Here is a 57495-nt window from a genome sequence, read left to right on the forward strand (position 1 = left end):
AAGACCTGATCGCGAAGATTGATTGCTTCGTGCAGCAATACAACAAACACTGCAAGCCATTCATATGGACCGCCACCGCCGACTCGATCATCCAGAAACTGGAACGGCTTTGCAGGCGAATTAACGGGACGGCACACTAGAAAAGCGCTTTGCAACCGCCAAGGACGCAAAGGAAAGCCTCATAACGTCATCGCGAGCGCCGAAGGCGCGTGGCGATCTCGTGGCGCACGATGCGGACGTTCCGCGATTGCTTCGTCGCTGCCGCTCCTCGCAATGACAAAAAAGCTTTCCTTTGCGTCCTTTGCGTCCTTTGCGGTCAATTGTTTTTTGAAGACACGACGTACAGCAACGCCGTGCAATGCTGCGGCGATTCGCCGCCGATCCGGCACACGTGCGCGGGCGTCCAGCCGGGGATGCCGTAGCGGTTGGTGACGATGCGGGTGCCGGGTGCGAGCTTCGCGAACCCGGGCTCGAGCTTCTCCAGCACGTCCGGCAGCAGGAAGAGCGCCAGCACGGTCGCTTCGGAGAAATCCACGTCGAAGAAGTCGCTTCGCACGAACGACGCGCGGTCGGCGACGCCCTCCTTCAGCGCGTTACGCCGCGACAGATCGAGCAACGGCAGGTCGTATTCGACGCCGAGCGCACGCGCGCCGCGCTTCGCTGCGGCGATGACGCAGCGTCCGTCACCCGAACCCAGATCGATGACGTAGTCGCCCGCCTTCACTTCGGCCATGTCGAGCATCCTGTCGACCAGCGCGGGCGGCGTGGGCACCCAGACGAGGTCCTTGCCCATCTGGCCTTCGACAGGGTCGCCGGGCTTGCCGCCGATCTTCGCGCGCATCGCGCCCGCCGCGGCGGACACGAAGCACAGCGCGAGCAGCGTTTCGATCATCTCGGGAGACATTGCTCGATAGTAGCGCGGCTACACTGTCGCCATGAAATGGCTTGCGTACCTGCTGTTCGCCGCCGGCATCGCCGCCATCGTCGCGCTCGTCGGCTATTACGGGTACGCGGACGTCGCCGCGGCGCTGGCGACAGCCGCGTGGGGTGTAGTGCTCGTCGTCGCGTTCCACCTCGTGCCGCTCGCCGCCGACACGATCGCGTGGCGCTACCTGCTGCCGCCCGACCGGCGCGCGCGTCTCGCCGATCTCCTGTGGATGCGCTGGGTGAGCGAATCGGTGAACAACCTCCTGCCCGCGACGCAGATCGGCGGCGACCTCGTGCGCGGGCGGCTCGCGGCGCAGCGCGGCGTACCCGCCGCGGACGCGGCGGCGAGCATCGTCGCCGACATCACGACCAGCGTCTTTACGCTGATCGCGTTCGGCGCGATCGGTGCGCTGCTCCTGCCGCAGGCGCGGCAGGGCGCGCTGCTGCTCGCCGGGCTTGCGATCTCGGCGGCGCTCGTCGCTCTCTTCGGGTACCTCCAGCATCGCGGCCTCTTCGCTCCGCTCGCACGGCGCGTCGGCTCCACGATCGGCGGCACGTGGGATGGGATCAAAGGCAGCGCAGCGGCGCTCGACGCGGCGGTCGCGCGGATCTACGCGAGGCGCGGCGACGTCGCGAAGAGCTGCGCATGGGCGTTCGCGGCATGGGTGCTCGGCGCGGGCGAGGTGTTCATCGCCCTGCACTTCCTGGGCAGCCCGATCGGCATCCTCGATGCGATCGCGATCGAGTCGCTGATACAGGCGCTGCGCAGCGCCGCGTTTCCGGTGCCCGGCGCGCTCGGCGTGCAGGAAGGCGGGTTCGTCCTGCTGGGGGCTGCTTTCGGTCTTGCGCCGGAGACCGCGCTCGCGCTCTCGCTGGTCAAGCGCGTGCGCGAGGTCGTGCTCGGGCTCCCGGGCCTGATCGTGTGGCAGATAGCCGAAGGACGGCACCTCGTGCGCAAGCGTGCTTTGAAGCGCTCGGTATAATCGCTTCAGCTTTTCTCCGAGAGTCCCTATGCCGCTCGACATCCGCGGCCTCATCGCGAAGCACGAAGGCCGCAACTACGAGCTGCACGAGCAGCACGTCAATCCGCAGTACGTGAAGGTGCTGCGAACGATCGGCTTCGATCGCTGCTACGTGCGCGCGGAGGGACCGTACCTCTGGGACGTCGAAGGCACGAAGTACCTCGACATGAACTCGGGCTTCGGCATGTTCGCGGTCGGCCGCAACCATCCGGACGTGCGGCGCGCGCTCGTCGAGTTCATGGAGTCGGATTACCCGAGCCTGGTGCAGCTCGACGCGCCGCTCCTGCCCGGCATCCTCGCCGAAGAGCTCAAGAAGCGCGTCGCGCCGCATCTGGAGCGCGTGCACTTCACGAGCTCCGGCGCCGAGAGCGTCGAGGCCGCGATCAAGTTCGCGCGTTGTGCTGCGCGCAGGCCGGGAATCGTCTACTGCGAGAAAGCGTTCCACGGCCTCACCACCGGTGCGCTGTCGATCACCGGCGACGACACCTTCCGCGCGGGCTTCGCGCCGTTCCTGCCCGACTGCCGCGCGATACCGTTCAACGATCTCGCGGCGCTGGAGCGCGAGCTCTCCGAAGGCGACGTCGCGGCTTTTATCGTCGAGCCGATACAAGGCAAGGGCGTGATCCTGCCCGCCTCCGGCTATCTCGCCGAAGCGGCACGGCTCTGCCGCAAACACGGCGCGCTGTTCGTCGCGGACGAAGTGCAGACCGGCCTCGGCCGCACCGGCCGCTTCCTCGCGATCGACCGCGAAGGCGACGTGGAGCCCGACATGGTGCTCATCTCCAAGGCGCTGTCGGGCGGCTACGTGCCGATCGGCGCGGTGCTGATGCGCCGCGCGGTATACGACAACGTCTTCTCGAGCCTCGAGCGCGCGGTCGTGCACGGCTCGACGTTCGCCAAAGGCGGCCTGTCGATGGTCGCGGGTCTCGCGACGCTCGGCGTGATGGACGACGAGAAGCTCATCGAGAACGCCGAGCGCGTGGGCGCGCTGCTGTACGAAGGGCTCGAAGCGATGCGCCCGCGCTTCGACTTCATCAAGGAGGTCCGAAGCCGGGGTCTCATGATCGGCATCGAGTTCGGCGAGCCGAAGAGCCTCGGCGGCAAGGCGGCGTGGGCGGTGATGCACAAGATGGACAAGAGCCTCTTTCCGCAGGCCGTCACCATTCCGCTGCTCGACGAGCACCACATCCTCGCGCAGGCCGCCGGCCATCACATCGACGTCATCAAGCTGCTGCCGCCTTTGAACATCGGCGCAGACGACGTGCGCTGGTTCCTCGGCGCGTTCGAGAAGGTGATGACGGGACTGCAGAAGTTTCCCGGACCGGCGTGGGACGTGCTCATGCGCATCGGCAAGATCGCGCTCACGTCGCGGCCGCGCCAGGCCGAGCAGGCTTGAGAGGGCGCCATCGGCCAGGTCACGTGGGTGCACAGGGCGGCGCGGGTGTGCGTGCGGCCGCTCGTGAATACCTCGGTCACGCCCAACCATCTCACCACGCTGAGGCTTCTCACCGGATTCGCGGCCGCCGCGGCTTTCGCGGTCGGCACCCGGCGCTGGGACATCGTCGCCGGCATCCTCTTCGTGCTGTCCGCGTTCCTCGATCGCGCCGACGGCGAGCTCGCGCGCATGAGCGCCAAAACGTCGAAGCGCGGCCATGTCTACGATCTTGCGTCGGACGTCGCGTCGAACGTGACGGCTTTCGCCGGGATCGGCATCGGCTTGTCGCACGGTCCGCTCGGCGCCGCGGCGCTCGCGATGGGTTTGGTCGCCGCGGGCGCGGTCGGCGCGATCTTCTGGATCGTGACCGCGATGGACGGCGGCAGCGGCGAAGCCTTTCCCGGCGCCGGCGGCTTCGATCCCGACGACGCGCTCTTCATCGTCGGCCCGATGGCATGGCTCGATCTCCTCGAGCCTCTGCTCTACGCCGCCGCCATCGGCGCGCCGGTGTTTCTCGTCTTCGCCTTCTGGCGCTGGCGCAGTGCTAAAGCCTGATTGAACCGCCAAGGACGCAAAGGACGCCAAGGAAAAGCAATTTCGTCATTGCGAGGAGAGGCAGCGACGAAGCAATCGCGTTACGAACGGAAAACGTGCGCCACGAGATCGCCACGCGCCTTCGGCGCTCGCGATGACGTTATCGGGTTTCCTTTGCGTCCTTTGCGTCCTTTGCGTCCTTTGCGGTTAATCAGCCTTTCGATTTTCACCCTTCCCGATAGAAGAGCAGCACGTAGCCGACCGCCATCAGGCAGACCGTCCAGAGCTGACCCGCGACGCGCGCTTCGCGGGCGGGCAGTCTGAGCTCCAGCCAGCGCCCCACGCCCGTGAGCACCGCCAGCAAGCCGAGGATCGCGTGCGAGAGCTCGATCAGGAACACCTGCTTCGTCGCGAACACGGTATGCGAGTGCGTGAGCAGCATCGCCCCACCCGCGATGCACAGCAGCGGGAAACCGTAACGCCAGCGCGTCGCTTTGAGGCCGCCCACCTGCACGCGCCATTCGAACAGCGCGAGGCCGACGACGAGCAGCGCGGCGAGGCGGTGCTGGAGCACCGCGGGCACCGCGAGCGTCGCCCAGAAAGGCTCGGGGCCGAGCGGCCACACCGTCGGCTCGGCATACATCAGCACGAAAGCGGCGAGCGTGAGGAAGAGCAGCGGCCAGTGACGCGCGGCCCGCACCTTGCCGCTGCGATCGAGCGCGGCCGCCGCCGCGACCAGCAGCACCAGCAGGCCCGCCATGTTGTGATTGAAGGTGTTCTGCTCGTGCTCGAGCGCGCTGGGCGTCGCGAACGCATCGGCGGTCGAAGCCGCGGTGGCGAGGAGCGCGTCGTGCGGCGGCGGCACGAGGATCGGTTTCTTGGGCGCGAGGAACGCGATCACTTCAGCCGCTGCCGCGCGCTCGCCCGGCACGTCGATGGACGGCGGCTGGGAGGTGAGCGAAGCGGCGGTGAGCAGCGCGCACGCCACGATCGCAAGCTCGGCTTCGACGTACGCGGGCACCTTGCGCCCGACCGCGTCGCCGTCGCCGGCGCGCCAGCGCCGCGTCGCGTAGTAGTTGCGGCTGCCGAGCACCAGCGCGGCCGCAAGCAGGGCGACCTTCGCGAGCACCATGGCGCCGTAGCCGGTGCCGATCGCTCCGCTCCAGTGCCCGATGTACTGCCACGCGAGCGCGAGCCCCGCCGCGACGAGCAGCACGACCGCCGCAAGCGCCAGCGGCGAGAAGCGCGCGAGCAGGCGCGGCCACAGCGCCGGATCTGCGGCGTGCGACTTCGCGAGCGAACGCAGCCACGCGAGCTGCGCGATGCCGCCGACCCAGATCGCCGCGCCGAGCTGGTGCGCGAGGGTCGCGATCGTGAGCGGCACCGCGCTCTCGACGCGGCTGGAGGCGTGCGTGAGCCATGCCCCGCACGCGAGCGCGAGCGCGGCCGCGAGCGCCATCTGCAGTCCGCGCCGCTTCGTTGCGGTGGACCCGCGCAGCGATGCGGCGGTGAACGCGAGCACCAGCGCCGCACCGGCCTGTGCGATCGCCGCGCGCGCGTAATCGGTGTCGAAGAGCGCGCGCACCGGCGCACCGCCGGGCTCGTCCAGATAGGAGAGCGGCATGAGCGCGAGCGCGGCGAGGCGCGAGGCCGCGAGCGCGACGCCGCCCGCGACGACGAGGCGCAGCGAGCGCTTACGAACATCCGCGTGAGCGGCGTCGTCCCCGAGCACGAGAGCGAAGAAAGCCGCGCCCCCGACGCCGAGCGCCATGCCGACGAGCGCGAATCCGGACAGGACGACCGCGACGAACTCGACGAACGCGCTCAAGGCAAAACAGTGAAGCGCAGCACGCCTTGCGTGGTGTGTCCGTCGGTCGCGAGGACGTGGTAGCGCAGCTCGTAATCGCCCGCGGCGAGCTTCGGCAGCGGGATCACGAGGCGGTCGGTCTGCGCGGGACCGGTATCGAGCGGAGTCAGCGCGACGGGCTCGGCCTTGCCGCGCTTGAGCGTCGCGCGCGACAGCGCCTGCTCGATGCGCACGTTGAATCGCAACACGACGCGCTCGGGTGCGGCGCGCAGCGCAGCCTTGGGCGCCGGATCGGATTCGACCACGACCGCGTGCGGCCACGCCGGCGTCGCCGCGAACAGCATGAGGATCGCGACGAGCGCGCGCAGTCGGGCGCGTAACGGTGCAGCGGACGACAGGCTCACGCGCGCTCTAGCAAGGCGTCGGCAGGCTGGGCGGCGCCTTCGATCGCATAGCGGTTGGATGACGCGGTGGCATACAGCGCGGGGGCGGCGATGCGCAACGTCAGCAGCGCCGCGCGAAAGCCGAGCCCGACGCGGATCGCCGCCGGCCAGCGCCACGGCGCGAGCATGAGTCGCGCGGCGGTCACTGCCACGTCGATCTCGCCGTCGGCGGCCACCGCACGCTCGAGCTCGGGCGGCACCGCGACGTCGGCGCCGTCGGCGATCGCGCGCAGCGCGACGAAGGGCACGCCGAGGTCGCGCGCCGCGCGCGCGACAGCCGCGCTTTCCATGTCGGCACCGAGCGCGCGGGAGCGGGCCCACAGTGCGCGCTTGTCGTCTCCCGTCGCGAGCGTGCGCAGGGCTTCGGCGAGCGGTCCGGTATAGACCTTCAGCTTCGCATCGAGCACGCCGCCAAGCGCCTCCTGCCACCCGGCAGTCACGAGATGGGTTTCACCCGACGCGTCGACGATCGCGCGCGGGACGATCAATGCTCCGGGCGCAAGCCGGCTGTCGAGCGCCGCGGCGCAGCCCCAGCTCACCAGCGCCGAGGCGCCGCAGTGCACGAGGCGCTGCGCGGCGCGGTACGCGCGTTCCGGCCCCATGCCCGACACCGCGACCACGAACTGCTCGGGCAGGCGGCGCAGCGACCGGACCTCGGGCTCGAGAGCGGCGACGATCCCGATCGAATTCATTCGGCGCCTCGCACGGCGTTGCGGTAGTTCGCGAGCGCCCATAGCGGGAAATACTGCGAATAGCCGTGATACTTGAGGAAGAAGACGCGCGGGAAACCGGGCGCGGTATACGCGTCGTCGTCCCACAGCCCGTCCGCCTGCTGGTTACGGAGCAGGTACTGCGCGCCGCGCTCGACTTCCGCGGAGTGGCCTTCACCCGCGGCGATCAGCGCGAGCATCGCCCACGCGGTCTGGAACGCGGTGCTCGTGCGCGCCGCACCCGCGATGGAAGGATCCCAGTAGCTGCCGTTGTCCTCGCCCCAGCCGCCGTCGCGGCCTTGCACCTGTTTGAGCCATGCCGCCGCGCGGCGCATCGCGGGATCGTCCGGCGCGACGCCGGCCTCGCGCAGGCCGGCGAGCACCGACCACGTGCCGTAGATGTAATTCGTTCCCCAGCGCCCGAACCATGCGCCGCCCGGTTCCTGCTGCGCACGAAGATACGCGATGCAATCGTCGATGGCGCGGCGATACTTCGGATCGTCGGGCAGGCGCGCGAGCGTCAGCGCGCAGCGCGCGCTCACGTCGGCGGTCGGCGGGTCGAGCAGCGCGCCGTGGTCGGCGAACGGAATCTCGTTGAGATAGGCGTGCGTGTTGTCGGCGTCGAACGCGCCGAAGCCTCCGCCTTTGGACTGCATGCCGCAGATCCACTGCGCCGCGCGCCGCACCGCGAAGACGTGCCGCTTGTCCGAGCGGCGCTCCAGCGTCCAGACCACCGCGCCGGTGTCGTCGAGATCGGGGTAATAGTCGTTGTCGAACTGGAACGCCCAGCCGCCGCCGGGCAGCCGCGGACGCGCGATGCGCCAGTCTCCCGGCTGATCGAGGAGCTGCTTGGAGGCGAGCCAGTCGTGCGCGCGATCGACCGCGGCGTCATGACCGCCGGTCTCCTGCAGCGCGAGGCACGCGAGCGCGGTGTCCCACACCGGCGAGACGCACGGCTGGCAATACGCGGAAGCCTCGCCGATCACCAGCAGGCGGTCGATCGCCTCGCGCGCGGTCCTGACGCGCTCGTCGTCGCGCGGATATCCCAGCACGTCCAGCGCTTCGTACGCGTTCACCATCGCCGGGAAGATCGCGCCCAGGCCCCCGGTGCCGTTCAGGCGGTCGACGAACCACCCTTCCGCGCGGCGCAGCGCGCGCCGCCGGATGAAGCGCGGGATCAGCGGCTCGAGCGCGCGGCCGAGATGGTTGCCCGCGAGGAACAGCGCGTTCAGCGCCGAGCGCTTCTCGAAGTAACGTTTCTCCTGCTCGGGCGCGGTGGTGAAAAGCTCGCGCACCGAAAGCCCGAGCGGATTGCGCGCGCGCGCTTTGAGGCTGCACAGGATGAGCAGCGGCACCATCACCGTGCGCGACCAGTACGAAATCCTGTACACGTTGAACGGGAACCAGCGCGGCAGCAGCACCGCTTCCACCGGCATGAACGGCACCGCGCGCCACGGCACCTCGCCGAAGAGCGCGAGCGTGATGCGCGTGAAAACGTTGGCGCGTGCCGCGCCGCCGTGCGCGAGGATCGCCGCGCGCGCGGCCTTCATGTGCGGCGCATCCACGTCGTCGCCCGCGAGCTTCAGCGCCCAGTACGCTTTCACCGAGCACGAAAGGTCGAACGCGCCGCCGGCGTAGAGCGGCCAGCCGTCTTCCGCCACACGCCCGGCGCGCAGATAGACGGCGATGCGCGACTGCAGCGCCGTGTCCACCTCGCCCATGAAGTGCATCATGAGGATGTACTCGGCGGGTATGGTGCAGTCGGCCTCGAGCTCGTAGCACCAGTACCCGTCGGGGTGCTGCGCGGCCGCGATCGCCGCGGCCGCCCGCGCGATGCTCGAATCGAGCGCGCTCGCCGCGGTGGCGCGGCCGGCCCCCGACCTCGCGACGTCGACGGCGCGCTGCAGACCGGACGATTCGAGGGGAGGCAGCGGGGTCATCCGGCGCGGCGCGGGTCGTCGGCGGGAGAATAAGGCTTGCGCCGCGGCGCCTGCGGCAAGCCGGCGGCAGCGAGCCTGAAGAGCGCTTTGAGCAGCGCGTCGCGTTTCACCGCGACCCGGCTCGCGGCGATGACGAGCTTGACGCTCCTGCGCGAGATCTTCACCTGCGCGCCGCTGCGAAAGTCGCGGCGGGCGTTTATCTTGCGCAACGTGAGCAGCGCCATGCCGATCGCCCACAGGCAGAAGTGACGGATCGCGGTCTCTTCACGCGGGATGAGCAGGGTGTAGCGCAGCGCGTCTTCCAGATGCGCGTGCGCGATGCCGATCAGACGTCCGAGCGCGGCGCCGAACGCTGCGTCGTTACCCGCCGAGCCGAGTGACGTCAGATCGAAGCCGCTCGCACGGAAAACATCGTTCGGCAGCCAGCACGCGCCGCGGCTGCGATCCTCCCAGATGTCCTTGAGGATGTTGGTCATCTGCAAGCCCTGACCGAACGAGATCGCGAGCGGCATCAGCGTCTCGCGATGCTTCGCGATGTCGGGCGAGTAATCGCAGAACAGACGCGTCAGCATCTCGCCGACGACCCCCGCGACGCAGTAGCAGTAGCGGTCGAGCTCCGCGACATCTGCCAGCCCTGACCCGGGGCGCGCCTCCTGGAAATACGCCATGCCGTCGGCCATGACTTCGACGCAGTCGCGCAAGGCCTGCTGCTGTTCGGCGTTGAAGGTGTGCGTGAGCGCGACGACGCGCGGCGTCCTGACCACGAGATCGCGGTCGGCGGACGCACTCGACGCGAGGCGCGGCGTGAGCTCTTCGACGAAAGCGCCGGCCGCGTGCGTGCCGGCGAGGACTTCCACGAACTGCGTGCAGAAGCGCCGCTTCTCGCCGCTGGAGAGCGATTCTTCGTCCTCGATGGTGTCGACGATGCGGCACAGGAGGTAGGCGTTCGAGACGACGCGGCGCAGCCCCGGCGGCAGCTGCGGGATGGTCAGCGCGAACGTGCGCGACACGTCCTGCAGCAGCGCGCTCTGCAGGGCGTCGTCGGCCGGCACGGCGGTCGCGTACGCGCTGCCAGGCTCGTGCGCAGCCCGGCTCGACAAGGCTTGTCTTGCCGATGTCATCACGCGCAGACTGCGGCGCGCGCGGTCCGCGCGCCGTCGCGGGCGCCGAAGTGCCTCATCGATACTCCTTCCTTCGGTGACGCCGTCACCCGATGCTTTCGCTTTTTACGCCGGGGCGGGTTTGCAAACCGTAAGCCCGACGTAAGCTATGCCGCGCTTGACCGCGCGGGTGTACTGCGGCACAAATGTAACGTGCGTATTGTAGCCGCGTCACCCCCCAGTCGATGAAGTGCGCCATCCCATGAGTGTCCCGCTGATCCAGGTCTATCGCGTCGCCCGCTACATCCTCGGCCGTAAGCTTGCGGGCGTTAAGCGCTATCCGCTGGTGCTCATGCTGGAGCCGCTGCTCCGCTGCAACCTCGCGTGCGCGGGCTGCGGCAAGATCGACCACCCTGAAGCGATCCTCGACCGCAGGCTGTCGGTCGAAGAGGCCTTGGGCGCCGTCGACGAGTCGGGCGTGCCGGTCGTGTCGATCGCCGGCGGCGAGCCGCTCATTCACAAGGACATCGCACAGATCGTCCGCGGCATCGTCGATCGTAAAAAATTTGTGTACTTGTGCACCAACGCGCTCCTGCTCGGGAAGCGGCTGCACGAGTTCAAGCCTTCGCCGTATCTCACTTTTTCGGTCCACCTCGACGGGCTGCGCGAGCGCCACGACGCCTCGGTATGCCGCGCGGGCGTCTTCGACAAGGCGGTCGAGGCGATCAAAGCCGCGCTCGGGAAGGGCTTCCGCGTGACGGTGAACTGCACGCTGTTCCAGGGTGAGTCCGCGCCCGAGGTCGCGGAGTTCCTCGATTACTGCAAGGACCTCGGTGTCGAAGGGGTGACGATCTCTCCGGGATACAGCTACAGCCACGCGCCGCAGCAGGAGATTTTCCTGCGGCGCACCGCGTCCAAGCAGCTCTTCCGCGAAGTGTTCAGGCTGGGCCGCGGCCGCAAGTGGCGTTTCAACCAGTCGAGCCTGTACCTCGATTTCCTCGCGGGCAACCAGGCCTATCAGTGCACGCCGTGGGGCAATCCCACGCGCAACGTCTTCGGCTGGCAGAAACCGTGTTACCTGCTCGTCGACGAAGGCTATGCGAAGAGCTTTCGCGAGCTGATGGAGACGACCGACTGGGACGCCTACGGCACCGGCCGCAACCCGAAGTGCGCCGACTGCATGGTCCACTGCGGGTACGAGCCGACCGCGGTCGACGATGCGGTCACCCACCCCGTGAAAGCGATGCTGGTCTCGCTGCGCGGGCCGCGCACCGCGGGCGCGCTCGCGGGCGAGCCAGGCCGGCCGTAACGCGGGCCTGCCGATTCCCGTAGACCCGATGCTCGCCCTCGCCGCCGCGGCCGCCGCGCTGTGGTGGGCGCTCCTCCTCGTGCCGTGGCGGCCGTGGCGCGCCGGTCCGGTGCTCGATGCGCAGGCGCCCGCGAGGGTGGTGTCGGGAAGCGTCACCGCGGTGATCCCCGCGCGCGATGAAGCGGCGCTCGTCGCGCGCTGCGTCGCGAGCGTGCGCGCGCAAGGCGTGGACGCGGTCGTGGTCGACGACCAGAGCGAAGACGACACCGCCGCCATCGCCCGCGCTGCCGGCGCGAGCGTGGTGCGCGGCGAGGCCATGCCGAGCGGCTGGAGCGGCAAGGTGTGGGCGCTCGAGCAGGGCCGGGCGCACGCGACGACGGACTACGTGCTGCTCGTCGATGCCGATATCGAGCTCGGGGCCGGCATCGTCGACGCGCTGCTCGCGAAGATGAAGCACGAGGGGATCGCATTCGCTTCGCTGGTGCCGCAGCCGCGCTTCGAAGCGTTCTGGGAAAAGCTCCTCATGCCGGCGTTCGTGTACTTCTTCGCGCTGCTCTATCCGTTTCGATTGTCGAGCTCGCCGCGCTCGCGAGTGGCCGCGGCGAGCGGCGGCTGCGTGCTCGTCGAACGGCGCGCGCTGGAGGCGATCGGCGGATTCGCGGCGCTCAAAGGCGCGCTCATCGACGACTGCACGCTCGCGCGCTGCGTGAAGCGCGCGGGCTTCATGACGTGGATCGGGCTCACCCGCTCGGCGCACAGCCTGAGGCCGTATCCGGCGCGCGCCGACGTGTGGGCGATGGTCGAGCGCAATGCCTACACCCAGTTGCGCTATGCGGTCGGCTGGCTGTGCGCGTGCACCGCGCTGATGGTGCTCGCGTTCTGGGTACCGGTGATCGCGCTGTTCGATGCGCGCGCCGCGGTGCAGGTCCTGGGCGCGGCCGCGATCGCCGCGACGATCGCGAGCTACCTGCCGACGCTGCGCTTCTATCGGCGCTCGCCCGCGTGGGCGCTCGCCTTGCTTGTCATCGCCACGCTCTTCCTCGCGATGACCTGGACCTCGGCGCTGCGCTACTATCGCCGCGAACGCGCGCGGTGGAAGGGCCGCGTGTACGCAACCTGACGGATAGCCGTGAAGCGCACTCTCTTTCGTTTCCTCGCAGCGGTCCTGCTCCTTGTCACAACCTGCACCTACGCGCAGTCCGGCGACCCCGCTGCACGCGTGAAGAGCTTTTACGCGACGCTGCTCGAGACCATGAAGGACGCCAGGCGGCTCGGGGTGGAAGGCCGCTACAAAAAGCTTGCGCCGGCGGTGAATGCGGCGTTCGACCTGCCTGCGATGACGCGCATCGCGGTGGGCCCGTCGTGGACGACCTTGACGTCCGAGCAGCAAGGCGCGCTCACTGTGGCGTTCACACGCATGACGGTCGCGACGTACGCGAACCGCTTCGACGGTTACGACGGAGAGCGCTTCGAAGTGGAGCCGAAGATCGTCGAGCGCGGCGCCGACCGCATCGTCAACACCAGGCTCGTGACGACCGGCGAGGCGGTGACGCTCAATTACCTCCTGCGCTCGTCAGGGGGTGACTGGAAGATCGTCGACGTGTACCTGAGCGGTACGATCAGCGAGCTCGCCGCGCGCCGGTCCGAGTTCTCGGCGATCCTGAAGTCCGGCGGACCGGACGCGCTGACGAAGACGTTGCAGGCGCGCGGGGACAAGCTGCTGAGCCCGTGAAGAAGATCGAACCGCCAGGGACGCAAAGGACGTCAGGGAAAAGCAACTTCGTCATTGCGAGGAGCGGCAGCGACGAAGCAATCGCGTTACGAACGGAAAACGTGCGCCACGAGATCGCCACGCGCCTTCGGCGCTCGCGATGACGTTGTCGGGTTTGCTTTGCGTCCTTTGCGGTTAAGACGCTTTTAAAGGCGCTACGGTTTCGGCGGGGCCGCCGGGTCGTCGAGCTCGTCGCCGGGCCGCGGCTTCACCGGCCGCACCTTCGCGAGCTCGGCGTCTCGCCTCTGGCGCACGATGCTCTTGAGCTGCGCGTAGAAGTCGAGCGAGCCGTTCTCGATGATTTCGAGCCCTTCGATGTTGCGTGCGCGCGTGTCCACACCGTCGGCGATGCGCATGGCGACGACCGCGTCCGACGACGAATTCGGCAGGTAGGTTCCGGGCGCCGTCGTGTACATGTCGACGCCGAGGCCGACTGCGTCCCGGACGTTCGAAGGCCCGAACACCGGCAGCACGAGGTACACGCCCTCCCCTGCGCCCCAGCCGTGCAGCGTCTGGCCGAAATCGCCCGACTGGCGCGGGAGCCCTTCCTTCGTCGCGATGTCGAACATCCCGCCGATGCCCGCGATCGAGTTCAGCACGAATCGCGAGAACGTCGTTCCCGCCGCGTCGAGCCGGCCCTGGAGAATGTTGTTCGCGAGTATCCGCGGCTCGGCGAGGTTGCGCATGAAGTAGTGCAGCCGGTCCTGGACGAACGTGGGTACGACGCCGCGATAGGCGATGGCGACGGGCTTGATCAGCACGCCGTCGATCACGCGGTTCGCCTCGAAGACCTTGCGGTTGAGCGGCTCGAGCGGATCGTCGCTCGCCTGCCCGTGCGGGACGCTCGCGCATCCGGAGAACGCGAGGCAGACGGCGAAGGCGAAGAGGAAGTGCAGCAGACGGGGCATCGAGGTCTTTCGCGAAGCCGGCAAGGATAAGCGAAGCGGCATCGGGTGTGAAGCTCACCTTCGCCGCATCGAGTACAAGAGCGCGGGCAGAAACACCAGCGCGCACGCCAGGGTGCATGCCAGCGACATCGCGAGCAGCTCTCCCATGCTCGCGGTTCCGGGATGCGACGAAAGCCACAGGCTGCCGAACGCGCTCGCGGTCGTGAGCGCGCTGAAGATCACCGCGCGCGCGAGGCTCGACGCGAGGAGCCCGCGCGCGCCCGACCGCCACGCCGCCACGAAGTAGATGTTGAACGCGACCCCGATGCCGAACAGCAGCGGCAGCGCGATGATGTTCGCGTAGTTCAGCGGCCGCGCGAGCGCCGCGCACAGCGCGAGCGTGACGAGGCCCGAGAGCACCAGCGGCGCGAGCGTGAGCGCGACGTCGACCGCCCGCCGCAGCACCACGACCAGCACCAGCGTGATCGCCGCCAGCGCGAGCGCGCCGGCCTGTACGAACGCGGTGACGATCGCGCGCCCCGATTCCTTGATCCACACCGGTCCGCCGGCGGCCGCGGGCTCGACACTGCGCACCGCGTCGACGAAGCGATCGAGCACCGCGTTGTCGGTGCTGTCGCCGGCGGGATAGACCTCGACCCGCGCACGGCCGTCGGCGGCGATCCAGTCGCGCCTGATCTGCGGCGGCAGCGATTCGCGCGTCACGCGCGCGGGCTGCAGCGCCGCACGCATCTGAGCGAGCATGGCGGTGAGGCCGGGGATCAACGCCGCGTGCGCGCGCTCGCGTTGCGCGCCATTGCCCGCGCTCACCGCGGACAGCGCGCCCGCGAGCCGCTTCGCCTCGCTCGCGGCCGCGCCGTTCGCGCGGTCGGCGAACGCCTGCAACGCGTGCGCGGCCTCGCCCATCGCTTGCGCGTTCTGCGCATCGCTCGGCGCGGGCACGGAGGGTGCGACGAGCGCCGGCCCGAGCAGCATCGCGGCGTCCTCGATCAGCGCGAGCTTCCTGTCCTGCTCTTCGGGAACGAAGCTCGAGAAGGTCAGCGTCTGTGACACTTCCGGCAGCGCCGCGAGCTTCTTCGCCACCGCGTCCGCCGCGGCCAGATCCGGCGCCAGCACGTCGATCGTGTTCGGCGTGCTGTGCGGGTCTTGCGCGAGGTCGCGCAGCGTCGCGACCGACTCGGTGCGTTCGCTGCGCAGGTTGAGCGGATTGAAATCGAAGCGCAGGAACGGCAGCAGCGCGAGCGATACGGCGGCGAGCGCGGCGCATACGGCGAGCACCGCTCGATGCTTCGCCTCGATGAACGCATCGAGACGCGCGAGCGCGGGCACGCCCACCGGCGCGGCCTCGCCGCGCGGCCTCGTCAACGCGAGCAGCGCCGGCAGCAGCGTGATGCTCGCGGCGAACGCGATCACCATGCCGTTGCCGGCGATGAGCCCGAGCTCGGCGACGCCGCGATACGCCGTCGGCAGGAACGCGAAGAACCCCAGCGCGGTCGCCGCCGCCGCGAGCGCCAGCGGGCCGCCCACCCGCGCGCCGGCATTGCGCAACGCCACGTGGAGGTCGCCGTGCTCGAAGCGCTCCGCGCGGTACGCCACCGCGAGCTGTATGCCGAAGTCGACGCCGAGGCCGACGAACAGCACCGCGAACGCGATCGAGATCAGGTTGACCGCGCCGACCAGCGCGATGCCGACCGCAGCGGTGACGGCCAGCCCGCAGAAGAGGCTCGCGAGCACTGCCGCGATGAGCTTCGACGAGCGCAGCGCGATCCACAACAGCACGATCACGAGCGATATCGTCACCGCCGCGCTGAGGCCCGCGCTCTCGCGCAGCGTCGCGAGCTCTTCGTGCGCGAGCGGGACCTGTCCCGTGAGCCGCACGCGCACCCCGCGCTCCGGCGTGAGACCGAGCTCGACCGCGGCGTTGCGTACCGCTGCGATCGCCGCTGCGCCGGGCTGCAGCTGCGTGTGATCGAGCCGGGGGTGCATGAGCACGAAGCGCCGCAGCTCGCGCGGATCGCCCGCTTTGCCGGTGAAGAGCGCCCGCCACGCGAGCGGTTCGACGCGGTTGTCGTGCGCGGCCTGCAGCGCGTCGGCGAGCGCCTTGAACGGCGCCGCGAGGTCGTCGACCGGTGCGCCGCCTTCGCCCGCGCCGCGCGCGAACAGCGCGAGCGCGCCGGCGAGCCCGCGCAGGCTGGGATCGGCCGCGAGCGGCCCCAGCAGCGGCTGCGCGGCGATGAGCTGCTCCAGGGTCTGCGAAAGCTCGGTGGTGGAGAGATAGAGCAGGCCGTTCGTCTCGAAGAAGTCGCCGCCGTCGGGCCGCCACGCCGCCTTGAAGAGCGACGTCTCGCGCGCGAGACGCGAGGCCAGCGCCGCCGCCGCATGACCCGCGAGCTCGGGGGTGCGGCCGTCGACGACGGCGACGATGAGATCGCTGCGCTGTGGGAAAGCCTTGTCGAAAGCGATCTGGCGCTGCCGCCAGTCGAGCTCGCGCGACAGCAGCTCGCCGGTGTCGGTGTCCATGGTGAAGCGCGACGCGACGAACCACGCCGCCGCGGCCGACAGCAGCATCCACAGGGCGAGGACCAGGACGGCGTGCCGGCTGCAGAACGTTACGATGCGGGCGACTGCGCGTCCTGCGGCGTCGCCCTGCTTTGGGTTGACCGGCACTTGTTCGGGATCGGTGGCGAGACGCGGATCGTACCGTACCGCCCCGACACCGCCGTCGGGTTGCGCCCGACGCGGACCGCCTGCCGAGATCAAAATGCGACGAACGGGCGATAGAAAGGACATGTTCTCCCGCGACGATACGTCCACGGGCTCACACACGGCCCGCCACGCCTACTCAAAGGAGAACCGAATGAGCTCGATCGTCAGGATCGCCGCCGCCGCGCTGCTGCTCGGCATGTTCGCCGGGTGCGCCGCCTGGACCCCCAATGTGCAGACCGACAGCATGCAGGATCCGGAGATCTACACCGGAGTCAGCGACTGAGTCGTGCAGGACTGCCGCGGCCCGTCTCCCGCGGGCCGGGGCAGGTTATCCGCGTGACGCAAGCGGGACCCCGACACGGCGCACGTAGTAAACTCGGACGGCTGCAATGCGAGAAAGCTTTGAGATGCGCAACGTGCTCGTGATCGAAGACCAGCAGGACATCGCGCACCTGGTCAGGCTGCACCTGCAGGACCTACCCTGCAAGGTCGAGCTCGCCTTCGACGGCCCGAGCGGCCTGGCGCTGGCGCAGAAGCAGCACTTCGACCTCGTCCTCCTCGATCTCATGCTGCCCGGCATCGACGGCCTGGAGATCTGCCGGCGATTGCGCGAGCGCACCGTCTACACCCCGATCATGATGCTCACCGCGAAAGCGGCGGAGCTCGACCGCGTGCTCGGCCTCGAGCTCGGCGCGGACGATTACCTCACCAAGCCGTTCAGCATCCGCGAGCTCGTCGCGCGCGTGAAAGCGATGTTCAGGCGCATGGAGCGCCTCGAGAATCCGGCGAGTCCCGCGGCGGAAGAAACGCTGCGCTGCGGCGACCTCGTCATCGACGTCGCCAAGCGCGACGTGCGCATCGACGGCTCGCCCATCGCGCTCACGTCGAAGGAATTCGACCTGCTGCTGCATTTCGTGCGCAACCCCGGACGCGTCTACACGCGCCTGCAGCTTCTCGACACGGTATGGGGTTACGGCTACGACGGCTACGAGCACAACGTCAACTGCCACATCAACCGGCTGCGCGCGAAGATCGAGAGCGATCCGGCGCGGCCACAGATCATCCTCACGGTGCGCGGCGTCGGCTACAAGCTCGGCGAAGCGCACGCCGCGCTCGCCGAAACCTGAGCCACATCATGCCGAAGAGCCTCTACGCGCGGCTGCTCGTCGTGCTCGTCGGGCTCACCGTCGTGATGGCGGGGCTCTTCCTGGTCGTCATCCGCCAGTCCGACATCAAGCGCAACCAGGAGATCAATCAGAAGGTCTACCGCAACCTCGCGGCGCGCATGATCGACGAGCAGATCCTCGAGCGCCCCGCCGACCCGGCCGCGGTGCGCAAGGTGTTCGACCGCATACGCGTCGTCAATCCGCGCGTGGACGTCTACCTGCTGGATGCGAGCGGCCAGGTGGTCGCGGCGTCGGGGCAGAACTCGATCAAGCGCACGCGCGTCGATCTCGAGCCGCTGAAGCGCGTCCTGAGGAACGAGGAGGAGCTTCCGATCCTCGGCGACGACCCGTCGGAATCGGAGCGCAAGCGCGTGTTCTCGGTCGCGCCGGTGCCGCTCACCGACAAGGAGATCGGGTATCTCTATCTCGTCATTCGCGGCACCAGCAGCAACACGCTCGCCCAGCAGATCAAGCAGAGCTACGTGCTGCGCGAGTCGCTGTGGCTCATCGGCTGCGGACTGGCGGTCGCGCTGATCGCGAGCATGCTCATCATCACGCTGATGACGCGCCCGCTGCGGCAGCTCTCTGCGGTGGTGGACAAATTCAGGAAGAGCGGCTTCGCCGAGCAACCCAAGGCGCTCAAGCTTCCCCACGACGAGATCGGCACGCTCACCGACACGTTCAACAGCATGTCCGACCGCATCCTCGCGCAGATGACCGCGCTGCAGAACACCGACGCGGTTCGCCGCGAGCTCGTCGCGAACATCTCGCACGATCTGCGCACGCCGCTCGCCTCGCTCCAGGGCTATCTCGAGACGCTGCACCTCAAGGGCGCGGCGCTGCCGGACGAAGAGCGCCGCAACTACCTCGAGATCGCGCTCAAGCAGACCGAGCAGCTCTCGGTGCTCGTCGCGCGGCTCTTCGATCTCGCCAAGCTCGATTCGGGACAGATGACCGCCGTGCTCGAGTCGTGCTCGCTGGGCGATCTCATGCAGGACGTGGTGCAGGAGTTCGAGCTCGGCGCATCGAACAAGGGCATCGACCTCAAGACGTCGGTGAGGCCCGACCTGCCGCTGGTGCACGCCGACGTCGGTTTGATGGAGCGCGTGCTGCGCAACCTCATCGAGAACGCGCTCCGCTACACGCCGCACGGCGGCAGCGTCACGGTCTCCGCGACGCCTTCTGCGCAGGGCGCGCTGGTCGAGGTGTCGGATACCGGCGCGGGGATACCCGCGGCCGAGCTTTCGCGCATCTTCGAGCGCTTCTACCGCATCGAGAAAAGCCGCGACGTCGCGGGCGGCAGCGCAGGCCTCGGCCTCGCGATCAGCAAGCGCATCCTCGAGCTCCACGGCAGCACGATCGGCGCGAGCAGCGAGCCCGGACGCACCGTGTTCCGCTTCACGCTCGCCTACGAAGGCCAGCGCGCGCCGCAGCCCGAGCCGCTCGACTCGCGCGCACCGGTCGATGTGCCGAAGCGGCCGGTGCCGTCCCTCGCCTACCCTATGGCCGAGCGATAAGCCTTTGAAGCAAAGCAGGAAAGAACAAGGACGCGAAGGAAAGACAAAGGGGTTTGTTTTCGCCGCGACGCTCGTTGAAAGAACCCGCTCGAGTCCTTGGTTTTTCCTTCGCGGCCTGCTTTTGACCTTTGCGTCCTTGTTTTTATTCTGCTTTGGTCTTCGCTTAAATCGCTGACAGCGGCGTAGCGACGGTCTCCAGCGACTTGCGCTCCGCATCCACCCCGATCGCCCACTCCACCGCCGCCGCGATCAGCATCAACCCCGCGCCGAACGCGTAACCCCAGAACACCGCGACGCGCTCGCCCGTGCCGATCAGCAGGCTGAAAACCCAGGGCGCGGCGACGCCGCCGGCGGCCGTCCCCAACGCGTAGAACACCGCGATCGCCAGCGCGCGCAGCTCCAGCGGAAACACCTCGCTCGCGGTGAGATACGCCGCGCTCGCCGCGGCCGAGGCGAAAAAGAAGATCACGCTCCACATCGCGGTCTGCGCGGACGACGACAGCGAGCCGTTCATGAAGAGCGCGCCGGTGACGAGGAGCAGCAGCGCCGACGCGGTGTACGTCGCCGTGATCATGAGTCGCCTGCCGAGCGTGTCGAACAGGTGCCCGAGGAACAGCGGCCCGAGGAAGTTGCCGACGGCGAGCGGCAGCAGGTAGAGCCCGGTGCTCTCCGCGGGTATCGCATAGAAGCGCGTCAGCACCAGCGCGTAGGTGAAGAAGATCGCGTTGTAGAGAAAAGCCTGCGACGTGATCAGCACGAAGCACAGCAGCGAGCGCCTGCGGTACTGCGAGAACATCGAGTCGAACACGATCGCGAGCCCGGTGCGCGAGCGCGGCTGCACCGTGATGCGCTCGTGCCTATCGCTGCCCGCGGCGCCGGCGCGCGCCTCGATCTCGCGCACGACGCGCTCGGCGCGCTGCGCGTAGCCGTGGATCGCGAGCCAGCGCGGGCTCTCCGGGATGAAGCGCCGCGCAAAGAGCACCGCGAGACCGAGCCCCGCGCCGATCGCGAAACCCAGGCGCCAGCCGAGGTCGACGGGAAACACCTTCGGATCGAGCAGCACCACCGTCGCGGCCGATCCCGCGACCGCGCCGAGCCAGAAGCTGCCGTTGATGACGAGGTTCACGCGGCCGCGCACGCGCGCGGGGATGAGCTCGTCGATCGCCGAGTTGATCGCCGCGTACTCCCCGCCGATGCCGAAGCCGGTGATCGCTCGAAACGCGCACAGGCTCGCGAGGTCCCACGAGAAAGCCGTGGCCATCGTGCCGGAGAGATAGATGCCCATCGTCACGAAAAACAGCTTCGCGCGGCCGTAGCGATCGGTGAGATGGCCGCACACCAGCGCCCCGACGACCGCGCCGAGGAGGTAGGACGAAGCGGCGAGCCCGATCCCGGTGGGCGTGAGCCCCAGAGTCGCGGGGTCCTGCAACACCCCGCTGACCGCGCCCTTGAGCGTCACCTCCAGCCCGTCGATCGCCCAGCTCGCGCCCAGCGCGATCACCACCAGCCAGTGAAAGCGGCTCCAGCGCAGCGCGTCCAGCCGCGCCGGGATGTCGGTGGTGTAGGGCTCGAAGGTTCGCTGGCTCATCTGTGTTTAAAAGCAATTAACCACAAAGGACGCAAAGGACACGAAGGAAAACAACTTCGTCATCGCGAGGAGCGCGACAGCGCGACGTGGCGATCTCGTGGCGCACGATCCGGACGTTTCGGGATTGCTTCGTCGCTGGCGCTCCTCGCAATGACAAGAAGGGTCGTCCTTTGTGTCCTTTGTGTCCTTTGTGGTCAAACACGCCCTCTGCTCCCCGCTACAATCAGCCTTCCCCCGGAAGCCAGCACCATGCCGACAGACACCCTCACTCAACTGCGCGATCGCCTGCGGGCGTTCGCCGCCGAGCGCGACTGGGACCAGTTCCACAACCCGAAGAATCTCGCGATGGCGCTGTCGGGTGAAGCGGCCGAGCTCATGGAGCACTTCCAGTGGCTCACCTTCGAGCAGGCCGCGGACCTCGGACCCGGGACCCGGGACGAGGTGGCGCTCGAAGCCGCCGACGTGCTGCTCTACCTCCTGCGTCTCTGCGACAAATGCGGCATCGACCTCGCGGCCGCTGCGAACCGCAAGCTCGAGATCAACGCCGAGCGCTACCCCGTCGACAAGGCGCGCGGGCAGAACACCAAGTACGACAAGCTCTGATGCTCTCGTACCGCCACATGTTCCACGCCGGCAACTTCGCCGACGTCTTCAAGCATGCCCTCCTCGCGCGCCTGCTGATCGCGCTGTCGGCGAAGGACAAACCCTACCTTTACCTCGATACGCACGCGGGCATCGCGCGCTACGACCTCATGCACGAGTGGGCGCAGAAGGCGCGCGAGTACGACAACGGCATCGCGCGGCTGTGGAACGCCGACGACGTCCCCGCCGAGCTCGGCCCCTATATGGAGGCGGTGCGCGCGGTGAACCCGCACCCGACGCTGCGCTACTACCCGGGCTCGCCGCTCGTCGCGAAGCGCTTCATGCGGGCCGACGACCGCAGCGTGCTGGTCGAGCTCAACAAGGTCGATTGCGACGAGCTGAAGACCGTGATGGCGGGCGAGCGTCACGTCACGGTGCAGTGCATGGATGCCTATCAATCGCTCAAGGCCTACCTGCCGCCGGCCGAGCGGCGCGGCCTCGTGCTCATCGATTCGTCGTTCGACCGCGCGCGCGAGTTCGAGCGGCTCGTCAAAGCGGTGAAGGAAGCGCATGCGCGCTGGGCGACCGGCGTGTACGCGATCTGGTATCCGATCATGGAGCCGGGCCCCATGCGCGACTTCGCGAACGACGTGAAGCATTCGGGCATCCGCAAGGTGCTGCGCGCGGAGATCGTCGTGCGCGAGAGAGACGAGAGCGGCATCATCCCCGGCTGCGGCATGCTGGTGGTCAATCCGCCGTGGCATTTCGACCTTCAGGCGCGGACCATCGTCCACTATCTCGCGAAGAAGCTCGCCGTCAGCGGCAAGGGCAGCGGCAAGGTCGAGTGGCTCGTGCCCGAGTGATTTAGAATCACGTCGACAAGATTCACGCCTTCCGGAGGATTCCCGTGGTTCGCCGCATCGCCCTGCCGGCGCTCGCGCTCGCAACGCTCGCCGCCGCGCCCGTTCACGCCCAGCACTATCCCGCCAAGCCGATCCGCGTCATCGTCGGCTTCGGCCCCGGCGCGCCCGACACCGTCGCGCGCCTGGTCGCGCAGCCGATCGCAACACAGGTCGGACACCAGATGGTCGTCGACAACCGCCCCGGCGCGAACGGCATCATCGGCGCCGACCTCGTCGCCCAGTCGACGCCCGACGGCTACACGCTGCTCGTCACGTCGGCTTCGTTCGCGGTCAACCCGAACATTCACAAGAAGCTGCCGTTCGACGTGCGCCGCGATTTCCTGCCGATCACCAACCTCGCGAGCGGCGGCGGCTACATCGTCTCGGTGCATCCGTCGGTGGCGGCCCATTCGGTCAAGGAGCTCGTGGCTCTGGCGAAGCAGCCGGGCTCGAAGCTTTCGTACGGCACACCCGGCATCGGCAACACCCAGCACCTGGGCGCCGCGCTGTTCGCGGCGCGCACCGGCGCGCAGCTGACCCACGTGCCTTACAAGGGCGCGGGCCAGGCGATCACCGCGCTGGTGTCGGGCGAGGTGACGATGATGATGCTGACGCCGCCGCTGGGGCTGCCCCATATCCAGTCGGGGAAGGTGAAGGCGCTCGCGTACACCGGATCGAAACGCGCGCCTTTCCTGCCCAACGTGCCGACGATCGCCGAAGCCGGCTATCCGGCGGTCACGCTCGATGCGATGAGCTGGTACGGGATGTTCGCCCCCGCGAAGACGCCCGCGGCGATCGTCCGGCGCCTGCACGACGAGGCGGTCGCGGCGCTCAGGACACCCGCGGTGCGCGAGCGGCTGGCGTCGCTGCAGCTCGAGCCCGTCGGCAACTCGCCGGCGGAGTTCCGCGCCTTCATCGACGACCAGGTGAAGCGCTTCGGAGAGATGGTGAAACTGGCAGGCGTCACGCCTGAGTGAGGAGAGAGAGATGAACGGCAGGATCAGGCGAGTGGTGACGGGTCACGACGCGAACGGCAAAGCGATCGTGCTCGAGGACCGCCTTGCACCGAACGTGAAGACGAACCCGCTGCGGCCGGGACACATCTCGGTCGAGCTGTGGAAGACGAAGGCGATGCCGGTGCCGGTCGGGCGCGAAGAGCCCGATCCCACCGAAGGCCCGAAGGTGCAGATCCCGGGGCCGAACGGCACGGTCTTCAGGATCTCCGAGATCGCGCCGGAGACCGAGGCGATCCGCAACATCGACCCCGCGCAGGCGAAGGAAGTCTTCAAGTCGATGGGCAACGAAGGCGGGTCGACTTTCGGCGACAACCAGCGCCACCCGTTCATGCACCGCACGAAGACGATCGACTACGCGGTCGTGCTCGAAGGCGAGGTGACGATGCTGCTCGACGACAGCGAAGTGCACCTGAAGCAGGGCGACGTCGTCATCCAGCGCGGCACCAACCACGCGTGGAGCAACCGCTCGAGCAAGCCGGTGAAGATGCTGTACGTGCTGATCGACGGGGAGCTCGATTCGGAGCTTGCGTCGCAGCTCGGGGCGGGGCACTGAAGCAAAGCTAATTAACCGCCAAGGACGCCAAGGAAAACCGAAGAAATGTAGGGTGCGTGGCAACGCACCGCGCCGTACGCGAAGCAAACACGGTTCTTGCGGTGCGCTCGCGCGCACCCTACAGCGTTCGATGCGTTCTCGGCAAGGCGTTCGCGCCCGATGAGTCTTCCTTTGCGTCCTTTGCGTCCTTGGCGGTTCAATCGCTTTTGATCTTCAAGCGGCCACCCGCAGCGTGGACCACATCTTTTCGAGGCGCTTGTAGGAAACGGGATAGGGTGTGCGCAGCTCCTGCGCGAACAGCGACACCCGCAACTCTTCCAGCGCCCAGCGGAATTCGTCGAGCCGCGGATCGGCGACGCCCGCCTTGCGCTGCGATTCGATGCGGTCGTCGAGCCGCTTGGTGAGGTCCGCGATGCTCTGGGTGTGCTTCGCGTCGCGCTCGGGATTGTTGCCGTACTTGTCCAGCCGCAGCTCCATCGCCTTGAGATAGCGCGGAAGCTGCGAGAGCTGCTCCCACGGCGTCGCGCTGAAAAACCCTTTGTAGACGAGCCGCGAAAGCTGCGCGCGGACGTCCGCGGCCGGGCGTGACAGCGGTCCTTTCGCGCCGGCCAGCCTCGCGTTCACGCGCTGGTATTCCTCGGCGATCTGCGCAAACAGCCGGGTCGCCGCTTCGGTCACCGCCGGCAATCGAGTGCGCGCCCGGCCGCGCTGCGCCTCGAACGCTTTTTGCGACCGCGGCATCGGGTCGTCGGCGAGGAAAGCGCGGTCCGCGATCGCATTGATCAGGTCTTCCCTGAGATCGTCGGCCGCCGCGACGCTGCGCAGCTGCAGCGCGGATTGCAGGAACCCGACGGAGCCTTTCTCGAGCTGCTTCATCTGCTCCTTGAGCGCGATGCGCAGGAGCCGCCGCACGCCGCCGCGCATCGCTTCCTCAGCGGCGGACTCGAGATCGAACAGCCGGATCGCAACGTTGCCGCCCTCGTCCACCAAAGCGGGATAACCGGTGAGCCTGCGGCCCTTGCGCGTGAACGCGATCTCTTCGGGCAGGTCGCCGAAATCCCAGGTACGGATATCGGCGCGCTCGATGCCGGTGTCCGCCTGCTCGCCGAAGGTGAGCTGCGCCGCCTGGCCGAGCTGCCCTTTGAGCGTCAGCAGGTCGCGCCCGACCGCGAGCTCGCGGCCCGATTCGTCGACCACGCGGAAATTCATCTTCAGGTGCTGCGGCATCTCGCGCTCGTCCCACGCCTTCTCGGGAATCGGCTCGCCGATGCGGCGCTGGACGAAGCGGCGCAGCGAATCGGAGAACGAACTGCCGCCTGCAGGCGAGGGCGCCTGCGCTACACGCTGTGCATCGGCCCACTGCAGAAATGCGGTCACCTGCTCCGGCAGCGGAAAGAGATGCTTCCTCACCCCCTTCGGCAGCGCCTTCATCGCCCACGTCACTTTCTCGCGCAGCATGCCCGGCACGAGCCAGTCGAACGGCGTCTCGCCGACGGTGTTGAGGAGGTGCAGCGGGACCGTGACGGTCACGCCGTCGAGCGGATGGCCGGGCTCGAAGCGGTAACGCAGCTTCAGGTCCGCGCCGTCGGTCGCGAGCTTGTCGGGGAAAAGCTCTTCCGCGATCTCGGTCGCGGCGTGCTGCATGAGGTATTCGCGCGTGAGGAAGAGCAGCTGCGGGTTCTCCGCTTCGGCATCGCGCCGCCAGCGCTCGAAGCCCGAGCGGTTGTAGATGCCTTCCGGGATGATCGCGTCGTAGAACTCGTAGATCGTGTGCTCGTCGACGAGCACGTCGCGGCGCCGCGCCTTGTTCTCGAGCTCTTTGAGCTCGCGCACGAGCTTGCGGTTGTGCTCGAGGAAAGGGCCGCGCGTCTCGAATTCGAAAGCGGCGAGCGCTTTATGGATGAAGATCTCGCGCGCTTCGAGCGGGTTGATCGGCCCGTAGTGGATGCGCCGCCGCGGCACGATCGTCAGCCCGTGCAGGGTCACGCGCTCGTACGCCATCACCATCCCGCGCTCCTTGTCCCAGTGCGGGTCGGAGTAATGGCGCTTGACGAGATGCACCGCGAGCGGCTCGATCCAGTCCGGCACGATGCGCGCCACGTTGCGCGCGTAGAGGCGCGTGGTCTCCACGATCTCGGCCGCCATGATCCATTTCGGCGTCGCCTTCTTCAGCACCGAGCCGGGGAAGATCAGGAACTTGATGTCGCGGGCGCCGATGTACTCCGCGCCGTCGTCGCTCTTGAGACCGATGTTGCCGAGCAGGCCCGCGAGCAGCGCGCGATGGACCTGCTCGTAGGTCGCTTCGGTCGTGTTCGGGTGCATGCCGAGCTCGCCCACCAGCGCCGCGAGCTGGCCGTGGATGTCGCGCCACTCGCGCATCCGCCGGTGGGAGAGGAAGTGCTCGTGCATCAGGTCGATGAGCTTCCGGTTCGATTTCTTGTGCTTGAGCGACTCCTCGAAGAAATCCCAGAGCTTCAGATACGCGAGGAAATCGGAGCGCTCGTCGTCGAAGCGCTCCTGCGCGCGGTCGGCGGCGTCGGCCTTGTCGAACGGGCGCTCGCGCGGGTCCTGGATCGACAGCGCGGAGGCGATGATCAGCACCTCGCGCAGACAGTTCTCGCGCTTCGCCGCGAGCACCATGCGCGCGATGCGCGGATCGATCGGGAATTTGGCGAGCTGCCAGCCGACCTGCGTGAGCTGGTTCTGCTCGTCGACCGCGCCGAGCTCCGCGAGGAGCTGATAGCCGTCGGCGATCATGCGCGCGCCCGGCGGCTCGATGAACGGGAAGTCCTCGACGTCGCCGATGCGCAGCGACTTCATGCGGAGTATCACCGCGGCAAGCGACGATCGCAGGATCTCCGGATCGGTGAACTCGGGGCGCGCGTCGTAATCGTCCTGCGAGTACAACCGCACGCACACGCCAGGACCGAGGCGGCCGCAGCGGCCCGCGCGCTGGTTGGCCGACGCGCGCGAGATTTTCTCGACCTGGAGCTGCTCGACCTTGTTGCGCCAGCTGTAGCGGTTGACGCGCGCGAGACCCGTGTCGATGACATAGCGGATGCCGGGCACGGTGAGCGACGTCTCGGCGACGTTGGTCGCGAGCACGATGCGGCGCTGCCCGCCGCTCCTGAACACGCGCTCCTGCTCTTCGAACGAGAGCCGCGCGTAGAGCGGCAGGATCTCGAAACCTTTGGGATGGTGCTTGCGCAGCTCCTCGGCGGTCTCGCGGATCTCGCGCTCGCCGGGGAGAAAGACCAGGATGTCGCCGCCGCTGCGCTCGCGCGCGAGCTCGTCGACCGCCGCGACGATGGCGTCCTCCATGTCCTGCTCTTCCTCGTCCTCGTTGTCCGCTTCGAGCGGGCGGTAGCGGTGCTCGACGGGGTACATGCGGCCGGAGACTTCGATCACCGGCGCCGGTTTACCAAGATGCGCGAAGTGCTTCGAGAAGCGCTCGGTCTCGATCGTTGCGGAGGTGACGATGACCTTGAGATCCGGGCGTCTCGGCAGCAGGCGCTTGAGATATCCGAGCAGGAAATCGATGTTGAGGCTGCGCTCGTGCGCCTCGTCGATGATGATGGTGTCGTACGCCTTGAGCAGCCGGTCGCCCTGCGTCTCGGCGAGCAGGATGCCGTCGGTCATCAGCTTGACGTAGGTGTCGGCCGAGAGCTTGTCGGCGAAGCGCACCTTGTAGCCGACCGCGTGGCCGAGCGGGCTCTTGAGCTCCTGCGCGATGCGCGCCGCGACGGTGCGCGCGGCGATGCGGCGCGGCTGGGTATGGCCGATGAGGCCGTTCACACCGCGGCCGATCTCGAGGCAGATCTTGGGAAGCTGCGTGGTCTTCCCCGACCCGGTCTCGCCGCTGACGATGACGACCTGGTTCTCCTGTATCGCCCGCGCGATCTCATCCTTGCGCGCGACGACCGGCAGCTCGTCGGGATACGTCGGCCTGGGGAGATTGGCAAGTCTGTGGACTGGGTCGAGCTTCACTTCAAAAACAGATTAACCGCCAAGGACGCAAAGGACGCAAAGGAAAACCAGGAATGTCATCGCGAGGAGCGAAGCGACGTGGCGATCTCGTGGCGCACGTATCGACCGCGTCGCGATTGCTTCGTCGCTGCCGCTCCTCGCAATGACACGTTTCGTTCTCCTTTGCGTCCTTTGCGTCCTTTGCGGTTCAACACGCCTCTAAAAACGAAAGGCCGGCGAGGCCGGCCTTTGACGGCAACGGACGGCGCTCAAGCCTGCACGTCTGGATTGAGGCTGTACACGCCCGTCAGCTTCGCTTCTTCCAGCACGTGGCCTTTCATCGCGTTCAGGACATCCGGGCCGCGGAAGGGGCCGTTCACCCCGAGCTGCGCGACGTCGAGCGCGTAGAGCGTGAACACGTAGTGGTGCAGGATCGTGTCGTTCCACGGCGGGCACGGGCCGTCGTAGCCGTAGTAATCGCCTTTCATCTCGGCGTCCGACGCGAACCACGCGGTGTAATCGTTGATGCCCTGGCGCGTGCCGCGCGGGCCCTGCGGGCCGGCCTTGCCGCGCGCGGTGACGCCGTCGGAGAACTCGCCCGCGCGGATCGGTCCCGAGTGCGGATCGAGGTCCACGAGCAGCCAGTGAAAGAAATCGACGCGCGCGAGGTCCGCGGGAATCGTCCTGCCTTCCTGGTTGACGTCGTCGCCTTTGGACGGGACGTCGTAGTCGTGACAGACGAGCACCAGCGAGCGCGTGCCCATGGGCAGGTCGGCCCATTCGAGCGCGGGATTGCGATTGTTCGAAAGCCTCGCGTGGGTTTTCGGGTCGGGCGCGCAGAACGCGTATTCGGCAGGAATACGCTCGCCGTCGCCGAAGCTGGTGCTGGTGATCTTCATCGGTCCTCCTTTTTTGCGCGGGGGATTATAGCCCCTCACCCTGTAGCGCTTCGCGCGAGGCGCGGTGCGTTACCACGCACCCTACGTAGGGTGCGCGCAAGCGCACCGCGCCGTTACTCTTAGTACCGGAAGATAGCTGCGAGACCGGTGTCCGTCGGCATGCTGCCCAGCGGCGCGACGATGACCTGCCCGCCGGTCTTGAGCACGCGCTCGGCGAGATCGTCGAGGATGTCGCCTGCGGCCGGATCGTCCCGCACCACCGCGCGGCGCGGCATCTTGCCGTCGATGTGGCCCGGGATCCTGCGGTCGGCTTCGACGATGAGCGTGCCGACGCGGCCCTCGCTCGCGAACTCGACCGCGTGCGTGAGATCGTCGGTCGCCATCGCGCGCGCTTTCTGCGCATGAAACATGTCGAGAATCTCGGCGAGCCTCGCGTGATAGCGCGGCTCGACGAGCTTCCACGCGGCGTCGCGCAGCGCTTCGCACGTCATCGAGTCGGCGTTCTTGTGGATCGCCTCGTCGAGCAGGAACGGGTTCTTGGTGATGTTGCGGAAGTGCGTGTGATACTCGGGCAGCGCGGCGAGGATCAGCGGCAGCTCCGAAGGTTTGGAATGCGCTTCGCAGACCGCGCGGTCGATGACGCGGAAGAAGCGCTCGATGTCGATGCCGACCTCGTCCTTCTTCGAGCCATGGCCGTGGTAGGCGCCGGTGCCGGCATGGCCCGCGCGGCCGGCGCCCTGCGTCCCCTGCTTCTCCACGCCCTGCTGCTTCACGTCGGGCCCGAGCGCTTCCTCGATCGTGCGCGGCACCGAAGGCGCCATCACGATCTCGTCGAGCACGTAACGATTGCCCTGGTAGAGCTTGATCTCCTTGCGGTCGAGCGCGAGGATCTGGTAGGTGTCCTCCGACTGGAAGACGCGCACCAGCGGCTTGAGGTAGAGGTGGTCGTTGACCACGGTCAGGTCGGGCACCGGCCGCTGCACTTTCTCGACGTGGAAGAAGCCCGGCGCGCCGAACACCGCGATGCCGTCCTGCGGGTGCCCCCAGAAAGCCGAGTCCTCGACGAGGCGTTCGAACGGGCCGAGCAGCGCCGTGTAGTCGCCCATGTCGGGCTTGCCCTCGAGCTTGGACTTGAGCTCCTTGAGGGCATTGCGATACTTGACCGGGTTCTGCTGCGAATCCGGGAACGACCGGAAAGTCGGCATGTAGAGCGACAGGCACGGCTTTGCGTGCATCTCCAGCAGCCGCTTCAGGCGCTGGAACATCGGCTTGTCACGATGCTCTCCGGTGGCGTGTACGTTGGCTTTGACGTTCGCTTGGGCTGTCATTCGGTCAGGCTCCTTTTACCGGTGGCCACCACGCTCTGCTTGCCGATCTTGTGCTCGAGCGCGCGCTCGAGCTTCTCCATCGCCCCGCTGATCGCAAGGTCGAGGTTTTCGGCTTCGTGGTTGACCGCTACGGGTCCCAGCCCTCCCAGCCGGGCTTCCATCAGGCACCGCTTGTCGGGGCCGCCTTTTACACCGTTCAGATCGTTGAGGTGCACTTCGACCCGCGTGATGCGGTCGCTGAACCGCTCCAGCGTGTCTCGAACGAGCGCTTGCACGTGGCCCGCCAGCTCGGGAGAGCCGGTGATGTGATGGTCGCTGTTGATCTGGATTTGCATACGCCCTCTTGCTGTGTCGTCGGTTTTCGCCCCCGTACGCGCGCAGCACGGTAACGGCCGGCACGGCGTGCAGCGACCTCGAGGCAGGGACTGGCTACAAGTCCATGTTTTTGCGCGGACTTGCCCCTCCCTCGGCCGCCGCGGCGGGGGTTCAAACTGTGCGAAGCAATTCTAGTGCGCGGACGCCGAGGCCGGGCTGGAGGAGGGCATGAGGCGTTCGATCGCGGCGGCGCGCTCTTTCTTGCCGAGCTTCGCCAGATCTTTCACGGCGCCGTAGAAGCGGGGCATGTCGCCCTCTTCGCGCGCGAGGAGCGCCTGGAACGCGGGAACTTTGCGGGTGTAGATGGAGACCGAGGCGAGGAGCGCGTTGTTGGGCTTGTCCTCGAACCAGCGGTCGAAGCCCTTGAAGCCGCCCCAGCCTTCCTTGAGCTTCTGGTATTCCGAGTCGAGCTCGGCGAACAGCGCGGTCTTGCGAGGGCGCATCTCTTTCGGGGGCAACCCCGACTTGTAGAGCGCGTCGAGCTTGCCGCGATAGGTCTCGATGAGGTTGACGAACTGCGTCCGGCGCTGGGCGACCAGTGCGTTCGTGGTGCGGTCCTGCTCGGTGCCGTAGCGCGCCAGCCAGCGGCGCATGCCCTCCTGCTCGACCGCCACCGCGAAGGACTCGTTGAACACGCTGTCGTCCTTCACGTAGACGATCTGGTGAGCGAGCTCGTGGAAGATCAGCCTCGCGAGGTGCGCCTTGGGATAGTTCACGAAGGTGTTGAGCACCGGGTCGGGAAAATAACCCAGGGTCGAATACGCCGGCACGCCGCCGACGAACACGTCGAAACCGTCCTTGGCGACTTCGTCGGCGAAGCCTTCGGCTTCGACCTTGGAGAAGTAACCCCGATAGGCCACGCAGCCGGCGAAGATGAAGCACCACTGTTTCGGCTGTATCGAGAACTCGGGCGCCGCGAAGACGTTCCAGATCACGAAAGGCCGGTCGAGGTTGGCGTAGCTGCGATAGCTCGCGTTGCGCGGCAGGCCGAGCTCGTCGCTCGCGAACTCGCGGATCTGCAACACCTCGCGCAGCTTGGCCCGCAGCCGCTCCGACGTGTCGGGCTTGTCGATGACCACTTCGATGTCGTGCTGGCGGCTCCAGATGTCGAGCTGTCCGCGCACCGATTGCAGGTAATACGGCAGGTTGGTGCAGCCGACGATGACCGCCGCCGCCGTCAGGGCGGCCGCAATGAGGGTGGTGCGCCTGAGGGAGCGCCGGGCCATGTACGGGATGTTAAACGTTGGCGTCCGAGAAGCGCGTCACATCGTCGTCGGATAGGTGGGATACATCACAGACCGCCAGGGCTTGCCAGGCGTTCCCGTCGTAGCGGAACGTGTTGAGGCTGCAGTTGAGGAGCGGAAAACCGCGCGGAGTCTCGATCGGCATCCCGACGGCTCTGCGATAGGCGGCGTCGAGCACGAGCCCGTGAGACACGACGACGACCGTCTCCCCTTCGTGCCGCGCCGCGATACGCTCGAGCGCGCCGACGCAGCGGTCCATGAATTCCACCGCGCTCTCGCCGCCGGGCATGCGGAAATCGGGCAGGCGCTTGGCGAAGAGCTCGTGGAGCTCGGGATGCTTCGCCTTGATCTCGGTGTTGGTGAGCCCTTCGAAGATACCGAAATGGCGCTCGCGCAAGTCCGCGTCGGCGACGATCTCGTGCCCGGTCGCATCGGCGATGCAGCGCGCGGTCTGGTGCGCGCGGCCGAGGTCGCTGGAGTAGAGCGCGCTGAACGACACGCCCTTCAGTCGCCGCGCGAGCTGCTTCGCCTGCACGAGCCCGAGCGGCGTCAGCGGGCTGTCGTGCTGCCCCTGCATGCGGCCCTGCTGGTTCCAGAGCGTCTCGCCGTGTCTGATCAGAAGTATTTCAGTCATGTGAAGGCGTTATTTACCGAAGGGGACGCAGAGGCGCGCGGAGGAATCAACGACCGTCATTCCCGACCGCGCGCAAGCGCGATGCGATCGGGAATCCATCTTGAACTTCCTGACGTCGAAAATGGATCCCCGCCTACGCGGGGATGACGGCGCGCTTTCTCTGTGCGCCTCTGTGGTTAATTCTGCTTTTCCTTATCGAGGATATCCATCGCGCCCGCCAAAGCGCGTTCGTATCGAGCTTTCTCCTCGGCGATCGACTCGTCGGTCCAGTCGTAGAAACCTTTCTTCGCTTTCATCCCGATGTGCCCCGCTTTGACCCGGTCGCTCATGTACGGGCTCGGCACGGTGTCGTTGCACAGATCGGGATAGATCGTCTCCGCGCCGGCGTTGTGCACGTCGAGGCCGGCGTGGTCGCGCTGGAGCAGCGGACCGGCGGCGATGTAGCGGAAGCCGAAGCCGTAGCGCACGATGTTGTCGATGTCCTCGACCGAGCAGATGCCGCGCTCGACGAGCTTGATCGCTTCGCGCGAGAGCACCGCCTGCAGGCGCGCGCCGAGGAAGCCGGGAATGTCGAGGTTCACGCGCACCGGCACCTTGCCGACGCTCTGCATGATCTTCACCACGCGGTCGGCGATCGCTTTCCTCGTGTGCTGGGACGAGACGACCTCCACCGCCGGCACGATGTGCGCGGGCATGAAGTAATGCGTGCCCAGCATGCGCTCGCGCGTCGGCAGGCGCTCGCCGATGACGCTGATCGGGATCGCGGTCGAGTTGCTGCAAAGCGGCGTGTTGGGCTTGGAGAGCTTCACCATCTCTTCGAAGACCGCCTGCTTCACGTCCAGGCGCTCGGGAGCGGCTTCGATCGCGATCTCGACCTTCTCCCACGGCACCGAGCCGATCGTGTCGTGGAGCGGAAAGCCTTCTTCGGAATACTCGGCGCCGAGCTTGTCCATCGCCGCGCGCAAACGCTGCGGCAGGGTCTCGCGCATGCGGTCCTGCGGGTTGACGATGTGCGCGGTCCAGCCGTGCGCGGCGAAGGTCGCCGCGATGTCGGCGCCCATCGTGCCGCCGCCGATCACCGCGACGGTGCGGTCGTTGTCTGCCATGGGAAAGGTGCGAAGAGCAGGAGAGCGTTCATTCTATACTCGGCCGATGCCCTCGGTCGCCGTCATCGTTTTCGCGTCCTCCGTCGTCCTCCTCGCCTACGTCATCTTCGGAATCTCGGGGTTCGGCTCGACGATCATCGCGGTGCCGCTGCTGGCGCACTTCTACCCGATCAAGTTCCTGATCCCGATGATCGTGCTGCTCGACTGCATCGGCGCGATCACCATGGGGGTGCGCCTGCGAGCCGACATCAACAAGGCGGAGCTGAAGCCGCTGCTCCCGTTTCTCGCCGCGGGACTGCTCGTCGGGGCGTTCCTGCTGCTCCGCGTGCCCGCAGACCTCCTGCTGGGCGGCCTGGGCGCCGTGGTGATCGTGTACGGCGCCCTGTACGCTTCGGGCAGGCAGCCGGCGTTTCGCGTCCCGCGCTGGACCGCGGCCCCGGTCGGCCTCTTCGCCGGCATGACCTCGTCGATGTTCGGCGTGGGCGGGCCGATCTACGTCATGTACCTGACCGCGCGCGGCTCGGCGCCGCAGAACATCCGCGCGACCGTGCCGGTGATCTTCATCTTCACGACGGTCGCGCGCATCGCGATCTTCGCGGTCGCGGGCCTCTTCACCCTGCAGGTGCTCTACACCGCGGCCGCGCTCCTGCCGCTGATGATCCTGGGCATATGGCTGGGGCACCACCTGCATCTGAACATGACGCGCGAGCAGATGGTGCGGATCATCGGCGTCCTTCTCGTCGCCAGCGGCGGGTCGCTGGTGGTGAGGGCGCTGGCGAGCTGATCGCTTGAAGGCAATTGACCGCAAAGGACGCAAAGGAAAAACCAGGAATGTCATCGCGAGGAGCGAAGCGACGTGGCGATCTCGTGGCGCACGTCGACCGTGTCGGGATTGCTTCGTCGCTGTCGCTCCTCGCAACGACGAATATGCCTTTTCCTTTGCGTCCTTTGCGGTTCAAGCTCTTGCTTTTAAAAAGCCCGAAATTCGCCGAACCCCTTCCTCCAGCCGCTCGATCGAGTTGGTGTACGCGAACCGCACGTGCTCGCTCGCGCGGTGGGTGCCGAAGTCGATCCCCGGCGTGATCGCGACGCCGGCGTTCTCCAGGAGGTCGAGCGCGAAGCGGTGGCTGTCGCTCGTCAGCGCCGAGCAGTTGGCGTAGACGTAGAACGCGCCCTGCGGCGTCTGCGGGATGACGAAGCCGAGCTTGCGCAGCGCGGGCACCAGATAGTCGCGGCGCGCACGGAACGCTTCGCGCCGCTCGTCGAGGATCGCCAGCGTCCCGGGCTCGAACGCGACAAGCGCGGCGTACTGCGCCGGCGCGGGCGCGGAAAGATAGGCGTTCTGCGCGAGCCGATCGATCTCCCTCACGTACGCTTCCGGCGCCACGATCCAGCCGAGGCGCCAGCCGGTCATGTTGAAATACTTCGAGAAGCTGTTGATGACGAACACCTCGTCGCTCGCCTCCAGCGCGCTGCGCGTCTCGCCGTCGTAGACGAGCCCGTGATAGATCTCGTCGACGAGCAGCGCGCCGTTCCCGCGGCGGGCGATCTGCGCCATGTCGCGGATGTCGTCGGGCGCGATCACCGTGCCGGTCGGGTTCGAAGGCGTGGCGACGAGGGCCGCCGCGGTGCGCGAGCCCCAGTAGCGCTCGAGAAGTGCGGGCGTCATCTGGTAATTGCTGTCCGGACCGACAGGCACGTTCACCGGCTCGCCGTCGAACATGCGCACGAAGTGGCGGTTCGCGGGATAACCCGGGTCGGCGAGCAGCACCTGGGTATCCGGATCGACCAGCACGCCGAGCGCGAGCAGCAGCGCGGCGGACGAGCCCGACGTGACGATCACGCGTTCGGGCGGGACGTCGACGCCGTAGCGGCTGCGGTAGAAGCCGGCGATGCGCTCGCGAAGCTCGCGCAGCCCGAGCGCCGGCGTGTAATAGAGCGCACCTTGCTCCAGCGCGCGGATGCCCGCCTCGCAGATCGGCCGCGGCGTCGGGAAATCGGGCTCCCCGACTTCCATGTGAACGATCGAACGCCCTTCGGCCTCCAGGGCCTTCGCGCGCGCGAGGATCTCCATCACGTGGAAAGGCTCGATGGCGCTCATGCGGCGGGCGAGCGGATGCGGCGGACGTGCAGACATGCGGAAGGCTATACCACGAAAGGCCGGTCGACCCGCGTCACTTCCCGCGTTTCGACGGCAGCGGCAGCGCGGTCTTGTACTTCACCTGCTTCAGCGCGAAGCTCGACTTGATGCTCGCGACGCCCGGTATCTTCGCGAGATAGTCGACGATGAAGCGCTCGAGCGACTGCACGTCGGGCACGATGACGCGGATGAGATAGTCCGCGTCGCCGGTCATCAGATAGCACTCCATCACCTCGTCGCGCGCAAGCACCGACGCTTCGAAGGTGTCGAGCGCATTGCGCATCTGCTTCTCCAGGCTGACCTGGATGAAAACGCTCACGGTGAGTCCGAGCTTCAAGGGATCGAGGAGCGTCACGTAGCGGCCGATCACGCCGCTCTCCTCCAGCGCGCGCACTCTTGTGAGGCACGGCGACGGCGAGAGATTCACCGCCTTCGCCAGATCGACGTTCGAGATGCGCGCCTCGTCCTGCAGCCGCGAGAGGATTTTCCAGTCGGTGTTGTCGAGGTCCATTTCGGCATTTTATGCCGGGAACAAACCGATTGGCAGCACGTTTGCCCCGTGTGACCCGGTGCGCCGCCTCAAATCGGTGGCAACTGCCGTGCGCTCGCGGCTAACATCACGTCACCGTTCCATCCGCACCGCCCTATCCGTCACCGCTTCATCCGTCACCTTATGGACCTTACAGACCTCACCTCCTCCGCCTACTGGCGCGTGCTCCAGCAGGACAGCGACGCCGAAGAAACGCGTGAATGGCTGGAAGCTTTCGACACGCTGGTCGAGCGCGAAGGCCGCGAGCGCGCGACGTTCATCCTGCGGAAGCTGCTCGATCGCGCGCGAACGAAACGCGTGGCGCTGCCGCCGGTGCTGAACACGCCGTACTGCAACACCATCGGCCTCGCCGACCAGCCGCAGTATCCCGGCAACATGGAAGTCGAGCAGCGCATCGGCGCGATCGTGCGCTGGAACGCGCTCGCGATGGTGGTGCGCGCGAACCGCGACCATCCCGAGCTCGGCGGCCACATCGCGACGTACGCCTCGATCGCCGATCTCTTCGAAGTCGGCTTCAACCATTTCTTCCGCGGCGGGCAGGACGGCGATCTCGTGTACTTCCAGCCGCACGCGGCGCCGGGCGTTTACGCGCGGGCGTTCCTCGAAGGGCGGCTGACCGAAGAGCATCTCGCCCACTACCGCCGCGAGACCGGTGGCAAGGGATTGCCTTCCTACTGCCATCCGTACCTCATGCGCGACTTCTGGCAGTTCCCGAACGCCTCGATGGGCATCGGCCCGATCACCTCGATCTACCAGGCGCGCTTCATGCGCTACCTGGAGAACCGCGGGCTGCTCGCGACCGAAGGCCGCAAGGTCTGGGCGTTCGTCGGCGACGGCGAGATGGACGAGCCCGAATCGCTCGCGGGACTTTCCGCGGCGGCGCGCGAAGGCCTCGACAACCTCATCTTCGTCGTCAACTGCAACCTCCAGCGGCTCGACGGCCCGGTGCGCGGCAACGGCTCGATCATCCAGGAGCTCGAGGGGCTGTTCGCGGGCGCCGGCTGGAACGTGATCAAGCTCTTGTGGGGCTCGGACTGGGACCCGCTCTTCGCCCGCGACGAGGACAACGTGATCATCCGGCGCCTGCACGAGACCGTCGACGGCGAGTTCCAGAAATACGCCGCAACCGACGGGCGCTTCAACCGCGAGCATTTCTTCAACAAGTATCCCGAGCTGCAGGCGCTGGTCTCGCACCTTTCCGACGAAGACATCGACCGCCTGCGCCGCGGCGGCCACGATCCCCTCAAGATCTACGCGGCCTATCACGCGGCGGTGAACCACAAGGGCCGTCCGACGGTGATCCTCGCCCAGACCAAGAAGGGTTACGGCATGGGCCACTGGGGCCAGGGCCGGATGGGCGCGCACCAGGCGAAGAAGCTCGAGGACGACGCGCTCCTCGCGTTCCGCGACCGCTTCGCGCTGCCGCTTTCCGACGGCGACGTGCATCACCTGCGCTTCCACAAGCCGGCCGACGACAGCCCCGAGATGCGCTACCTGCACGCGCATCGCGAGAACCTCCAGGGCTACGTGCCGGCGCGCGTGCACGACGCGCCGGCGCTGCCGGTGCCCGCGCTCGAGGCGTTCTCGCGCATCCTCGAAGGCTCGAACGAGCGCGAGGAATCGACGACGATGACGTTCGTCAAGATTCTTTCTCAGCTCCTCAGGGACCCGGCGATCGGCAAGCGCATCGTGCCCATCGTCGCCGACGAAGCGCGCACGTTCGGCATGCAGTCGCTCTTCCGGCAGGTCGCGATCTACGCGTCGCTCGGCCAGCTCTACACGCCGGAGGACAGCGACGAGCTCCTCTACTACAAGGAAGCGAAGGACGGACAGATCCTCGAGGAAGGCATCAACGAAGCGGCCGCGATGTCGTCGTGGATCGCCGCCGCGACGTCGTACTCGGCGCACGGCATGCCGATGCTGCCGTTCTACATCTTCTATTCGATGTTCGGCTTCCAGCGCGTGGGCGATTTCGTGTGGGCCGCGGCCGACTCGCGCGCTCGAGGCTTTCTCATCGGCGCGACCGCCGGGCGCACGACGCTGTCGGGCGAAGGCCTGCAGCACGAGGACGGCTCCAGCCATCTCGCCGCCGCGGCAGTCCCCAACTGCCGCGCCTACGATCCGTGTTACGGCTACGAGCTCGCGACGATCGTGCAGGACGGCACGCGCCGGATGCTCGACGCGCGCGAGGACGTTTTCTATTACATCACCGTGATGAACGAGAATTACGCGCAGGGGGCGATGCCCGAAGGCGCGGCCGAGGGGATATTGCGCGGGATGTATTTGCTCCGAGAGGCGAGAGGAAAGAGGAGAGAGGAGACAGGGGCGGTGCAGCTGCTCGGTGCGGGCACGATCCTGAGAGAGGTCATCGCCGCCGCCGAGATACTCGAATCGGAATACGACGTCGCGGCGAACGTCTGGAGCGTGACGAGCTTCACCGAGCTGCGGCGCGACGGCATGGACGTCGAGCGCTGGAACACGCTGCACGCCGACGCGAAGCCGCGCGTGAGCTACGTCGAGCAGTGCCTGTCGCCGACGAAGGGGCCGGTCGTCGCGGCGAGCGATTATGTGCGCGCGGTGCCCGACCTCGTCCGCACGTGGGTGCCGCGCCGCTATGTCGCGCTCGGCACCGACGGTTTCGGCCGCAGCGACACGCGCGAAGCGCTGCGGCGCTTCTTCGAAGTCGATCGCGGCGCGATCGTGGTGTCGGCGCTCAAGGCGCTCGCGGACGAGGAGCGCATCGCGCCTTCGGTCGTGGTGGACGCCGTGAAGCGCTTCGGGCTCGAGCCGGAGAGCCCCAACCCCTGGGACGCGTAACCAAGCGGAGGGCGTCGTGCTGAAACAGGTGAACGCCGGGGTGCTCAGCGTCGCTTATCACGACGACGGCGCGCAGGACGGGGCACCCGTCGTCCTGCTGCACGGCTTTCCGTACGACGTGCACGCCTACCACGACGTCACGCCGCGCCTCGTTGCGGCCGGCTGCCGCGTCATCACGCCGTATCTGCGCGGTTATGGGCCCACGCGCTTTCTGTCGCCGGAAACTCCGCGCTCGGGCCAGCAGGCGGTGCTGGGCAACGATCTCCACGCGCTCCTCGATGCGTTACGTATCCCGCGTGCCGTGGTGGCGGGCTACGACTGGGGCGGCCGCGCGGCGTGCATCGTCTCGGCGCTGTGGCCGGAGCGTGTCATCGGGCTCGTCTCGGGCGCGGGCTACAACATCCAGCACATTCCGAGCGGCAATTCGACGAAGCCGCGTACGCGCGCACCGCGGCTGCGTTCGACAACCCCGATTTCGTCGACGTCGTCATCCACTCCTATCGCCATCGTTACGCGCTCGTCCCCGGCGATCCCGCGGTCGAAGCGATCGAGCAGCGGCTCGCGCAGCGCCCGCCCATCACGGTGCCCACCATCGTGATGCACGGCTCGGACAACGGCGTGCACCCGGCCGATGCAGCCGATCACGATCGCGCCTTCTTCACCGGGCCGTACGAGCGCCGCGTCGTGCCTCATGTCGGCCACAACCTGCCGCAGGAGATCCCGGCAGAGTTCGCCGCGACGGTGCTGTCCCTCGTGGAACGGGCGCACGCTCGCGCGTGATACAGTAGGACGCATCCACAGGAGGAGACCGGGATGGCCGTCACGTTCAACGAGGACGACGTCGAACGCGAGCCGCTCGCCGACGGCGCCGCGCGCCGCAGGCTGCTGACCGAAGCGCGCGTGGCCGGCACCAAGATCCTGCTCGACCGCGTCGATCTCGCGCCGGGCGCCTCGCTCGCGATCGGCGTCGCGTCCACCGACCTCGCGTGGCTCCAGATCCTCGACGGCGGCGCGTCGCTCAACGCGGACGACCGCACCATCGCGCTCGGCGCATCGCACATCGTCTTTCTGCCGCCGGGCGCTCGCGCTTCGCTGACGGCGACCGCGGAAACCGCGCTGCTCTATGCGCAGGTTCCTCACGCCGGCCGCTTCGACCGCGACTTCGATCCCGCCGCGCTCTCGTTGCGCGTCGTCGACTGGAAGCGCGAGCCGGTGCTCGATTCGCAGTACGACGCGAGGAAGCGTGTCTACGTCGTCACGCCGAAGCTCTTCGGCACGCGCGCGGTCAAGGGCGAGATCATCCTCTATCCGCCGGACACCGAAGGCGCGAACCATCACCACGAAGGCGCGGAGCACTTCATGTACGTGCTCCGGGGGAGCGGCACGGCGTACGCGAACGAGTCGCCGATTCCGGTGCGCAAGGGCGACCTCATCTATTACGGCGACCGCGAGCGGCACTACCTGCACAGCGAAGGCGCCGAGGAGATGGCCTTCGTCGAGTTCTTCGTGCCCGGCGAATACAAGACGGTGTGGGCCGAAGGCGCGCCGGTGTGCACCTGGAACCCGACGGGTCGCGACCTCGAAGGCCGCACGCCGGCGAGACAGATCAGGGGACACAGCTCGGCGGCCGCGGTGCCGGCCGACGTTTAAAAACCGGGGTCTGACCCGATCAAGGAGCCGCCATGAAACACTACCGAGGCATGCTGCACTTCAACATCCGCTGCACCAGCGCCGATCTGCCCAAGATCGAGAAGTTCTACGGCGAGGTGATGGGACTCAGGAACGGCTACCGCCCCAACTTCGGCAACGCAGGCCTGTGGCTGTATGCCGGGGACGAGCCGATCCTGCACGTCGGCGCGCGCGCGCCGGAAGGTTTCCTGTCCGACAAGCACAACGCGAGCTTCGATCACATGGCGTTTCGCATGACCGGGGCCGCCGAATTCCGCGACCACGTGCGCAAGCTCGGCGTCCCGTTCGAAGAGCAGAACGTGCCCGAAGCCGGCTACCAGATCTTCCTCAAGGATCCGGTCGGCACGGTGCTCGAATTCAACTTCCCGAATTCGGAAGCGCCGGACGATATCGCCAAAGGCACCATGGCGCCGCGCACCAACGCCCCGGTCGCGTGACGACGTTCAAGGCCGCCCTCCTGCAGATGCAGACGGGCAACGATATCGAAGCGAACCTCGATGCCGTGAAGAGCATGGCCCGCGAAGCCGCCGCCGGCGGCGCGCGCTTCGTCATGCTGCCGGAGTACGCGCTGATGATGGACGGCAGCGGGCGCAACATGCGCGACAACGCGCTGCCCGCCGACGGCGGCCCGGTACTCCTGCAACTGCGGGCGCTCGCCCGGGAGCTGAAGGTCTGGCTGCTCGTCGGCTCGCTCACGCTCAAGACCGACGACGGCCGCATGACCAACCGCTCGCTGCTCCTGTCCGACTCGGGCGAGCTCGTGGCGTCGTACGACAAGATCCACATGTTCGACGCGACGTTGCCCGACGGCAAGGTGATCAGGGAGTCGTCGGCGTACTGCCCCGGCGACCGCGCGGTGGTGGCGGACACGCCGTGGGGCAAGCTGGGACTCACGGTGTGCTACGACCTGCGCTTTCCGCAGCTCTACCGCGCGCTCGCGCAGGCCGGCGCGCGTTATCTCACGGTGCCCTCGTCGTTCCAGCGCGCCACCGGCAAGGACCACTGGCACCCGCTGCTCCAGGCGCGCGCGATCGAGAACGCGTGCTTCGTCTTCGCGCCCGCGATGTGCGGCGAGCACCCGGGCAACCGCTCGACGTACGGGCACAGTCTCGTGGTCGATCCGTGGGGAAAGATTCTCGCCGACGGTGGAGAATCTCCCGGCATCGTGTACGCCGACATCGATCCGGCACGAGTGGACAAGGTGCGCGGGATGCTGCCGTGTCTTACTCACGACGTCGCCTTTCAGGCGCCGTCGTGAACTGCGCGAACGGGTCGGCAGGCACAGCGCTTGCCAAACCGACGGCGACCCCATGGATTCGAATAGAACAGACGCTGCCGCCGCCGGCCTTCTCGTCCCCGGCCGCAACTGCTGGCGCATCGACCGCGCGAAGCGGCTCGGTTTCCTCATCGACGGCGCGAATTACTTCAGCGCGCTGCGCGCCTCGATCGCGCGCGCCACGCGCAGCGTGTTCATCGTCGGCTGGGACATCGACAGCCGCATACGCCTCGTGCCCGACGGCGCGAACGACGGCTTTCCCGAAGAGCTCGGCGACTTCCTGAACGAGGTGGTGAAGCGCAACCGCGGTTTGCGCATGTACGTGCTGTCGTGGGACTTCGCGATGGTGTTCGCGATGGACCGCGAGTGGATGCCGATCTACAAGCTCGACTGGCGCACCCACCGCAGGCTCTCGTTCAGGCTCGACGACAAGCACCCGACCGGCGCTTCGCACCACCAGAAGATCGTCGTTGTGGACGACGCGGTCGCTTTCGTCGGGGGCCTCGACCTCACGCACTGCCGCTGGGACACCTCCGAGCACGGCTGCGAGAACGCGCATCGCTGCGATCCGGACGGCAAGCCGTACCGGCCGTATCACGACGTGCAGGCCATCGTCGACGGCGGCCCGGCGCAGGCGCTGGGCGAGCTCGCGCGCGACCGCTGGCAGCGCGCGACCGGGCGCAATCCGCGATCGCTCGACGACAAACCCGACAACGATCCGTGGCCGCCGGGGCTCGAGCCCGACCTGACCGACGTCGACGTCGCGGTCGCACGCACCGATCCGGGCTTCGTCACGGGCAAGCCCATCGAGGAGATCCGCCACCTCTACGTCGATTCGGTCGGCGCGGCGCAGCGCTCGATGTACCTCGAGAACCAGTATTTCAGCTCGAGCGTCGTCGGTGCCGCGCTCGCCGCGCGCGTCAAGTCGCCCGACTCGCCCGACATCCTCGTCGTGTCGCGCCGCACCGAGGAAGGCTGGCTCGAGGAGCGCACGATGGGCGTGCTGCGCTCGCGGCTGCACAAGCAGCTCCAGGCCGCGGACGCGGGCGGGCACTACGGCCTCTACTACCCGTACGTGCCCAACCTCCAGCTTCCCAACGTGCTCAACGTGCACAGCAAGGTGCTGATCGTCGACGACGAGCTCGCCAGCGTGGGCTCGGCGAACTTCAGCAACCGCTCGATGGGTTTCGACACCGAGTGCAACATCGCGATCGAGGCGAAGGGCGACGAGCGCGTGCGCAAGGCGATCGCGGGCTTGCGCAACCGCCTGCTCGGCGAGCACCTCGGCGTCGAGCCCGCGGCCGTGGCCGCGGAAACCGCGCGCCAGGACGGCAGTCTGATCCGAACGGTACGAGCGCTGCATCGCCCCGGGGAGCGGACGCTGGAGCCGATCAACCCGGAAGTGCCGGACGACATCGACGCGCTCGTGCCCGCCAGTGCGGTCGTCGATCCGGAGCGCCCCATGGAGCCCGACGAGCTCGTAAAGGATTTCGTGCCCGCGACCGAGCGCAAACCGGTCGCCGGCCGCGTGCGCCGTGTCGCGCTCGCGCTCATCATGCTCGCCGCCCTCGCCGCGCTGTGGCGCTGGACGCCGCTGCGCGAGCTCGTCTCGCTGCGGGCGCTCATCCTGATCGCGCGCAGCCTCGACGCGTCGCCGGTCGCGCCGCTGGCGGTGCTCGCCGCCTATGTCGTCGCCGGCGTGCTGGTGATCCCGGTGACGGTGCTCATCATCGCGACCGGCGTCGTCTTCGGGCCGCTGCTCGGCGGCTTCTACGCGCTCGCCGGCGCGCTGCTCTCGGCGGCAGTGACGTACTGGATAGGCCGCAAGCTCGGACGCAACACCGTGCGCCATCTCGCCGGGCGCAGGCTCAATCGCATCACGCGCAGGCTCGCGCGCAAGGGCGCGCTCGCGATCGCCCTCCTGCGCCTGCTGCCCGTGGCGCCGTATTCGATCGTCAACGCGGTGGTCGGCGCCTCGCACATACGGCTGCGCGACTTCCTCCTCGGCACCGCGTTCGGCATGGCGCCGGGCATCGCGGTGACGGTGATCTTCGTCGATCGCGTCAGTGCCGCGGTGACCGATCCCGGGCTCGTGACGTACGCCGGCGCGATCGGCATGGCCGCGGTGGTCGCTGCGGCCGCGTACTACGTCCACCACCGTTTCGCGGCGCCGCCGCCCGGCAAGGCATGACCGTGGCGCGTGCAGGCATCAGGGTCGCGTCCTACAACACCCACGGCGGCGTGGGCCGCGACGGCCACTTCGTGCCCAAGCGCATCGCCGACGTGCTGAAGGAGCTCGACGCCGACATCATCGCGCTGCAGGAAGTCGAGTCGCGTGCGACCGGCTTCGACATGCTCCGGTATCTCGGCGACGAGATCGGCTTCGAAGCGATCGCCGGCCCGACGCTCTTACGCAACGGCGCCGATTACGGCAACGGGCTGCTGACGCGCTTCAAGGTGAAGACGATGCAGCGGATCAACCTCTGCGTCGAGCGCTGCGAGCCGCGCGGCGCGATCGACGTCGAGCTCGACTGCGGCGGGACGCCGATGCGCGTGCTCGCGACGCATCTGGGACTGCGCCCCTACGAACGTCGCGAGCAGATCCAGCGCCTGTTACGCGTCCTCGAAAGCGACAAGCCGCTGCCGACCATCCTCATGGGCGACATCAACGAGTGGTTCCTGTGGGGCAGGCCGCTGCGCTGGATGCACAAGCACTTCGAGCAGACGCCATCGCCGCCGACGTTTCCCGCGCGGCTGCCGGTGTTCGCGCTCGACCGCGTGTGGGTCAAACCGCGCAAGCTGCTCCGGAACATGACGGTGCACGTCTCAAAGCTGGCGAAGATCGCGTCGGATCACCTGCCGCTGACGGCGGAGCTCGATCTGGAATGCGGCGGGGATACGAAAGCGCTCGAAGCGGCAATGACGGCGAACGTCGCGGAGACGCCGTAGATGCGTAGGGTGCGTCAGCCGCGACAGCGGCGTAACGCACCGTTCACGGCTTTGCGAAATCCTCCGGCTTCAACTCGATCGGCGCGCCGTGCGGCGTGCGATCGGCGGCGCGATCCCACGCATCGCGGTAACGGCCCAGCGTTTCAGAAGTCGCCACGCCTTTCTCCGCGACCAACCGCTCGAGCGTCGCGAGCCAGTGCCGATAGTAGGTCTCGCCGGTATCCGGATCGCCGGCGCGCTGCGCGCGCTTGATCTCCTCGCCCAGCGCGGCGGCCCACTCGCTCCACGTGAAAAGGCCGCGCCGATGCAGGGCGAGCGCCATCGCAAAAGCTTGCGCTTCCCACGGCTCGCAGAACACCGGTCCCTGTTTGTCGTGCGGCAACCCGGGCACGGCCGCCGCAGCCTCGCGTGCCGCGGCGGCATCGAAGGTGGGATCAAATCGGCTCAAGGTACGGCTCGAAGGCTTCGACCGAGACGGTCAGCGTAGGATCGCTGCCCGGGCCCCAGATGCGGCGGCCGTCGAACACCACGGTATAGAGCCACTGCGGATCCTCGCCGCGGCCTGTGGTCACCGCATCGGGGAAAACGTGGCAGCCGCGCACCGCTTCGACGACGCCCTCGTGGCCGCGCACGTACCGCGGCAGCCGGGTGTGCGTAGCCGGGTTGATGTTCCTCGCGCGCACGCGATCGCCGGGCTTGAAGCGGGCTTCGTGATTCGGCGGGCGGTAGAACGAGCCGCGCGTGTAGGTCTGGCCGATGTCGTCCTTCGTCATCGCGCGCGCGGCGACCTTGCCCGGACGCAAGGCGTGGCCTGCGGCGAGCTCGTCCGGATCGATCAGTCCCTTCTCGACCACGCACCGCTCCATGCCCATCAGCCAGCGCTCGTAGTACGACGCAGCCAGGTAGCGTTTCGCGGGCGTGCGTTCGATCGCGTCGCGCGACATGTCGATGTTCCACGCGCGCGCGGCGCGGATGGCCCGCTGCATCGCGAGCACCCTCGCTTCCCACTCGGCATGGAACGCCCGATCGTCGGCATCGGGCTCGACTTTGCCGAAGCCGTGCATGCCGCCCATGTCGTGCACGCCGTTCATGGCGCTTCCCCCGGCGCGCGCGGCAAGCCCATGCCGATCATGCAATCGCGGGTGACGAGCGCCGCCAGTTGCTCTTCGCTCAGATTCTCGCTGCCGGCGGGACGCTGCGGCAGCACGACGAAGCGCGTCTCGGCGGTCGAGTCCCAGACGCGGATCTCGGCGTCCGCAGGCAATGTCACGCCGAAGTCGGCGAGTACGCCGCGCGGATCCATCACCGCGCGCGAGCGATACGGCGCCGACTTGTACCAGACCGGCGGCAGGCCGAGCACGTCCCACGGATAGCACGAGCACAGCGTGCACACGACCATGTTGTGCCGCTGTGGGGTGTTCTCGACGGCGATGAGGTGATCGCCCACCGGCGTGCCGAGCGAGGCGATCGCTTTCGTCGCGTCCGCCAGCAGCGCCGCCTTGAATTGCGGATCGACCCAGGCGCGCGCGATGGCGCGCGCGCCGATGTGCGGGCCGGTCTTGGTCTCGTAGTGCTCGATGATGCCGTCGAGCGCGGCGGGATCGATGTATCCCTTCTCGGTCAGGATGGTCTCGAGCGCCCGCACCCGGAGCTGCGTGTCCGAAAGCTCGGAATGATCGTGATCGTGGTCGTCGTCGGTGTGCATGTCCGGAAGATAAGACTCCCGCACAGCTTCAGTCAATGCGTGCCTGTGGGAAGCGGAACGCGGCCCGTCCGTCCTGAAGCTGGCGGCTAGAATTCATACAGTGCAGCACCGGCGGGCTGCCGTTCACGAAAACGAAACGTCAAAGCTGAAAATGAAACCGCTTCACGCACTGATTGCGACCTTGGCCCTGGCGGGCTGCGCCACCGGCCCGTTGAGCCACACGGGAACTTTTCTGCCGCCGCAACACTACGCAGCGCTGGAGAAAGCGCCGCTGTGTTGTGAGAGCGCTCGCGATATCTCTTACCTGAAACTGATCCCCGGAGCAGAGCAGGCAGCGGCGATAACGCCCGAATCGCCCGTGTTTCAATTCGACCATCAGCGCGCGTACTTCGCAGCATTCGAATTGCCCGCCGGGGCGAGAACGCTCGTGGTAAAGACATATCCCGTCAACATGCTCTGGAACGTATCAGGGCATGTGCTGCTCCCGAGCATTCGATTCCTGGACGCGGACTACAGACCGCTCGTCACCGAGAGCCCCGACTACATCGCACGAAATCCTCCGTTGATAGGCCGCTCCTGGGGCGAAGCCACTATCGCGATACCGGCCGCCGCTCGTTTTTTCGTGCTTTTCGAGGGAAATCGCCTGTCTTATCTCGCGTGGAGGGATAGTGAGCAACCAGGCGGTCTTCTGTACGTGAGAAGCGGACCCACGGGCGAGCTCAGCGTCCTCGTGCCCAACGCCTGACGACGCACACGTGCGATCGTGTCGCGAGTGGCCGGGACACGCGTGCGGAGCAAACTCCATGGTGGCCACATTGCCGTTGCATCACCCCGCGCGACGCTGCTAACGTGAATGCGGGTCGTTCGCGGCCCGATCTCTCGATGAAACCCAGAGAAGCCCAGGCGACTTTGGTTGAACCCGGCCACGAGCCGGGTTTTTTTTCGCCGCGTGCGTGCTCGAGCGCACTGCGAACATTGAACGACGAACCATAGTGTGTGCTCATCCTGTGTTGTTACCCCGCAACGTCGACGCGTCGACACGCGTTGCAATCACACAAAGCTGTAGCGGTTGTACGTGCGCACGATCGATACTCGAAACAGCTTCCGATCGGAAGTCGAAGCGCGATCGATGAATGCGCTTACGTCAATCAACGAGGAGAACTCATGAACAAGAAGTTACTGGCGGCGGCTCTTGCCGGCGCGTTCGGCGCGCCCGCCCTGGCGCTCGCCCAGTCGAGCACCGTGCAGGTGTTCGGCACGTTGTACGTGGAATACACCGTTCGCGCCGATCAGGGTGACGCGGCGGCCGGTGTTGCGAGGAGCAATTCCGATTTCATCCAGACTCCCGGCAGCGAGATCGGCTTCAAGGGCGAGGAAAAGCTCGGCGGCGGTCTGTCGGCGTGGTTCCAGTGCGCGAGCACGGCCGACCCGCGCGGCCAGAACCAGGACGGCTGGTGCTCGCGTAACAGCGCGCTCGGCTTCAAGGGCGGCTTCGGCAACGTGTTCATCGGCAACTGGGACACGCCGTTCAAGCGCACGATGAGCCCGACCGCCGTCGGCGGCAACGACACCGGTATCTTCGGTACCGCGTTCCTGCTGGGCTCGAACTCGACGACGACCGCCGTGGGCGCCGGCCGCCTGATCTTCAAGCGTCGTCAGAACAACCTGATCTCCTACGACAGCCCGAACTTCGCCGGCTTCCGGGTGATGGCGGCCTTCACCTCGGCGCAGACCTCGACCGGCACGCTGGAAGGCGCGACCAACAACAAACCGCGCGTCATGTCGATCGGCGGTCAGTACTCCGCCGGTCCCCTGTACGTCTCGGCCGGTTTCGAGCAGCATCGCGACTTCGCCGCTGCAGGCGGCCCCGACGACAGCAAGGACAACGGCTGGCACGTCGGTGCGGCGTACACCTGGGGTCCGGTGCGCTTCGGCGGTCAGTACACCGAGCAGCGCTTCGACACCGTCGCGGGCGACGTCAAGGCCAAAGCGTGGCACCTCGGTGTGGACTGGCACATCGTCGGACCGCACGGTCTGCGTGCCGCGTTCACGCAAGCGCGTGACATGAGCGGTCCGGCGGGCTTCGCGACGCCGGTGGTCGCCGGCACGGGCGGCGCATTCGTCGCCGGTGCGGCCAGCGGCCCGGGCTATCGTCCGGCTCCGGGCAACGACACCGGCGCGAACCTCATGCAGATCCGTTACGTGTACACGTTCAGCAAGAGGACCGAGTTCACGGTCGGTTACGTGCGCCTGGACAACGACGCGAACGCCGGCTACCGCCTCGGCGGTCTCGGCGGTGCGATCCAGAACGGCCAGAACGAGGACGCCGTCGCGTTCGCGGTGCGCCACCGGTTCTAGTCGCAACCGCTGCAGGAAAGACGGGCGCTTCGGCGCCCGTTTTTTTTAGCGACGCTCATAGGCGGCTGCAGCGTCGCGAAACGTCCCGATGAGGTGGCATAGAATGAGTGCCTACCCGGAGGAGCCAGAACAATGACGACCGAATCCAAACAGCACGTCTACGAAGTCCTCGCGAAGTCCTTCATCCAGGAGAACGTGAAGACGTGCTTCGCGCTGATGGGCGACGCGAACATGAACTGGGCGGCCACGCTCGCACAGGAAGGCTGCCGCATGGTCTACGTCCGGCACGAGCACTGCGCAGTCGCAGCCGCGATGTCCTATGCGCGCAAGACCGGTGAAGTGGGCGTGGCGACGGTCACGTGCGGCCCCGGCGTCACGCAGTTGATCACCGCGCTGCCGGCTGCGGTGCGCGCGCACGTTCCGCTGGTGGTGTTCGCCGGCGAGGCGCCGCTGAAGAGCAGCTGGTACAACCAGGGCATCGACCAGGCGCCGATCATCAAGGCGACCGGCGCGGACTACCATCCGCTGCACCTGCCCGAGCGCATGCCGATCGGCATACGCGACGCGTTCCTGCAGGCGAAGCGCGAGCGGCGCCCGGTGGTGATCGGCATCCCGTTCGATCTCCAGGAGCGCCCGTGGGCGGGGCCGGACAAGCTGCCGACGCCGTCGGGCGAGCTGCTGCCGCGCAACTCACCCATCCCGCCGAATCCCGATGACGTCGCAGCCGCGGCGCAGCTCGTCGCGGCCGCCGAACGCCCGGTCGTGTTCGCGGGCCTCGGTGCGGTCGAAGCCAAGGCGGGCCCGGCGTGCAAGGCGCTCGCCGCGAAGATCGGCGGACTGCTGACCACATCGCTGCCTGCGCGGGGCCTGTTTCACGACGACATCTACTGCATCGGCATCTCGGGCAGCTTCACACCGGAGGTCGGTCTCGAGTACCTGGCGCAGGCCGATCTCGTCATCGTGGTCGGCGGCTCGCTCGCCTATCACGCCGGCGGCGGCGGGCAGCTCTGGCGCAACGCGAAGATGCTGCACATCGACGTGGATCCTCGCGCGGTGCGCCAGGGCCAGGAAGTGGCGCGCCACCACCTGCGCGGCGACGCACGTCTCGCCGTGGAAGCGTTGACCGCCGCGTTGCCCGCGCGCACCAACATGTGGCGCAGCGAGGCTATGGCCGCGCGCATCCGCGATTCGAAGCCCGACAGCTTCAAGTTCGACATCGAGCCCGGCCTGCTCGATCCGCGCGACGCGGTCGAGGCGCTCGAGAAATCGATACCGCCGGAGTGGCAGCTGGTGAACTCGTCGGGTCACTGCTCGTGGTTCTTCGCGCAGATGCCGTCGCGCCCGCAGGAGAAGTTCTTCACGCTGCGCGAGTTCGGTGCGATCGGCAACGGCATCTCGTTCGCGATGGGCGTCGCGACCGCGTATCCCGACCAGACGACCGTGCTGTTCGACGGCGACGGCAGCCTGATGATGCACATCCAGGAGCTCGAGACGATCAAGCGTCACGGGATGAAGATACTCATCATCGTGCTGAACGACGGCGCCTACGGCTCCGAGGTGCACAAGCTGCGCTCGGAAGGCTTGCCCGAAGCGGGCTCGGTGTTCGGCCGCCCCGATTTCGCGGCGGTCGCGCGCGGCTTCGGCATCGACGGCAAGACGGTCAAGAACGTGAACGACATACCGAAGCTGCTGAAGGAGTTCGCCGCGGGCAAGGGCGCCGCGGTGTGGGACGTTCACGTCTCCGACAAAGTAGTATCGCCGACGATCCGCCGCGCGCATCCGCCGGGCAAGCACGCGAAGGCGTGATGGGTAGCGCAGGCGCCTCGCCTGCAGCGGTGGACCCTCGAGCAGGCGAGGGCGCCTGCGCTACAACTTCACGCCCTCACCCCACCCGCCCTCGAAGAAGCGGGTGTCGAGGGTCTTGCGCGATCTCGCCTTCAGCTCTTTCTGCCTGGTTTCCTCGTCGAGCACGTCCGGAGACGCCTGGTACCCGACGGCGATCATCGCCTGCGGCGTGTAGTCCTCGGGGATGCCGAACGCTTCGCGCGCTTTCTGTGCGTCGTAGCCGCCCATCTGGTGCGCGACGAGGCCGAGCGCGGCGGCCTGCAGCGCGATCGAGAAGTCGGCAGCGCCGGTGTCGTGCGGAGCGAAGCGGTTCGGCTTGCCGCTGTGGTCGAAGATGCTGCCCGCGCACGAGAGCATCAGCACCGGCACGTTCTTCACCCACTTGCGGTTGTTCTCCGACAGGCAGTCGAACGCTTTCTGAAAGCCCCGGGGGTCGCGCGCGCGGTCCCATATGAGGTACCGCCACGGCTCGTCGCCGTTGCACGAAGGTGCCCAGCGCGCCGCTTCGAGCAACGCCGCAAGCTGCTCGCGGCTGACCGGACGGTTCGCGTCGAAGGCCCGCGGGCTCCAGCGGCCGGCAAGCAGGTCGTGGATCGGCACTCGGGTCTGCGCTTTGCGGTCCATGGGCGTCGGCTTTCGGGATTTTCAGGCTTCGGAGCTTAGCACCTGCGCTTGCTGCTGAATCCTGCCGGCCGAATCCTGTCGTCCCGCCACGTCCGCCTCGAACAGCTCGCGTAACTGGTCGGCGGCCTGCCGCGACGTCTGCACGAGCTGGGCTTCGTCGTGGTGCACGGCATACTGCGCGACGAGCTGTTCCTCGTCGTGCTGCTTGAAGATCGCCACGGCGTGCGCAGCGGCCGCGGCGTCGAAGCCGAGGCTGCGCAAGCTCGATTCGGCGGCCTCGAGGCTCGCCGGAAACGTCTCGCGGAAGATGCAGGTGACGCCGAGGTCGCGCAGCCTGAAGTAGTGCACGCGGTTACGCGCGCGAGCGATGATCTCGAGCTGCGGGAAGTGCCTGCGCACCATGCGCGCGGTGTTGACCGACGCTTCGACGTCGTCGATCGCGAGCACGAAGAGCTTCGCATCGCCGGCGTGCGCGGCGTGCAGCAGCTCGAGGCGCGAGGCGTCGCCGTAATAGATGCGGTTGCCGAAGCGCCGGACGAAATCGACCTGCGCGTAGCTCGCGTCGAGCGCAGTGAAGGGGATGCCCGCCATCCGCAGCACGCGCGAGACGATCTGGCCGAAGCGCCCGAAGCCCGCGATGATCACCGGCGCGGGCGGCGAGTCTATGGTGTCGTAATCGGTCGTGATGCGGCGCGCCTCGAGCATCGCGAGCAGCCTTCCGTGCAGCCCCATCAGCGGCGCCGCGAAGATCATCGACACCGTCACGACGAGCACCAGGCGCTCCTCGGTGCCCGCTTCGAAGATGCCGACCCCGGCGGCGGCGCCGAACAGCACGAACGCGAACTCGCCGCCCTGAGCGAGCGCGACCGCGAGGCGCTGCCCTTCCCGGTTACCGAGCTTCGCGACGAGCGCGATCGCGTACATCACCGCGAACTTCAGCGCCATCAGCCCGAGCGCGAGGCCGACCAGCAGGAACGGGATCTCGCGCGCGAGCGTGAGGTTCGCCCGCATGCCCACGGACATGAAGAACAGGCCGAGCAGCAGCCCCTTGAACGGCTCGATGTCGGCCTGCAGCTCGTGGCGAAACTCCGAGTCGGCGAGCAGCAGTCCCGCGAGGAAAGCGCCGAGCGAGATCGAGATGCCCAGGTGCTCCATGATCACCGCCGACCCCACGACCAGCAGCAGCGAGGCGGCGGTGAAGATCTCCGAGCTCGAATGGCGCGCGAGGTATTTCAGCACCGGCCGCACCGCCACGCGTCCCGCGACGATGAACACCACGATCGCGGCGAGCGCTTTCGCCGCGACGGTCCAGCTCACCGCGTCTTTCACCGAGGCGTAGGCCAGCAGCGGGACGAGCGTCAGCAGGGGAATGACCGCGAGGTCCTGGAACAGCAGCACCGCGAACGCCGCGCGGCCGTGCGGCGCGTTCATCTGACCTCGCTCGGCGAGCGAGGTCAGAACCAACGCCGTCGAAGACATCGCCACGCCGAATGCCGCGACGATCGCCGCATGCCACGACAGTCCCAGCCAGACCGCGATCGGCGCGAGCACGAGCGCGGTGAGGCCGACCTGCGCCGAGCCCAGTCCGAAGACGAGCTTGCGCATGCTCCACAGCCTCGAGGGCTCGAGCTCGAGGCCAACGAGGAAGAGCAGCATCGCGATCCCGAACTCGGCGAAGCCGAGCGTGTTCTCCGCGTCGGCGACGATGCCCAGTCCCCACGGGCCGAGCACCATGCCCGCGGCGAGATAGCCGAGCACCGCGCCGAGCTTGAAACGCTGGAAGAGCGGCACCAGCACGACCGCGGAGATGAGAAAGATCGTGGCGGCTTCGAGTAGGCGCATACGCGGAGTGTTAAGTGTTGAGTGTTGAGTGTTGAGTTGAGCGTCGGGTGTTCACTGAACACTGAACACTAAACACTACGAAGTGGCTACGCCACTTCGTGTCCGGCGGCGATCCACGCGTCCAGCCCGCCCTGGAGCGGCCGCACGCGCACGTAGCCCTTGTCCATCAGCGTGCGGGCGACACGCGCCGCGCTGGCTTCGTTGGGTCAACTGCAGTAGACGACGACCTCGCGCTCGGGCGGGATCGTATCGAGCACCGTCTCGAGGCTCGCGAGGTCGGCATCGATCGCGCCGCGGATGCGCCGCGGCTCGGCCTCGCGCGCGAGCGGCGAGCGCGCGTCGATGATCACGGGCGACTGGCCGCGATCGATCAGGCCGTTCAGCTCCGCCGGGCTGATGCGGATCATGCGCAGGAAGCGCAGCAGCATGTAGCGCTCGATCGCCTTCGCCGAGACGTAGACGATGAGGATCGTCGCGACGATGGCGAGCGCGCCGGCGCCCATGGTCTCGATGTAGTCGAGCAGGCGCTCGATCTGTTTCCTGAAGAAGAAGCCGGCGGTGACCGGCGCCGCCGCCCACAGCGCCGCGGCGATCGCGCTGTACGCGAGGAAGCGGCAGAGGCCGACGCGCATCGTGCCCGCGAGCGGCGGCGCGACGGTGGAAAAACCGGGTACGTACTTCGCGACGAGCAGCGACGGCGGCCCCCAGTGCGCGAAGATGTTCTCGGTCTGCTTCACGCACGAATCGGGCTCGAGCGAGACGCGGCACAGCGTGCGCAGGATCCGGTAGCCGTAGCGGCGGCCCGCGAAATACCACGGCGTATCGCCGAGGAGCGAGGCGACGATCACGACGATCGCCAGCGACGCGAAGTGGATCGTGCCTTCGGCGAGCAGCGCGCCGGCGAGCACGAGCATGGGCAGCGCCGGGATGGGCAGCCCGAGCTGGGCGACGAGCACGTTCAGGAAGACCAGCGTGAGACCGTGCTGCGCGACGAGCGCCCTCAACTCGTCCAATCCGCGCTCCGCTTCGCTCGCATCCGAAGATGATACAGCGTTTGAAAATGGATTCCCGACAGCTCCGCGCTGGCGCGCGTTCGGGAATGACGATCCCTACCGCACCTCATTCCCGCGAGGCGACCGACCGTCATTCCCGCGCAGGGCGGCCGATCGTCATTCCCGCGCCGGCGGCGCGTCGTCATTCCCGCGCAGAGCCTGCCCTCGAGTGCTTTAGTCGGGGGCGGGAATCCATTTGACGTTCAATCGAAGCGGTACGCATCCATTCCGATGACGCCATAGGCGTAACTGGAATGCAGGCGCTGCCCTGCGACGCCCGGCGTCGCCGCGCCCGCCGCGACGAAGATCGGCAGCAGGTGCTCGTCGGTCGGATGGTTGCGCACCGCTTCAGGAGCGCGGCTGCGATACGTGAGCAGGTCCTGCGCACGTCCCTGCTCCACCGCGGACGCGAGCCACTCGCCGAACGCAAGCGCCCACGCCGCCGGCTCGCCCCCGCGCGCGTTCGCGCGGAACTCGCGCAGGTTGTGCGTGGCGCTGCCCGACGCGACGATCAGCACACCTTCTTCGCGCAGCGGCCGCAGCGCTTCGCCGATGCGGAAGTGGTGCTCGGGTCCCTGGTGCGGCTGTATCGAAAGCTGCGTGACCGGGATGTCGGCCTGCGGATACATGAGCAGGAGCGGCGTCCACGCGCCGTGGTCGAGGCCGCGCGTCTGGTCGCTGTCGGCTTTCACGCCCTTTGCCGCAAGCAATTCGGACGCGCGTCGCGCGAGCTCAGGCGCGCCCGGCGCCGGATACCGAAGCTTGTACAGCTCCGGCGGGAAGCCGGAGAAATCGTGGATCGTCTGGGGCCGCTCGGCGGTGCTCACCGCGGGCGTCGCCGTCTCCCAGTGCGCCGACACCGCGAGGATCGCGCGCGGCTTCGGAATCTCGCGGCCGAGCGTTTCGATGAAATGGCGCGCCGGACTGTCCTCGAGCGGCAGGGTCGGTGCGCCGTGGGAGATGAACAGCGCGGGCAATGCGATCATGGCGGATGCTCCTGAAAACAGGAATATGAGAGCGACGCCGCGCGGCTAAAAGACGAAAGTACCGATCGAATCGATCGAAAACTTGAAAAATGGATTCCCGATAGCCCGCGCTAACGCGCGTTCGGGAATGACGGACATTGAAGACCGTCATTCCCGCGAAGGCGGGAATCCATTTTGGATCTTCAACTGGTCCCCGATTCCGCCTGCTCCTTCTGGTGCGCGGCGATCTCTTCGTGCACCTTCTTCATGTCGATCGCCTTCGCCTGCTCGAGGATGCTCTCGAGCCCCGCGGCCGGCAGCGCGCCCGCCTGCGAGAACAGCATGATGCTCTCGCGGAACAGAGCGATCGTCGGGATCGAGCGGATCGAGAAATGGCCCGCAAGCTCCTGCTGGTCGTCGGTGTTCACCTTGGCGAACACGACGTCGGAGTGTTTCTCCGACGCGGCCTCGAAGACCGGGGCGAAACCCTTGCACGGACCGCACCACGGCGCCCAGAAATCGACGACGACGATGTCGTTCCCGGTGACGACCTGTTCGAAGTTGTCCTTGGTGAGCTCTACGGTTGCCATGTCGTACCTCGTGGGCGGTGACCGAAACCTTGTTTACGCAGCAAGCGCCGGGCCCGCATTGTACTCAATGCAGCTTCACGCGCGGCTCGGTGCGCCGCGTGAAAAGCCTGCCCAGCAGATCGAACAGCACTTTCGCGGTGCCGTGCAGCGCATAGAGGTGCATGCGGTACAGCGAGACGTACATCACGCGGGCGAACAGCCCTTCGACGAAGAGGCTGCCGCCGAGGAGCTTGCCCATCAGGCTGCCGACCGTGCTGTACTCGCCCATCGAGACGAGCGAGCCGAAATCGCGATACTCGAAAGGCTCGAGCGGCTTCCCGGCCAGCCTGCGCCTGAGGTTACGCACGAGATGCGTCGACTGCTGGTGCGCGGCCTGCGCCCGGGCCGGAACGCACGGCGCGTGGCCCGGCCACGGACAGCACGCGCAGTCGCCGATCGCGAAGACGTCGGGGTCGCGCGTGGTCTGCAGCGTCAGGTCGACGACGAGCTGATTCACGCGATTGCTCTCCAGCCCGTCGAGATCCTTCAGGAAGTCGGGCGCCTTGATGCCCGCCGCCCACACCGTGAGCTCGGCCGGCACGACGCGTCCGCTCTCGGTCAGCACCGCGTTCGGACGGATCTCGGTCACTTTCTCGCCGGTCAGCACGTCGACCTTCAGGTCCGCGAGGAGGCCCAGTGCGGCGTGCGCGACCCGCTCAGGCAGCGCCGCGAGGATGCGCGGACCCGCTTCGAGGATCGTCATGTGCACGTCGCGCTCGGGATCGATGCGCTCGAAGCCGTAGGCGACGAGCTCGCGCGTCGTCTTGTGCAGCTCCGCGGCGAGCTCGACGCCGGTGGCGCCCGCGCCGACGATCGCGACGTGCAGTTGCTCGGGCGCGAGCGGCTCCTTCTGCGCATTGGCGCGTATGCACGCGTTCACCAGGCGCCGATGGAAATACTCGGCGTCCTCCGGCGTGTCGAGGCTGATCGCGTTCTCGCGCGCGCCCGTCGTGCCGAAATCGTTGGTGCGCGAGCCGATCGCGATCACGAGCGTGTCGTACGCGATCTCGCGCCGGGGGATGAGCTCCTCGTTCTCGGCTTCGTCGTACGTCGCCTCCAGCGCGATCACGCGGCGCTTGCGGTCGAGGCCGTCCATGCGCCCGAGCTGGAACTCGAAGTGGTGCCAGCGCGCCTGCGCGAGGTAATCGAGGTCGTGCTCGTACAGGTCCATGCTGCCCGCGGCGACTTCGTGCAGCAGCGGCTTCCACAGGTGGGTGCGCGAGCAGTCGACGAGCGTCACGCGCGCGCGTTTCGAGCGGCCGAGCTTGTCGCCGAGGCGCGTGGCGAGCTCGAGCCCGCCGGCGCCCCCGCCGACGATGACGATGCGATGCATGATCAGTGTTGAATGTTAAGTGTTGAGTGTTGAGTTAACCCCACCGAGCACTAAACACTCAACACTAAACACTGGTTTTGGAGCAGCTTCAACATCGCCGCAGCCTTGTCGAAGGTCTCCTGGTATTCCTCGTCGACCTTCGAATCGGCGACGATCCCGCCGCCCGCCCAGAAGCGGACCTGACTGCGCGAGTACACCAGGGTGCGGATCGCGATGTTGAGGTCCATGTCGCCGTC

At 67.5% G+C, this 57495-nt stretch carries 52 protein-coding genes and 1 pseudogene (1 of these 53 only partly in view); 25 read left to right on the plus strand and 28 right to left on the minus strand.

The genetic code is table 11. The features are described 5' to 3' along the window. A partial coding sequence (locus VHP37_30015; protein ID HEX2830612.1) for an IS630 family transposase occupies nt 1-140 on the plus strand: 140 nt, incomplete at its 5' end. Nucleotides 141-316: 176 nt separating this feature from the next. On the opposite strand, the gene VHP37_30020 is transcribed toward VHP37_30015, so the two are convergent. After that, entirely contained in the window at nt 317-904 is a 588-nt protein-coding gene (locus VHP37_30020) for a methyltransferase domain-containing protein (GenBank protein ID HEX2830613.1), read from the minus strand. 31 nt (nt 905-935) lie between these two features. Here VHP37_30020 and VHP37_30025 point away from each other — a divergent pair, with 31 nt between their 5' ends. The 3 genes from VHP37_30025 to VHP37_30035 are packed head-to-tail and all read left to right on the plus strand — an operon-like array spanning nt 936 to nt 3939. Beyond that, nucleotides 936-1910, plus strand: coding sequence for a lysylphosphatidylglycerol synthase domain-containing protein (locus tag VHP37_30025; protein ID HEX2830614.1), 975 nt, complete (start codon nt 936-938; stop codon nt 1908-1910). Nucleotides 1911-1938: 28 nt separating this feature from the next. Further along, on the plus strand, nt 1939-3345 hold the full coding sequence (locus VHP37_30030) for an aspartate aminotransferase family protein (GenBank protein ID HEX2830615.1): 1407 nt from the start codon (nt 1939-1941) through the stop codon (nt 3343-3345). A 51-nt stretch (nt 3346-3396) separates the two neighbouring features. Continuing rightward, the gene (locus tag VHP37_30035; protein ID HEX2830616.1) at nt 3397-3939 is read left to right on the plus strand and encodes a CDP-alcohol phosphatidyltransferase family protein; all 543 of its coding nucleotides are present in this window, start codon (nt 3397-3399) and stop codon (nt 3937-3939) included. A 205-nt stretch (nt 3940-4144) separates the two neighbouring features. Here VHP37_30035 and VHP37_30040 read toward each other — a convergent pair whose 3' ends face one another. From VHP37_30040 to VHP37_30060, 5 genes are read right to left on the minus strand one after another with little or no spacing between them, the layout of a single operon-like run. Continuing rightward, entirely contained in the window at nt 4145-5746 is a 1602-nt protein-coding gene (locus VHP37_30040; protein HEX2830617.1) for a CopD family protein, read from the minus strand. Next, nucleotides 5743-6129 (minus strand): copper resistance CopC family protein, encoded by a 387-nt coding sequence (locus tag VHP37_30045; protein ID HEX2830618.1) that lies wholly within the window; start codon nt 6127-6129, stop codon nt 5743-5745. Before VHP37_30045 ends, VHP37_30040 begins: the two co-directional genes overlap by 4 nt. Further along, entirely contained in the window at nt 6126-6860 is a 735-nt protein-coding gene (locus tag VHP37_30050) for a hypothetical protein (GenBank protein HEX2830619.1), read from the minus strand. The genes VHP37_30045 and VHP37_30050 overlap by 4 nt, the downstream gene beginning before the upstream one ends. Beyond that, nucleotides 6857-8818, minus strand: coding sequence for a squalene--hopene cyclase (gene shc / locus VHP37_30055; GenBank protein ID HEX2830620.1), 1962 nt, complete (start codon nt 8816-8818; stop codon nt 6857-6859). Before shc ends, VHP37_30050 begins: the two co-directional genes overlap by 4 nt. Continuing rightward, nucleotides 8815-9870 carry a phytoene/squalene synthase family protein gene (locus VHP37_30060; protein ID HEX2830621.1) on the minus strand — a complete coding sequence of 352 codons (1056 nt, stop codon included), beginning with the start codon at nt 9868-9870 and terminating at the stop codon, nt 8815-8817. The genes shc and VHP37_30060 overlap by 4 nt, the downstream gene beginning before the upstream one ends. Nucleotides 9871-10180: 310 nt before the next feature. On the opposite strand from VHP37_30060, the gene hpnH reads away from it, so the two are divergent. Genes hpnH through VHP37_30075 form a run of 3 tightly spaced genes read left to right on the plus strand, consistent with a single transcriptional unit; the run spans nt 10181 to nt 12959 of the window. Continuing rightward, nucleotides 10181-11227: an adenosyl-hopene transferase HpnH gene (gene hpnH / locus VHP37_30065; protein HEX2830622.1), complete on the plus strand. Its 1047-nt coding sequence runs from the start codon at nt 10181-10183 to the stop codon at nt 11225-11227. 28 nt (nt 11228-11255) lie between these two features. After that, nucleotides 11256-12347, plus strand: coding sequence for a glycosyltransferase (locus VHP37_30070; GenBank protein HEX2830623.1), 1092 nt, complete (start codon nt 11256-11258; stop codon nt 12345-12347). A 9-nt stretch (nt 12348-12356) separates the two neighbouring features. Beyond that, complete coding sequence (locus VHP37_30075; protein HEX2830624.1) at nt 12357-12959, plus strand: ABC transporter substrate-binding protein; 603 nt, start codon at nt 12357-12359, stop codon at nt 12957-12959. Nucleotides 12960-13153: 194 nt separating this feature from the next. Here VHP37_30075 and VHP37_30080 read toward each other — a convergent pair whose 3' ends face one another. Continuing rightward, nucleotides 13154-13906: a VacJ family lipoprotein gene (locus VHP37_30080; GenBank protein HEX2830625.1), complete on the minus strand. Its 753-nt coding sequence runs from the start codon at nt 13904-13906 to the stop codon at nt 13154-13156. A gap of 54 nt (nt 13907-13960) precedes the next feature. Beyond that, a complete protein-coding gene (locus VHP37_30085) occupies nt 13961-16570 on the minus strand; it encodes an MMPL family transporter (GenBank protein HEX2830626.1) in 2610 nt (869 codons plus the stop codon). Between the two features lie 190 nt (nt 16571-16760). On the opposite strand from VHP37_30085, the gene VHP37_30090 reads away from it, so the two are divergent. From VHP37_30090 to VHP37_30100, 3 genes are all read left to right on the plus strand, one after another. After that, nucleotides 16761-16892, plus strand: coding sequence for a hypothetical protein (locus VHP37_30090; GenBank protein HEX2830627.1), 132 nt, complete (start codon nt 16761-16763; stop codon nt 16890-16892). A gap of 106 nt (nt 16893-16998) precedes the next feature. After that, nucleotides 16999-17736 carry a response regulator transcription factor gene (locus VHP37_30095; protein ID HEX2830628.1) on the plus strand — a complete coding sequence of 246 codons (738 nt, stop codon included), beginning with the start codon at nt 16999-17001 and terminating at the stop codon, nt 17734-17736. Nucleotides 17737-17744: 8 nt separating this feature from the next. Then, a complete protein-coding gene (locus tag VHP37_30100) occupies nt 17745-19292 on the plus strand; it encodes an ATP-binding protein (GenBank protein ID HEX2830629.1) in 1548 nt (515 codons plus the stop codon). A 163-nt stretch (nt 19293-19455) separates the two neighbouring features. On the opposite strand, the gene VHP37_30105 is transcribed toward VHP37_30100, so the two are convergent. Beyond that, nucleotides 19456-20880 (minus strand): MFS transporter, encoded by a 1425-nt coding sequence (locus tag VHP37_30105; GenBank protein HEX2830630.1) that lies wholly within the window; start codon nt 20878-20880, stop codon nt 19456-19458. 249 nt (nt 20881-21129) lie between these two features. Between VHP37_30105 and VHP37_30110 the strand changes: the two genes are divergently transcribed. From VHP37_30110 to VHP37_30125, 4 genes are read left to right on the plus strand one after another with little or no spacing between them, the layout of a single operon-like run. Next, nucleotides 21130-21483, plus strand: a complete 354-nt coding sequence (locus VHP37_30110; GenBank protein HEX2830631.1) for a nucleotide pyrophosphohydrolase — start codon at nt 21130-21132, stop codon at nt 21481-21483. Beyond that, nucleotides 21483-22325 carry a 23S rRNA (adenine(2030)-N(6))-methyltransferase RlmJ gene (gene rlmJ / locus VHP37_30115; GenBank protein ID HEX2830632.1) on the plus strand — a complete coding sequence of 281 codons (843 nt, stop codon included), beginning with the start codon at nt 21483-21485 and terminating at the stop codon, nt 22323-22325. Before VHP37_30110 ends, rlmJ begins: the two co-directional genes overlap by 1 nt. A gap of 44 nt (nt 22326-22369) precedes the next feature. Then, nucleotides 22370-23341 (plus strand): tripartite tricarboxylate transporter substrate binding protein, encoded by a 972-nt coding sequence (locus tag VHP37_30120; protein ID HEX2830633.1) that lies wholly within the window; start codon nt 22370-22372, stop codon nt 23339-23341. 10 nt (nt 23342-23351) lie between these two features. After that, entirely contained in the window at nt 23352-23933 is a 582-nt protein-coding gene (locus VHP37_30125) for a cupin domain-containing protein (GenBank protein HEX2830634.1), read from the plus strand. A gap of 213 nt (nt 23934-24146) precedes the next feature. On the opposite strand, the gene hrpA is transcribed toward VHP37_30125, so the two are convergent. The 7 genes from hrpA to VHP37_30160 all read right to left on the minus strand — a co-directional run bounded on the left by hrpA (nt 24147) and on the right by VHP37_30160 (nt 33485). After that, nucleotides 24147-27920, minus strand: coding sequence for an ATP-dependent RNA helicase HrpA (gene hrpA / locus VHP37_30130; GenBank protein HEX2830635.1), 3774 nt, complete (start codon nt 27918-27920; stop codon nt 24147-24149). Nucleotides 27921-28168: 248 nt separating this feature from the next. Then, complete coding sequence (locus tag VHP37_30135; GenBank protein HEX2830636.1) at nt 28169-28798, minus strand: YbhB/YbcL family Raf kinase inhibitor-like protein; 630 nt, start codon at nt 28796-28798, stop codon at nt 28169-28171. Between the two features lie 119 nt (nt 28799-28917). Then, entirely contained in the window at nt 28918-30126 is a 1209-nt protein-coding gene (locus VHP37_30140; GenBank protein HEX2830637.1) for a hypothetical protein, read from the minus strand. Beyond that, complete coding sequence (locus VHP37_30145; GenBank protein ID HEX2830638.1) at nt 30123-30461, minus strand: HPF/RaiA family ribosome-associated protein; 339 nt, start codon at nt 30459-30461, stop codon at nt 30123-30125. The genes VHP37_30140 and VHP37_30145 overlap by 4 nt, the downstream gene beginning before the upstream one ends. A 171-nt stretch (nt 30462-30632) precedes the next feature. Then, a complete protein-coding gene (locus tag VHP37_30150; protein ID HEX2830639.1) occupies nt 30633-31727 on the minus strand; it encodes an aminopeptidase in 1095 nt (364 codons plus the stop codon). Between the two features lie 10 nt (nt 31728-31737). Further along, nucleotides 31738-32379, minus strand: coding sequence for a histidine phosphatase family protein (locus VHP37_30155; protein ID HEX2830640.1), 642 nt, complete (start codon nt 32377-32379; stop codon nt 31738-31740). A 176-nt stretch (nt 32380-32555) separates the two neighbouring features. Then, on the minus strand, nt 32556-33485 hold the full coding sequence (locus VHP37_30160) for a 3-hydroxyacyl-CoA dehydrogenase NAD-binding domain-containing protein (protein HEX2830641.1): 930 nt from the start codon (nt 33483-33485) through the stop codon (nt 32556-32558). A 46-nt stretch (nt 33486-33531) separates the two neighbouring features. Here VHP37_30160 and VHP37_30165 point away from each other — a divergent pair, with 46 nt between their 5' ends. Beyond that, entirely contained in the window at nt 33532-34269 is a 738-nt protein-coding gene (locus VHP37_30165) for a sulfite exporter TauE/SafE family protein (GenBank protein HEX2830642.1), read from the plus strand. A 171-nt stretch (nt 34270-34440) separates the two neighbouring features. On the opposite strand, the gene VHP37_30170 is transcribed toward VHP37_30165, so the two are convergent. Further along, entirely contained in the window at nt 34441-35622 is a 1182-nt protein-coding gene (locus VHP37_30170; GenBank protein HEX2830643.1) for a pyridoxal phosphate-dependent aminotransferase, read from the minus strand. A gap of 37 nt (nt 35623-35659) precedes the next feature. Continuing rightward, a complete protein-coding gene (locus tag VHP37_30175; protein HEX2830644.1) occupies nt 35660-36136 on the minus strand; it encodes an Lrp/AsnC family transcriptional regulator in 477 nt (158 codons plus the stop codon). Nucleotides 36137-36298: 162 nt separating this feature from the next. On the opposite strand from VHP37_30175, the gene mdeB reads away from it, so the two are divergent. The 7 genes and pseudogenes from mdeB (at nt 36299) to VHP37_30210 (ending at nt 44906) form a co-directional block, all read left to right on the plus strand. Next, nucleotides 36299-38992: an alpha-ketoglutarate dehydrogenase gene (gene mdeB / locus VHP37_30180; GenBank protein HEX2830645.1), complete on the plus strand. Its 2694-nt coding sequence runs from the start codon at nt 36299-36301 to the stop codon at nt 38990-38992. Nucleotides 38993-39008: 16 nt separating this feature from the next. Further along, nucleotides 39009-39772: pseudogene (locus tag VHP37_30185) on the plus strand (alpha/beta hydrolase). 33 nt (nt 39773-39805) lie between these two features. Continuing rightward, entirely contained in the window at nt 39806-40642 is an 837-nt protein-coding gene (locus VHP37_30190) for a cupin domain-containing protein (protein ID HEX2830646.1), read from the plus strand. 32 nt (nt 40643-40674) lie between these two features. Next, on the plus strand, nt 40675-41118 hold the full coding sequence (locus VHP37_30195) for a hypothetical protein (GenBank protein HEX2830647.1): 444 nt from the start codon (nt 40675-40677) through the stop codon (nt 41116-41118). Next, on the plus strand, nt 41115-41939 hold the full coding sequence (locus VHP37_30200) for a carbon-nitrogen hydrolase family protein (protein HEX2830648.1): 825 nt from the start codon (nt 41115-41117) through the stop codon (nt 41937-41939). The genes VHP37_30195 and VHP37_30200 overlap by 4 nt, the downstream gene beginning before the upstream one ends. A 52-nt stretch (nt 41940-41991) precedes the next feature. Continuing rightward, nucleotides 41992-44148, plus strand: coding sequence for a VTT domain-containing protein (locus VHP37_30205; GenBank protein ID HEX2830649.1), 2157 nt, complete (start codon nt 41992-41994; stop codon nt 44146-44148). A gap of 2 nt (nt 44149-44150) precedes the next feature. Then, nucleotides 44151-44906 carry an endonuclease/exonuclease/phosphatase family protein gene (locus VHP37_30210; GenBank protein HEX2830650.1) on the plus strand — a complete coding sequence of 252 codons (756 nt, stop codon included), beginning with the start codon at nt 44151-44153 and terminating at the stop codon, nt 44904-44906. Between the two features lie 43 nt (nt 44907-44949). Here the strand turns inward: VHP37_30210 and VHP37_30215 are convergent, their stop codons facing one another. The 3 genes from VHP37_30215 to nthA are packed head-to-tail and all read right to left on the minus strand — an operon-like array spanning nt 44950 to nt 46611. Then, on the minus strand, nt 44950-45354 hold the full coding sequence (locus VHP37_30215; GenBank protein ID HEX2830651.1) for a nitrile hydratase accessory protein: 405 nt from the start codon (nt 45352-45354) through the stop codon (nt 44950-44952). Continuing rightward, nucleotides 45341-45997 (minus strand): nitrile hydratase subunit beta, encoded by a 657-nt coding sequence (nthB, locus tag VHP37_30220; GenBank protein HEX2830652.1) that lies wholly within the window; start codon nt 45995-45997, stop codon nt 45341-45343. Before nthB ends, VHP37_30215 begins: the two co-directional genes overlap by 14 nt. After that, complete coding sequence (gene nthA, locus VHP37_30225; protein ID HEX2830653.1) at nt 45994-46611, minus strand: nitrile hydratase subunit alpha; 618 nt, start codon at nt 46609-46611, stop codon at nt 45994-45996. Before nthA ends, nthB begins: the two co-directional genes overlap by 4 nt. 100 nt (nt 46612-46711) lie before the next feature. Between nthA and VHP37_30230 the strand changes: the two genes are divergently transcribed. The 3 genes from VHP37_30230 to VHP37_30240 all read left to right on the plus strand — a co-directional run bounded on the left by VHP37_30230 (nt 46712) and on the right by VHP37_30240 (nt 50775). Next, a complete protein-coding gene (locus VHP37_30230) occupies nt 46712-47356 on the plus strand; it encodes a hypothetical protein (protein HEX2830654.1) in 645 nt (214 codons plus the stop codon). A gap of 419 nt (nt 47357-47775) precedes the next feature. Beyond that, nucleotides 47776-48969: a porin gene (locus VHP37_30235; GenBank protein ID HEX2830655.1), complete on the plus strand. Its 1194-nt coding sequence runs from the start codon at nt 47776-47778 to the stop codon at nt 48967-48969. Between the two features lie 132 nt (nt 48970-49101). Next, nucleotides 49102-50775, plus strand: coding sequence for a thiamine pyrophosphate-binding protein (locus VHP37_30240; protein HEX2830656.1), 1674 nt, complete (start codon nt 49102-49104; stop codon nt 50773-50775). A 60-nt stretch (nt 50776-50835) separates the two neighbouring features. Here the strand turns inward: VHP37_30240 and VHP37_30245 are convergent, their stop codons facing one another. From VHP37_30245 to pabB, 7 genes are all read right to left on the minus strand, one after another. Continuing rightward, nucleotides 50836-51438: a nitroreductase family protein gene (locus tag VHP37_30245; GenBank protein ID HEX2830657.1), complete on the minus strand. Its 603-nt coding sequence runs from the start codon at nt 51436-51438 to the stop codon at nt 50836-50838. A 21-nt stretch (nt 51439-51459) separates the two neighbouring features. Then, the gene (locus VHP37_30250) at nt 51460-53280 is read right to left on the minus strand and encodes a monovalent cation:proton antiporter-2 (CPA2) family protein (GenBank protein ID HEX2830658.1); all 1821 of its coding nucleotides are present in this window, start codon (nt 53278-53280) and stop codon (nt 51460-51462) included. A 206-nt stretch (nt 53281-53486) separates the two neighbouring features. Next, nucleotides 53487-54293, minus strand: coding sequence for a VTT domain-containing protein (locus tag VHP37_30255; GenBank protein ID HEX2830659.1), 807 nt, complete (start codon nt 54291-54293; stop codon nt 53487-53489). Nucleotides 54294-54535: 242 nt separating this feature from the next. After that, on the minus strand, nt 54536-55318 hold the full coding sequence (locus tag VHP37_30260; protein HEX2830660.1) for a class III extradiol ring-cleavage dioxygenase: 783 nt from the start codon (nt 55316-55318) through the stop codon (nt 54536-54538). A gap of 182 nt (nt 55319-55500) precedes the next feature. Beyond that, nucleotides 55501-55887, minus strand: a complete 387-nt coding sequence (gene trxA, locus VHP37_30265; protein HEX2830661.1) for a thioredoxin — start codon at nt 55885-55887, stop codon at nt 55501-55503. 64 nt (nt 55888-55951) lie between these two features. After that, the gene (locus VHP37_30270; protein HEX2830662.1) at nt 55952-57259 is read right to left on the minus strand and encodes an NAD(P)/FAD-dependent oxidoreductase; all 1308 of its coding nucleotides are present in this window, start codon (nt 57257-57259) and stop codon (nt 55952-55954) included. 50 nt (nt 57260-57309) lie between these two features. Further along, a protein-coding gene (pabB, locus tag VHP37_30275; protein HEX2830663.1) for an aminodeoxychorismate synthase component I crosses the window boundary here: on the minus strand, nt 57310-57495 show its 3' end. Its footprint extends 1200 nt past the window's final position; 186 of the gene's 1386 nt are visible here — the last part of the coding sequence; its start codon lies beyond the right edge, outside the window; the stop codon is at nt 57310-57312.

The organism is Burkholderiales bacterium (assembly GCA_036262035.1).
In the GTDB taxonomy this organism is placed as follows: Bacteria; Pseudomonadota; Gammaproteobacteria; order Burkholderiales; family SG8-41; genus JAQGMV01.

Coding starts and splice junctions, on each gene's coding strand:
- VHP37_30245 (HEX2830657.1), bottom strand. CDS start 51,438: ATGGACCGCAAAGCGCAGACCCGAGTGCCGATCCACGACCTGCTTGCC.
- VHP37_30105 (HEX2830630.1), bottom strand. CDS start 20,880: ATGAGCCAGCGAACCTTCGAGCCCTACACCACCGACATCCCGGCGCGG.
- VHP37_30140 (HEX2830637.1), bottom strand. CDS start 30,126: ATGACAGCCCAAGCGAACGTCAAAGCCAACGTACACGCCACCGGAGAG.
- VHP37_30100 (HEX2830629.1), top strand. CDS start 17,745: ATGCCGAAGAGCCTCTACGCGCGGCTGCTCGTCGTGCTCGTCGGGCTC.
- VHP37_30125 (HEX2830634.1), top strand. CDS start 23,352: ATGAACGGCAGGATCAGGCGAGTGGTGACGGGTCACGACGCGAACGGC.
- VHP37_30020 (HEX2830613.1), bottom strand. CDS start 904: ATGTCTCCCGAGATGATCGAAACGCTGCTCGCGCTGTGCTTCGTGTCC.
- VHP37_30070 (HEX2830623.1), top strand. CDS start 11,256: ATGCTCGCCCTCGCCGCCGCGGCCGCCGCGCTGTGGTGGGCGCTCCTC.
- VHP37_30160 (HEX2830641.1), bottom strand. CDS start 33,485: ATGGCAGACAACGACCGCACCGTCGCGGTGATCGGCGGCGGCACGATG.
- nthA (HEX2830653.1), bottom strand. CDS start 46,611: ATGCACACCGACGACGACCACGATCACGATCATTCCGAGCTTTCGGAC.
- VHP37_30050 (HEX2830619.1), bottom strand. CDS start 6,860: ATGAATTCGATCGGGATCGTCGCCGCTCTCGAGCCCGAGGTCCGGTCG.
- VHP37_30095 (HEX2830628.1), top strand. CDS start 16,999: ATGCGAGAAAGCTTTGAGATGCGCAACGTGCTCGTGATCGAAGACCAG.
- VHP37_30235 (HEX2830655.1), top strand. CDS start 47,776: ATGAACAAGAAGTTACTGGCGGCGGCTCTTGCCGGCGCGTTCGGCGCG.
- VHP37_30090 (HEX2830627.1), top strand. CDS start 16,761: ATGAGCTCGATCGTCAGGATCGCCGCCGCCGCGCTGCTGCTCGGCATG.
- VHP37_30175 (HEX2830644.1), bottom strand. CDS start 36,136: ATGGACCTCGACAACACCGACTGGAAAATCCTCTCGCGGCTGCAGGAC.
- VHP37_30250 (HEX2830658.1), bottom strand. CDS start 53,280: ATGCGCCTACTCGAAGCCGCCACGATCTTTCTCATCTCCGCGGTCGTG.
- VHP37_30170 (HEX2830643.1), bottom strand. CDS start 35,622: ATGTCTGCACGTCCGCCGCATCCGCTCGCCCGCCGCATGAGCGCCATC.
- VHP37_30150 (HEX2830639.1), bottom strand. CDS start 31,727: ATGGCCCGGCGCTCCCTCAGGCGCACCACCCTCATTGCGGCCGCCCTG.
- VHP37_30165 (HEX2830642.1), top strand. CDS start 33,532: ATGCCCTCGGTCGCCGTCATCGTTTTCGCGTCCTCCGTCGTCCTCCTC.
- rlmJ (HEX2830632.1), top strand. CDS start 21,483: ATGCTCTCGTACCGCCACATGTTCCACGCCGGCAACTTCGCCGACGTC.
- VHP37_30240 (HEX2830656.1), top strand. CDS start 49,102: ATGACGACCGAATCCAAACAGCACGTCTACGAAGTCCTCGCGAAGTCC.
- mdeB (HEX2830645.1), top strand. CDS start 36,299: ATGGACCTTACAGACCTCACCTCCTCCGCCTACTGGCGCGTGCTCCAG.
- VHP37_30260 (HEX2830660.1), bottom strand. CDS start 55,318: ATGATCGCATTGCCCGCGCTGTTCATCTCCCACGGCGCACCGACCCTG.
- VHP37_30135 (HEX2830636.1), bottom strand. CDS start 28,798: ATGAAGATCACCAGCACCAGCTTCGGCGACGGCGAGCGTATTCCTGCC.
- VHP37_30190 (HEX2830646.1), top strand. CDS start 39,806: ATGGCCGTCACGTTCAACGAGGACGACGTCGAACGCGAGCCGCTCGCC.
- hpnH (HEX2830622.1), top strand. CDS start 10,181: ATGAGTGTCCCGCTGATCCAGGTCTATCGCGTCGCCCGCTACATCCTC.
- trxA (HEX2830661.1), bottom strand. CDS start 55,887: ATGGCAACCGTAGAGCTCACCAAGGACAACTTCGAACAGGTCGTCACC.
- nthB (HEX2830652.1), bottom strand. CDS start 45,997: ATGAACGGCGTGCACGACATGGGCGGCATGCACGGCTTCGGCAAAGTC.
- VHP37_30145 (HEX2830638.1), bottom strand. CDS start 30,461: ATGCAAATCCAGATCAACAGCGACCATCACATCACCGGCTCTCCCGAG.
- VHP37_30155 (HEX2830640.1), bottom strand. CDS start 32,379: ATGACTGAAATACTTCTGATCAGACACGGCGAGACGCTCTGGAACCAG.
- VHP37_30110 (HEX2830631.1), top strand. CDS start 21,130: ATGCCGACAGACACCCTCACTCAACTGCGCGATCGCCTGCGGGCGTTC.
- VHP37_30205 (HEX2830649.1), top strand. CDS start 41,992: ATGGATTCGAATAGAACAGACGCTGCCGCCGCCGGCCTTCTCGTCCCC.
- VHP37_30195 (HEX2830647.1), top strand. CDS start 40,675: ATGAAACACTACCGAGGCATGCTGCACTTCAACATCCGCTGCACCAGC.
- shc (HEX2830620.1), bottom strand. CDS start 8,818: ATGACCCCGCTGCCTCCCCTCGAATCGTCCGGTCTGCAGCGCGCCGTC.
- VHP37_30030 (HEX2830615.1), top strand. CDS start 1,939: ATGCCGCTCGACATCCGCGGCCTCATCGCGAAGCACGAAGGCCGCAAC.
- VHP37_30080 (HEX2830625.1), bottom strand. CDS start 13,906: ATGCCCCGTCTGCTGCACTTCCTCTTCGCCTTCGCCGTCTGCCTCGCG.
- VHP37_30270 (HEX2830662.1), bottom strand. CDS start 57,259: ATGCATCGCATCGTCATCGTCGGCGGGGGCGCCGGCGGGCTCGAGCTC.
- VHP37_30025 (HEX2830614.1), top strand. CDS start 936: ATGAAATGGCTTGCGTACCTGCTGTTCGCCGCCGGCATCGCCGCCATC.